The 55,745-nt window shown below is 71.5% G+C and carries 53 protein-coding genes and 1 pseudogene (1 of these 54 running past the window's edge); 26 read left to right on the forward strand and 28 right to left on the reverse strand.

The window, feature by feature from the left end; translation table 11 throughout:
- The first annotated feature begins 110 nt into the window (after positions 1-110).
- The 9 genes from ABH926_RS47980 to ABH926_RS48020 all read left to right on the forward strand — a co-directional run bounded on the left by ABH926_RS47980 (position 111) and on the right by ABH926_RS48020 (position 6,024).
- A complete protein-coding gene (locus ABH926_RS47980; protein ID WP_370374090.1) occupies positions 111-551 on the forward strand; it encodes a DUF6325 family protein in 441 nt (146 codons plus the stop codon).
- 13 nt (positions 552-564) lie between these two features.
- Positions 565-843: an SHOCT domain-containing protein gene (locus tag ABH926_RS47985; protein ID WP_370374091.1), complete on the forward strand. Its 279-nt coding sequence runs from the start codon at positions 565-567 to the stop codon at positions 841-843.
- A gap of 44 nt (positions 844-887) precedes the next feature.
- On the forward strand, positions 888-1,448 hold the full coding sequence (locus ABH926_RS47990; protein ID WP_370374092.1) for a hypothetical protein: 561 nt from the start codon (positions 888-890) through the stop codon (positions 1,446-1,448).
- Positions 1,445-1,957, forward strand: a complete 513-nt coding sequence (locus ABH926_RS47995) for an RDD family protein (RefSeq protein WP_370374093.1) — start codon at positions 1,445-1,447, stop codon at positions 1,955-1,957. Before ABH926_RS47990 ends, ABH926_RS47995 begins: the two co-directional genes overlap by 4 nt.
- A gap of 168 nt (positions 1,958-2,125) precedes the next feature.
- Complete coding sequence (locus tag ABH926_RS48000) at positions 2,126-2,452, forward strand: carboxymuconolactone decarboxylase (RefSeq protein WP_370374094.1); 327 nt, start codon at positions 2,126-2,128, stop codon at positions 2,450-2,452.
- Between the two features lie 44 nt (positions 2,453-2,496).
- The gene (locus ABH926_RS48005) at positions 2,497-3,456 is read left to right on the forward strand and encodes a hypothetical protein (protein ID WP_370374095.1); all 960 of its coding nucleotides are present in this window, start codon (positions 2,497-2,499) and stop codon (positions 3,454-3,456) included.
- A 143-nt stretch (positions 3,457-3,599) separates the two neighbouring features.
- Positions 3,600-4,013: a hypothetical protein gene (locus tag ABH926_RS48010; protein ID WP_370336251.1), complete on the forward strand. Its 414-nt coding sequence runs from the start codon at positions 3,600-3,602 to the stop codon at positions 4,011-4,013.
- Positions 4,014-4,024: 11 nt separating this feature from the next.
- Entirely contained in the window at positions 4,025-5,416 is a 1,392-nt protein-coding gene (locus ABH926_RS48015; RefSeq protein ID WP_370374096.1) for a diacylglycerol kinase family protein, read from the forward strand.
- On the forward strand, positions 5,413-6,024 hold the full coding sequence (locus ABH926_RS48020) for a phosphatase PAP2 family protein (RefSeq protein ID WP_370374097.1): 612 nt from the start codon (positions 5,413-5,415) through the stop codon (positions 6,022-6,024). Before ABH926_RS48015 ends, ABH926_RS48020 begins: the two co-directional genes overlap by 4 nt.
- Here ABH926_RS48020 and ABH926_RS48025 read toward each other — a convergent pair.
- A complete protein-coding gene (locus tag ABH926_RS48025) occupies positions 5,993-6,589 on the reverse strand; it encodes a hypothetical protein (protein WP_370374098.1) in 597 nt (198 codons plus the stop codon). The genes ABH926_RS48020 and ABH926_RS48025 overlap by 32 nt on opposite strands.
- A complete protein-coding gene (locus tag ABH926_RS48030) occupies positions 6,582-8,315 on the reverse strand; it encodes a SulP family inorganic anion transporter (protein ID WP_370374099.1) in 1,734 nt (577 codons plus the stop codon). The genes ABH926_RS48025 and ABH926_RS48030 overlap by 8 nt, the downstream gene beginning before the upstream one ends.
- Positions 8,316-8,547: 232 nt before the next feature.
- Here ABH926_RS48030 and ABH926_RS48035 point away from each other — a divergent pair, with 232 nt between their 5' ends.
- From ABH926_RS48035 to ABH926_RS48050, 4 genes are all read left to right on the forward strand, one after another.
- A complete protein-coding gene (locus tag ABH926_RS48035) occupies positions 8,548-9,183 on the forward strand; it encodes a GAP family protein (RefSeq protein ID WP_370374100.1) in 636 nt (211 codons plus the stop codon).
- A gap of 42 nt (positions 9,184-9,225) precedes the next feature.
- Positions 9,226-9,507, forward strand: a complete 282-nt coding sequence (locus ABH926_RS48040) for a hypothetical protein (RefSeq protein WP_370374101.1) — start codon at positions 9,226-9,228, stop codon at positions 9,505-9,507.
- 153 nt (positions 9,508-9,660) lie between these two features.
- Positions 9,661-10,071 carry a hypothetical protein gene (locus ABH926_RS48045; protein ID WP_370374102.1) on the forward strand — a complete coding sequence of 137 codons (411 nt, stop codon included), beginning with the start codon at positions 9,661-9,663 and terminating at the stop codon, positions 10,069-10,071.
- 180 nt (positions 10,072-10,251) lie between these two features.
- Complete coding sequence (locus tag ABH926_RS48050) at positions 10,252-11,055, forward strand: YhjD/YihY/BrkB family envelope integrity protein (protein ID WP_370374103.1); 804 nt, start codon at positions 10,252-10,254, stop codon at positions 11,053-11,055.
- Here ABH926_RS48050 and ABH926_RS48055 read toward each other — a convergent pair whose 3' ends face one another.
- The 4 genes from ABH926_RS48055 to ABH926_RS48070 form a co-directional block, all read right to left on the reverse strand.
- The gene (locus tag ABH926_RS48055) at positions 11,056-12,417 is read right to left on the reverse strand and encodes a hypothetical protein (RefSeq protein ID WP_370374104.1); all 1,362 of its coding nucleotides are present in this window, start codon (positions 12,415-12,417) and stop codon (positions 11,056-11,058) included.
- 141 nt (positions 12,418-12,558) lie between these two features.
- Positions 12,559-14,202, reverse strand: a complete 1,644-nt coding sequence (locus ABH926_RS48060) for an MFS transporter (RefSeq protein ID WP_370374105.1) — start codon at positions 14,200-14,202, stop codon at positions 12,559-12,561.
- Between the two features lie 9 nt (positions 14,203-14,211).
- The gene (locus tag ABH926_RS48065) at positions 14,212-15,621 is read right to left on the reverse strand and encodes a DUF2252 domain-containing protein (protein ID WP_370374106.1); all 1,410 of its coding nucleotides are present in this window, start codon (positions 15,619-15,621) and stop codon (positions 14,212-14,214) included.
- A 109-nt stretch (positions 15,622-15,730) separates the two neighbouring features.
- On the reverse strand, positions 15,731-16,732 hold the full coding sequence (locus ABH926_RS48070; RefSeq protein WP_370374107.1) for a helix-turn-helix transcriptional regulator: 1,002 nt from the start codon (positions 16,730-16,732) through the stop codon (positions 15,731-15,733).
- Positions 16,733-16,848: 116 nt separating this feature from the next.
- Here ABH926_RS48070 and ABH926_RS48075 point away from each other — a divergent pair, with 116 nt between their 5' ends.
- The gene (locus tag ABH926_RS48075) at positions 16,849-18,006 is read left to right on the forward strand and encodes an epoxide hydrolase family protein (protein WP_370374108.1); all 1,158 of its coding nucleotides are present in this window, start codon (positions 16,849-16,851) and stop codon (positions 18,004-18,006) included.
- A gap of 74 nt (positions 18,007-18,080) precedes the next feature.
- Positions 18,081-18,674 carry a TetR/AcrR family transcriptional regulator gene (locus ABH926_RS48080; RefSeq protein WP_370374109.1) on the forward strand — a complete coding sequence of 198 codons (594 nt, stop codon included), beginning with the start codon at positions 18,081-18,083 and terminating at the stop codon, positions 18,672-18,674.
- Between the two features lie 19 nt (positions 18,675-18,693).
- On the opposite strand, the gene ABH926_RS48085 is transcribed toward ABH926_RS48080, so the two are convergent.
- From ABH926_RS48085 to ABH926_RS48100, 4 genes are all read right to left on the reverse strand, one after another.
- A complete protein-coding gene (locus tag ABH926_RS48085; RefSeq protein WP_370374110.1) occupies positions 18,694-19,563 on the reverse strand; it encodes a hypothetical protein in 870 nt (289 codons plus the stop codon).
- On the reverse strand, positions 19,556-20,089 hold the full coding sequence (locus ABH926_RS48090; protein WP_370374111.1) for a SigE family RNA polymerase sigma factor: 534 nt from the start codon (positions 20,087-20,089) through the stop codon (positions 19,556-19,558). Before ABH926_RS48090 ends, ABH926_RS48085 begins: the two co-directional genes overlap by 8 nt.
- 78 nt (positions 20,090-20,167) lie before the next feature.
- Positions 20,168-22,024, reverse strand: a complete 1,857-nt coding sequence (locus ABH926_RS48095; protein WP_370374112.1) for a hypothetical protein — start codon at positions 22,022-22,024, stop codon at positions 20,168-20,170.
- Positions 22,025-22,076: 52 nt separating this feature from the next.
- Positions 22,077-23,324 (reverse strand): MFS transporter, encoded by a 1,248-nt coding sequence (locus ABH926_RS48100; protein WP_370374113.1) that lies wholly within the window; start codon positions 23,322-23,324, stop codon positions 22,077-22,079.
- 90 nt (positions 23,325-23,414) lie between these two features.
- On the opposite strand from ABH926_RS48100, the gene ABH926_RS48105 reads away from it, so the two are divergent.
- A complete protein-coding gene (locus ABH926_RS48105; RefSeq protein ID WP_370374114.1) occupies positions 23,415-24,176 on the forward strand; it encodes a DeoR/GlpR family DNA-binding transcription regulator in 762 nt (253 codons plus the stop codon).
- Positions 24,177-24,194: 18 nt separating this feature from the next.
- Here the strand turns inward: ABH926_RS48105 and ABH926_RS48110 are convergent, their stop codons facing one another.
- Positions 24,195-26,153: a hypothetical protein gene (locus ABH926_RS48110; RefSeq protein ID WP_370374115.1), complete on the reverse strand. Its 1,959-nt coding sequence runs from the start codon at positions 26,151-26,153 to the stop codon at positions 24,195-24,197.
- A 113-nt stretch (positions 26,154-26,266) separates the two neighbouring features.
- On the opposite strand from ABH926_RS48110, the gene argG reads away from it, so the two are divergent.
- Positions 26,267-27,733: an argininosuccinate synthase gene (gene argG / locus ABH926_RS48115; RefSeq protein WP_370374116.1), complete on the forward strand. Its 1,467-nt coding sequence runs from the start codon at positions 26,267-26,269 to the stop codon at positions 27,731-27,733.
- A gap of 63 nt (positions 27,734-27,796) precedes the next feature.
- Here the strand turns inward: argG and ABH926_RS48120 are convergent, their stop codons facing one another.
- The 5 genes and pseudogenes from ABH926_RS48120 to ABH926_RS48140 all read right to left on the reverse strand — a co-directional run.
- On the reverse strand, positions 27,797-28,636 hold the full coding sequence (locus tag ABH926_RS48120; RefSeq protein ID WP_370374117.1) for an oxidoreductase: 840 nt from the start codon (positions 28,634-28,636) through the stop codon (positions 27,797-27,799).
- A gap of 105 nt (positions 28,637-28,741) precedes the next feature.
- Complete coding sequence (locus tag ABH926_RS48125) at positions 28,742-29,149, reverse strand: DUF302 domain-containing protein (protein ID WP_370374118.1); 408 nt, start codon at positions 29,147-29,149, stop codon at positions 28,742-28,744.
- 9 nt (positions 29,150-29,158) lie between these two features.
- Positions 29,159-30,991 carry an ATP-binding cassette domain-containing protein gene (locus ABH926_RS48130; protein WP_370374185.1) on the reverse strand — a complete coding sequence of 611 codons (1,833 nt, stop codon included), beginning with the start codon at positions 30,989-30,991 and terminating at the stop codon, positions 29,159-29,161.
- A 52-nt stretch (positions 30,992-31,043) separates the two neighbouring features.
- A complete protein-coding gene (locus tag ABH926_RS48135; RefSeq protein WP_370374119.1) occupies positions 31,044-31,955 on the reverse strand; it encodes a substrate-binding domain-containing protein in 912 nt (303 codons plus the stop codon).
- 104 nt (positions 31,956-32,059) lie between these two features.
- Positions 32,060-32,461 (reverse strand): annotated as a pseudogene (locus ABH926_RS48140) (molybdopterin-binding protein); the annotation flags it as partial.
- Between the two features lie 194 nt (positions 32,462-32,655).
- Between ABH926_RS48140 and ABH926_RS48145 the strand changes: the two are divergent.
- The gene (locus ABH926_RS48145; protein ID WP_370374120.1) at positions 32,656-33,129 is read left to right on the forward strand and encodes a hypothetical protein; all 474 of its coding nucleotides are present in this window, start codon (positions 32,656-32,658) and stop codon (positions 33,127-33,129) included.
- Between the two features lie 63 nt (positions 33,130-33,192).
- On the opposite strand, the gene ABH926_RS48150 is transcribed toward ABH926_RS48145, so the two are convergent.
- Positions 33,193-34,239: an ankyrin repeat domain-containing protein gene (locus ABH926_RS48150; protein WP_370374121.1), complete on the reverse strand. Its 1,047-nt coding sequence runs from the start codon at positions 34,237-34,239 to the stop codon at positions 33,193-33,195.
- Between the two features lie 27 nt (positions 34,240-34,266).
- Positions 34,267-34,743, reverse strand: a complete 477-nt coding sequence (locus ABH926_RS48155) for a SitI3 family protein (protein WP_370374122.1) — start codon at positions 34,741-34,743, stop codon at positions 34,267-34,269.
- Positions 34,744-34,796: 53 nt separating this feature from the next.
- Between ABH926_RS48155 and ABH926_RS48160 the strand changes: the two genes are divergently transcribed.
- Positions 34,797-35,285 (forward strand): hypothetical protein, encoded by a 489-nt coding sequence (locus tag ABH926_RS48160; protein WP_370374123.1) that lies wholly within the window; start codon positions 34,797-34,799, stop codon positions 35,283-35,285.
- Here the strand turns inward: ABH926_RS48160 and ABH926_RS48165 are convergent.
- Positions 35,282-36,859, reverse strand: a complete 1,578-nt coding sequence (locus ABH926_RS48165; protein ID WP_370374186.1) for a TROVE domain-containing protein — start codon at positions 36,857-36,859, stop codon at positions 35,282-35,284. The two genes, ABH926_RS48160 and ABH926_RS48165, sit on opposite strands and share 4 nt — an antisense overlap.
- A 381-nt stretch (positions 36,860-37,240) precedes the next feature.
- On the opposite strand from ABH926_RS48165, the gene ABH926_RS48170 reads away from it, so the two are divergent.
- A complete protein-coding gene (locus ABH926_RS48170) occupies positions 37,241-38,044 on the forward strand; it encodes an alpha/beta fold hydrolase (protein WP_370374124.1) in 804 nt (267 codons plus the stop codon).
- Positions 38,045-38,201: 157 nt separating this feature from the next.
- Here ABH926_RS48170 and ABH926_RS48175 read toward each other — a convergent pair whose 3' ends face one another.
- The 3 genes from ABH926_RS48175 to ABH926_RS48185 form a co-directional block, all read right to left on the reverse strand.
- Positions 38,202-39,593, reverse strand: a complete 1,392-nt coding sequence (locus tag ABH926_RS48175) for a glutamate decarboxylase (protein ID WP_370374125.1) — start codon at positions 39,591-39,593, stop codon at positions 38,202-38,204.
- A gap of 138 nt (positions 39,594-39,731) precedes the next feature.
- Positions 39,732-39,965, reverse strand: coding sequence for a chaplin (locus tag ABH926_RS48180; protein WP_370374126.1), 234 nt, complete (start codon positions 39,963-39,965; stop codon positions 39,732-39,734).
- A gap of 126 nt (positions 39,966-40,091) precedes the next feature.
- Entirely contained in the window at positions 40,092-40,481 is a 390-nt protein-coding gene (locus tag ABH926_RS48185; RefSeq protein WP_370374127.1) for a hypothetical protein, read from the reverse strand.
- A 448-nt stretch (positions 40,482-40,929) separates the two neighbouring features.
- Here ABH926_RS48185 and ABH926_RS48190 point away from each other — a divergent pair, with 448 nt between their 5' ends.
- Genes ABH926_RS48190 through ABH926_RS48205 form a run of 4 tightly spaced genes read left to right on the forward strand, consistent with a single transcriptional unit; the run spans position 40,930 to position 45,187 of the window.
- Entirely contained in the window at positions 40,930-41,301 is a 372-nt protein-coding gene (locus ABH926_RS48190; protein WP_370374128.1) for a YciI family protein, read from the forward strand.
- Positions 41,298-42,530: an RNA polymerase sigma factor gene (locus tag ABH926_RS48195; protein WP_370374129.1), complete on the forward strand. Its 1,233-nt coding sequence runs from the start codon at positions 41,298-41,300 to the stop codon at positions 42,528-42,530. The genes ABH926_RS48190 and ABH926_RS48195 overlap by 4 nt, the downstream gene beginning before the upstream one ends.
- Before the next feature lie 39 nt (positions 42,531-42,569).
- Positions 42,570-42,881 carry a hypothetical protein gene (locus ABH926_RS48200; protein ID WP_370374130.1) on the forward strand — a complete coding sequence of 104 codons (312 nt, stop codon included), beginning with the start codon at positions 42,570-42,572 and terminating at the stop codon, positions 42,879-42,881.
- A complete protein-coding gene (locus tag ABH926_RS48205) occupies positions 42,881-45,187 on the forward strand; it encodes a putative T7SS-secreted protein (protein WP_370374131.1) in 2,307 nt (768 codons plus the stop codon). The genes ABH926_RS48200 and ABH926_RS48205 overlap by 1 nt, the downstream gene beginning before the upstream one ends.
- 65 nt (positions 45,188-45,252) lie before the next feature.
- Here the strand turns inward: ABH926_RS48205 and ABH926_RS48210 are convergent, their stop codons facing one another.
- The 4 genes from ABH926_RS48210 to ABH926_RS48225 all read right to left on the reverse strand — a co-directional run bounded on the left by ABH926_RS48210 (position 45,253) and on the right by ABH926_RS48225 (position 51,834).
- Positions 45,253-46,722, reverse strand: coding sequence for a VWA-like domain-containing protein (locus tag ABH926_RS48210; protein ID WP_370374132.1), 1,470 nt, complete (start codon positions 46,720-46,722; stop codon positions 45,253-45,255).
- Positions 46,719-48,005, reverse strand: a complete 1,287-nt coding sequence (locus tag ABH926_RS48215; protein ID WP_370374133.1) for a sigma 54-interacting transcriptional regulator — start codon at positions 48,003-48,005, stop codon at positions 46,719-46,721. The genes ABH926_RS48210 and ABH926_RS48215 overlap by 4 nt, the downstream gene beginning before the upstream one ends.
- A gap of 2 nt (positions 48,006-48,007) precedes the next feature.
- Complete coding sequence (locus tag ABH926_RS48220; RefSeq protein ID WP_370374134.1) at positions 48,008-49,279, reverse strand: hypothetical protein; 1,272 nt, start codon at positions 49,277-49,279, stop codon at positions 48,008-48,010.
- A gap of 536 nt (positions 49,280-49,815) precedes the next feature.
- The gene (locus ABH926_RS48225) at positions 49,816-51,834 is read right to left on the reverse strand and encodes a protease pro-enzyme activation domain-containing protein (RefSeq protein ID WP_370374135.1); all 2,019 of its coding nucleotides are present in this window, start codon (positions 51,832-51,834) and stop codon (positions 49,816-49,818) included.
- 134 nt (positions 51,835-51,968) lie between these two features.
- On the opposite strand from ABH926_RS48225, the gene ABH926_RS48230 reads away from it, so the two are divergent.
- On the forward strand, positions 51,969-53,231 hold the full coding sequence (locus tag ABH926_RS48230; RefSeq protein ID WP_370374136.1) for an RNA ligase family protein: 1,263 nt from the start codon (positions 51,969-51,971) through the stop codon (positions 53,229-53,231).
- Positions 53,232-53,423: 192 nt separating this feature from the next.
- On the opposite strand, the gene ABH926_RS48235 is transcribed toward ABH926_RS48230, so the two are convergent.
- A complete protein-coding gene (locus ABH926_RS48235) occupies positions 53,424-54,359 on the reverse strand; it encodes an RNA polymerase sigma-70 factor (RefSeq protein ID WP_370374137.1) in 936 nt (311 codons plus the stop codon).
- A gap of 30 nt (positions 54,360-54,389) precedes the next feature.
- Positions 54,390-55,439, reverse strand: a complete 1,050-nt coding sequence (locus tag ABH926_RS48240; RefSeq protein ID WP_370374138.1) for an NAD(P)-dependent alcohol dehydrogenase — start codon at positions 55,437-55,439, stop codon at positions 54,390-54,392.
- A 67-nt stretch (positions 55,440-55,506) separates the two neighbouring features.
- Between ABH926_RS48240 and ABH926_RS48245 the strand changes: the two genes are divergently transcribed.
- A protein-coding gene (locus ABH926_RS48245; protein ID WP_370374139.1) for a helix-turn-helix domain-containing protein crosses the window boundary here: on the forward strand, positions 55,507-55,745 show its start. Its footprint extends 613 nt past the window's final position; 239 of the gene's 852 nt are visible here — the first part of the coding sequence; it begins with the start codon at positions 55,507-55,509; the stop codon falls past the right edge of the window.

The raw sequence follows: 55,745 nt of genomic DNA on the forward strand, positions 1-55,745 counted from the left end.
TCAACCGACCGCTACCGAAATCCGCGAGGTCCAGCACGCCTGGGCCCAAGCAGGACTGGACCTGGCGGCCTGACCCCCATCACATCTGCAGAAACAGCGAAAGCCGAGACATGAGTGACGAGCTCGAAATGGGGCCCATCGACTACCTCGTCGTCGAGTTTCCCCGCGAGGACATGCGCGGGGAGGGGCTGCCGCTGCTGGTCGACCTGGTCGAGCGGGGCATCATCCGGATCCTGGATCTCACCTTCGTGACCAAGGGCGAGGACGGGTCCGTGGCGGTGCTCGACCTCGCCGACGAGGATGCCGACGGGCGGCTGGAGTTGGCCGTGTTCCAAGGCGCGTCCTCGGGTTTGATCGGCGACGACGAGATCGCTGAAGCCGCCTCGGTGATGGCGCCGGGGACCTCCGCCGGGATCCTCGTGTACGAGAACACCTGGGCCGCGCCTTTCGTCGGCGCGCTGCGGCGGAACGGGGCTCAGGTCGTCGCCAGCGGCCGTATTCCGATCGCGGATCTGCTCGAAGCCCTCGAGTCCGCCGGTTCCAGCAGCTGAAAGGTGCCTCATCATGGGATTGCTCAGGGGAGTCGCGCGGACCGCGGTGGTGGCCGGGACGGCGACAGCGGTGTCCAACAGGGTCTCCCGGCGGCAGGCCGGGCGATGGGCTCAGCAGGAACAGCCCGTGCAGGCCGAGCAAGCGCCTCCGCCGGCTGCTCCCGCCGCTCCGGCTGGGTCCTCGATGGATGACAAGCTGGCGCAGCTGAAGGAACTCGGCGTCTTGAAGGACAACGGCGTTCTTTCCGAGGCTGAGTTCCAGGCGCAGAAGCAGAAGATCCTGGGGACCTGAGGACCGCGACCGCGTCACAGCCCGGTCCGAAGGGGCAGCTGCCCATGGAGAAGGAACACGATGACGAGCCGTCGCCGTCAGCGGTGGTGAAGCTGTTCGCGGCCGGGGTCGGGGCCGCGTTGCAGGCAGTGGAGGTGCTGACCGAGTTCGGTGCGGAGACCGCGCGGGTCGTCATCGACCGGGGCCAGGCCACGGCGAGTGAGGCGGATCGCCGGTATCACGCGGCTGCTCGGCGGGGCGACGCGCTGATCAGAGGCACCGCGGACAAGCTGGCCGGGCCGGGCGGCCGGGTGCTGGGTGCGGCTGCCGAGTGGACGGACCGGCACGTCGTCCGGCGGGTGGCGGAGTCGATGAAGCCGTATCTGATCGAGGAACTCGTGCCCGAAGTGATCGACGGCGTGCTGCCGAAGATCCGGGCGGACGTCGTCCCGGTGGTGATCGAGGACCTCACGAAGGACGAACGCGTCCTGGACCTGGTGGCCACCCAGAGCCGGGACATGCTCTCGCGCAGCGTCGCCGAGGCCCGCCGTGCCTCGGCCGACGCCGACGACCGGGTGGAGGCCCTGGTGCACAGGCTGTTCGGACGCCGGGGTCCAGAGGGATGACGGGCCGGAGGACGACCAGCGGGGAGGAGCCTTCCGCGGACGAGCGGAATGAGCTGAACAAGCTGAATGAGCAAGCTGACCGGCATGACCAGCACGAGCAGTACTCAGGCCTCGTCACCCGGCTGGCGGCGCTGAGCATCGACGCCGTCCTCCTCCTGATCGCCTCCGTGGCGGTCGGCTTCGGCGTGCCGGCCCTGTGGAGCTCCGTGGAAGGCTCGGTCCCCGGATGGCTGAAGGACGGCTCCGAAGTGGTCGCCGCCCTCCTGCCCCTTCTGTACTTCTGGCTCAGCTGGTGCGTCACCTGCCAGACGCTCGGCGGCATGCTCTTCGGCATCGCCGTCCTGCGGCCCGACGGCTCGCGGGTCGGCGTACCGCGCGCCGCCGCGCGGGCGTTCTTCGGCCTGCTGTTCGCGCCGATCTGGCTGGTCGGGATGGTCATCACGGTGCTGGATCCGCGGCGTCGAGCGGCCCACGACATCCTGATGGGCACGGTCGTCCGGCGGGTCTGACTCGAAGCGGATCCTGTATGTCCGGCAGATCCTGCACTTCAGCGGCGGTATGCCGCCGTAATGCGGGGCACCGGAATCGCTCTTACCATCGAACCGCTAGCCGCCGATGAGGGTTCGCCCATCCGCGCGGCCTTCTCCGGCGCGGCTTCTGAAGGAAGGCAGCCAATCATGGCCGTCACATCCGAGACTCCGGTACTGGACACGCTCGCCGCGATGACGATCGATTCGCTCGAGCGGTGCAGCATGGAGCCGAGCACCCTCGTGCTCACCCGCCTGGCCGCGCTGTGCGCGATGGACGCACCGCCGATCTCCTACCTCGCCCACGTCGGTCCGGCTCAGGAGGCCGAGGTGACCATGGACCAGGTCCAGGACCTCCTCGTCGCGATCGCGCCGGTCGTGGGCACCGCCCGCGTCATGTCGGCCGCCGGCCACATCGCCGAGGCCCTCGGCTACGCGATCGCCGTGGCCGAAGCGGAGGACAGCGGCAATATGTGACCTCAGCGGCCCCCGCGGCGGCCGCGCCCCACGAAGGAGGGCTCATGCCGGCTGCGGGCGCCGCATCGTCCGCGGGTGACCGGGAGACGCGCCGCACTCCGGAGCTGGCTCGCATGCTGCTCCGGATCGTGTTGCGCGATCCCGGTCGCCTGCCGGAGAACCTCGCGATCTTCTCGCTGACGATGCTGGGCCCCGGTGTTCCCGCCTACATCACCGCGCTGCGCCGCCAGAATCCCGATGCCGACGCCTCACAGCTGGAACGCCTGATCGCCCAGCAAGGCATCCGGGAGACGGCCCGCGAGGGCGGGTTCGTCGGCGGGCCCTTCATCGCCTTCGTGCCGGTGGCGTTCGTCGCCGCCTTGTTGGCCCAGATCAAGATGACGCTGCGCATGGCGGCCGCGTCCGGCCGCGACCCGCAGGATCCCGAGCGCGCCGCCGAGCTGTTGGTGATCATGGGTGTCCACGGCGATGTGACGCACGCGGCGGCGGCGTTGAAGGCGCTTCCGGCGGAGTCCGACACCGTGCGGAAGCACTCTGCCGTCTACTCCATGGTCGACGTGATCCGGCGCATGGCCAAGCTGCTCGGGCTGATCGCGCCGGCGGCGGTCACCCCGGTGAGCCGGCTGGTCCATCTCGGACGCTGGCTGGTGCTCGGTCTCGCGCTGATCGTGGGCATGGTGGTGCCGCTGATCTGGCTTCCCTACCTGTCGATGTCGTACTACCGCGGCACGGTCGAGCTGGCCGAGCGGGTCTCGGTGTTCTACTCGGGGCCGGAGAAGGCCATCCACCTGCCGCGCAAGGCTTCCGACGCCCCCGGGCTCGCGGCAGCCGCGCTGCGGGCCCTGGGCTCGCTCGCGCTGATCGTGGGCGGGTTCGCCGTGTTCCTCGCGCTCGACGTCACGATCGCCGGACATGAGTGGCCTGCGCTGCTGTCGCTGGCGGTCCTCATATCCTCCGTGACCGGTCTGGTGTGGTACCTGCGCCGGCTTCGACACCGGCGATGACGAGGCTTTCCCCGTTTTCACACGAACGGGCCCGTCCCTTCGCCCGGCCTCGGCGGCGAGCCGAGGATGAGATGTCGTACCCGAACAGTGCGGTACGGACCGGGAACGCGCACCCGGCGTGTGCGCGAGTGGAGATGACAGCCATGAGTCAGGCCACGGTTCCACGCGGCACAGCGTCCCGGACACCGCACCACGCGGTCTTCGCCGGCGTACTGCTGATGATCTCAGGCATCATGAACGTCTTCCAAGGGATCACCGCCATCGCCAACGACGACGTGTACCGGCAGATCGGCAACTACACGTTCAAGTTCTCCACCACCTCGTGGGGCTGGATCCACCTGGTCCTCGGCGTCCTGGTCGCGATCGTCGGCTGGGGTGCCTACACCGGCGCCACATGGGCCAAGGTCATCGGTGTCGCCATCGTCGGGATAGCGATGATCGTCAACTTCATGTGGCTGCCCTACCAGACCTGGTGGGCGCTGGCCCTCATCGCGATCGACGGCTTCGCCCTGTGGTCACTGATCGGCGGCAGCGACGAGCCGGTCGCCAGAACCTGAGAACGCCGCGAGTGCCATCCCCTCGGGCCGGCCGGGATCAAACGGGCCCGGCACGGCGAGCGCGGCGGGCACAGCAGGCGCGCCGAGCGCGCTGGCTGGCCCGCGCAGCGCTCGCCCTCGTCCTGGCCGCGGTCGGGCTCCTGATCGCGGCGACCGATCTGGGCGGCGCCATCGTGGCCGTCCTGATCGCGGTCGCCGCGCTGGCGCTGGCCGCGGTCGGGGGCTGGTGGGCCCTGACCCACCACGGCGCCGCCCGGACCGTGGGCGTCCTGGTGATGATCGGCGCTCTGGTCGGCAGTGTCCTGCTCTACGCGAGCTCGACCGTCCGCTGGCTCATCGCCCTCGGCGCCGCGGTGGCCTGGGCCGCCGCCCTGGCCTGCGGCCGCGCGGCGCTGCGCGCCGACCGGGCCGAACACGGCACGCCGGTGCTGCACACGCCCGCGCCGCGCCGGCCGGTGCTGATCATGAATCCGGCCTCCGGCGGCGGCAAGGTCGAGCGGTTCGACCTGGTCCGCAAGGCCGAGCGGCTCGGCTGCCGGGTCGTGCTGCTGGATCCCGCGCACCACCAGGACGTCGCCGCGCTCGCCCGGCAGGCGCTCGCCGACGGCGCGGACCTGCTCGGCGTGGCCGGCGGGGACGGCACGCAGGCCCTGGTCGCCGGGGTCGCCGCCGAGCACGGCGTGCCCTTCCTGGTGATCTCGGCCGGCACCCGCAACCACTTCGCCATGGACCTCGGCCTGGACCGCGACGACCCGAGCCGCTGCCTGCTGGCCCTCACCGACGGCGTCGAACTGCGCGTCGACCTCGGGGAGGTGGCGGGGCGCACGTTCGTGAACAACGCCTCCTTCGGCGTCTACGCCGAGATCGTGCAGCGGCCCGAATACCGGGACGCGAAGGCCGCCACCACGCTCGATGAGCTCCCTGACCTGCTGACCGGCTACGCCGGGGCCCGGCTGACGGCGGACGTCGACGGCACCGTGCTGGCCGGCCCGCAGGCGGTGCTGGTGAGCTGCGACCCGTACGAAACGGGCTGGTACGGGTCGGGCCGCCGGCCGCGCCTGGACACCGGGACGCTCGGCGTCATAAGCCTGACGGTGCGCGGCGCGGCGCAGGCGGCGGATCTGGCCCTGCGCGGCGAGCAGTCCGCCGCGCTCACCAAGATGACCGCCGACGAGGTCGTCATCACGGCCGACACGGACACCGTCCAGGCCGGGGTGGACGGGGAGGCGCTGACCCTGCCGGTCCCGGTCCGCTGCCGGATCCTCCCCGGAGCCCTGCGGGTCCGGGTCCCGCGTGAGCGTCCCGGGGTCCCGCCGCCCCGGCAGGGGATCGACTGGCGCCGGCTCGGCATGCTGGCTCTGGCCCTGCCCGGGAAGACGACCGAGACGACGGTGAAGCGATGACCATCCGCAGCATCCGCACCGCGGTCGACACCGCCCGAAGCGCAGCCGCCTCGGCGGACGCCGCCCTGTACACGGTCGTCGCGCGCAGCACCGGCAGCAGCGGGCTCGACGAAGGGCTCTCCCGGCTCTCGAACGCGGCGGACCACTCCAAGATCTCCCTGGCGATCGCCGCGCTTCTCGCGGCGCGTCCCGGGGCACCGCGCCGGGGCGCTCTCAGGGGCCTGGCGGCGATCGGCCTCACCTCGGCGAGCGCCAACCTGCTCGGCAAGCGGCTGTTCGGCCGGCGCCGGCCGGACTGGGACGCGATCGGGGTCCCGCTGCGGCGCAGGGTTCGGATGCCCTCCTCGACGGCCTTCCCGTCCGGACATTCCGCGTCGGCCGCGGCGTTCGCCGTGGCGGTGGCCTCCGAGGTTCCCGCGGCGGCCCTGCCGTTGGGGGCTCTGGCCGCCGTCGTCGGGTACTCGCGGGTGCACACCGGCGTGCACTATCCGGGCGACGTCGTCGCGGGCTTCGCACTCGGGGCGGCCTGCGCCGCGGCCGTGATCGTGCTCGACCGGCGCCGGAGGGAGCCCGCGGCTAGTGCAGGTGAAGCAGCACCAGGTTCTTGAGCATCACCATCACGACCCCGAGGCCCACGGCGGTCGCCGTCGCCCCGGCCAGGCGCCAGCCGGTCAGCCTCGCCGCGCGCGCCGCCGCCCAGCTGTGCAGTCCGAGCAGGAGCACGACGACCGCGAGCCCGATGTTCGCGGCGGTCAGGGTCGTGGCCCCGGCCAGGCGGGCGACGACCGCGGCCGCCAGCGGCAGGAACGACGCCGTGACCATGGGCCAGGTCTCGGCGAGCGCGTGCCCGATGCGGGCCGGGGACGGCAGGCGTCCGTCCTCGATCTGTTCGCCGAGCAGGACCGCGTACTCCTCGGCCAGCCAGTAGACCACCAGGGTGACGACGACCGCGACGACGAGCGCGGCCGTGGTCAGTCCGGTGGTCGCGGCGAAGATCGCCGCGGTGACGATGGCTCCGTAGATGCCGGCGGCCCGGCGGCGGCCGACGTCGTAGACCGGGCCGCCGGGTTCCTCGGTGGCACCGCTGTCGGCCGCGGCGGCCGCGGCGGCGCCGTCTGCGGCCGCGCTCCCGCCGTCGTCCGCCGCGGTCCCGCCGCGCTCCAGCTCAGTCATCGCCGTCTCCAGGGGTTCGGTGGTCCGGCGCGCCGGCACGGAAGGCGTCCTCGGCGGCGTGGACGCTCGGGAAGAAGTGGCTGTCCGGGAGCGCCTGGTCCTCGTACTGTTCGATCTTGCGCCGGACCGGCTCCTGCAGCTCGGCGAACATCAGGTCGATGCCCCGCGACCGGAGGTCCCGGTCGAGCTTCAGGAGTATGTCGCAGGCGGTGACGTCGACATCGGTCACCGACTCGGCGGCGACCAGGATCCACCGGGTCCCCGGGCTGCGCGACAGCCGCAGGACGCGGTTGCGGAACCTCTTGGCGTTGGCGAAGATCAGCGGCGCCGCGAAGCGGTAGATCACCAGGCCGGGGACACGCTGCGCGGTCGGGTGGGTGTCCAGGTCGTAGTAGCCGCGCAGCCCGCTGACCCGGCCGAGCTCGGCCTCATAGGGCTGCCACGCGTGCCGGAAGACGTTCAGGATCGACAGGAGCACCGCGATCCCGATGCCGGGCAGCACCCCGAGCAGCGCGACGCCGAGGAACGCCGCGGCCGAGAGCAGGAACTCGGTCCGCCGCTGGTGCCAGAGCCGGACCGTGCCCGGGATGTCGGCCAGCGACAGCGAGGCGCAGATGACCACGGCGGCCAGCGCCGGCTGCGGCAGGTTCCGCAGCAGGCCCGGGACCAGCACGATCATCAAGGTGATGAGCACGGCGCCGACCACCCCGGTCAGCTGGCTGCGCGCCCCGGACCGCTCGGCCACGGCCGTGCGGGACCCGCTGGTACTGACCGGGAAGCCCTGGAAGAACCCGGCAGCCAGGTTCGCCGCCCCGATGCCGACCATCTCCTTGCCGCCGTCGATCTCCTGCCCGGTGCGCTCGGCGAAGGCCGAGGCGGTGGAGATGGTGTCGGCCAGCGAGACCAGCGTGATGCCGCCGGCCGCGCCGACCAGCGGGCCGAGGTCCGACCAGCGCACGTCCGGCAGGGTCAGCGGCGGGAAGCCGCGCGGCAGTTCGCCGACCAGGCTCACCCCGTGCGCGGCGAGGTCGAAGACCGAGGTGGCGGCGATGGACATCAGGACCATGATCAGGACCGCCGGGACCTTCGGCAGCCAGTGCTGGAGCGCCAGGATGACGGCCACCCCGGCGATCCCGACGGCGGCGGCCGCGGCGAGCGCCTCGCCGCGCGCGAGCCCCCGCACGAAGCCGTGGATCTCGCGGATCAGGCCCTCGGCGCTCACCGAGAAGCCGAACAGCTTGGGCAGCTGTCCGACCAGGATGGTCAGCGCCAGGCCGTTCAGGTAGCCCATGATCGTGGGCTTGGACAGCAGGTCCGCGACGAAGCCCAGGCGGGCGAGCGCGCCGCCGATCAGCAGCACCGCGACCATGAGCGCCAGCATCGAGGCCAGGGCGACGGCGCGGGCGCTGTCCTGCCCGGCGGCGGCCAGCGGGAGGACGGCGGCGGCGATCAGCGGCCCGAGGGAGGAGTCGGGGCCCAGGACCAGGATCCGGCTCGGGCCGAACACCGCGTAGGCGAGCAGGCAGGTGATCGAGGTGTACAAGCCGGTGATGGGCGGCAGGCCGGCCAGTTCCGCGTACGCCATGCCCTGCGGCACGAGCAGGGTGCTCAGCACCACCCCGGCCACGACGTCCTTGGCCACCCAGCCCCGCTGGTAGGTCGCCGCCGCTTGCAGGCCGGGTACCGAGCGCCAGACGGACACGCGCCTCCAGCCTCCAGCCTCCATACCGCGAGCCGATGAGTCGATGAGCCGATGCACGTCAGTGCCCGTCAAGTCGACCACGGCCCTTGCGCGGTGTCAGCCGGAGACGGGCCGTTCGGCGCACGTCAGGACGTTCAGGCGTTCAGACGTTCAGGCGTCAGGGCGTTCAGACGTCCGGCGTCCGGGCGTCCCGGCAAGCTGTCGCCGGTTCCGCACCGCAGTGTCATGATCTTCTTGGCGAGTGGTGGAGGTGACCATGCCCTGGGATGCCGTGCCGCCGGCGCTTGCCGCCGCGTTCTCGCCGACGACGCTGCTGATCGTCGCCGGTCTGCTGTCCCGGGCACGGCCTCTGAAGCTCGCGTTCACCTTCCTCGCCACCGCCGGCACGGTCACCGTCGGGGTGGGCTTCGCGGTCGTCGGCGCCCTGGACGCCACCGGGTGGGACGACAAGCGGCTGCATCCGACCACGCCGCCGGCGCTGGATCTGGCGCTGGGCGGTGCGGCCCTGTTGTTCGCGGTCATGGTGGCGCGCCGGCCCCCGCACAAGGTGAAGGTCCGCCGCGGCGACACGCGTCTGACGACCGCGATGGTCCTCGGTCTGGCAATGGGCTCGCCGTCGCCGCTCTACCTGCTGTCGCTGCACACCGTGGCCCAGTCCGACATGGCCTCGGCGGCCAAGTACGTCGCCGTGATCCTGCTCGCGGCCATCGTCATGCTCATGGCCGAGATCCCGATCGTCACCTATATGGTCGCCCCGACCACGACCGCCGCCCGGCTCGCGGAGGCGAACGCCTGGCTGGGCCGCCACGGGCAGGCCATCCTGGTGATCGCCTCGACCGTGGTGGGCTGCTACTTCGTGGTCAAAGGGTTCGTCGGGCTGCTCCAGGCGTAGCGCGGACATGCCGGACCGGAGCCGCGGACGCACAGTGGAGTCATGATGAATTCCGAGACGACGGGGCCGACCTTCCAGACCGGCATGATCCGGACTGGAGCCGCGCTCATCGGCGGCGGCCTGATGCTCGCCGCCGCGGGGTCCGCGATGGCGGCGATCGCCGTGATGCGCGGCGTGGCGGCCTGGGCCCGGCAGCGGGAGGTCTCCCCCACCGCCCTGGCGGCCGGCCGGTTCGACCAGGTCCGGCACGCGACGGTCGCCGGCGCGCACGCGTGGCGCGAGCACGCCGCGTCGACGAATGGCAACCGTACGCCCGCCCGCTAAGCAGCCGTCCACGGCTGTCGGCCGACGGGTTCGCCCGCTCGGCCGGCCAGCCGTGTCCGGCTGCCCGGCGAGCACTCCGGCGAGTACTCCATTCGGGGAGCCCGGAGATTCCCAGAGAATGTGTTCGAATGCCCCCGGGTGGATCATGGTGTTATGGCCACGCACACGGCCGATCTGCGGGTTCAGCGCAGAAGGGTCGAGCACATCCGGCAGATGACGGCCCAGATAGCCGATCGCGAGCACATCATCGTGCAGCTGATGACCACGGTCATCCGGGCCGGCTACTACTTCCTCACACTCGCCTGTCTCACCGCGGGCCTGATCGGGCTCGTCCGGAACCGGCACGCCCTCGCCGTCACCTGGGGCGTCGCCGGCATCGCCCTGGTCCTGCTGTGGGTCCTGGTCAAGGTGTCCCAGAGGGTCATGAACCGGGTGGTCCGTGAACTCCGCAAGGAATTCGCGAAGAGCCGCCCCGGCAGGGCCGTCGTCCCCGGCACCGGCACCGGCCCCGGCACCGTCCCCACCATCGACCCCGCCATCGACCCCGGCAAGCCCCAGTCCTGATTCCCATCGGCACCCGCGACGCCCGAATGGCGGTCCGTCCACATGCCGCACAGGCGCGCCGGGCACGAGTCGGAGGTGACGGATCCGGGGTCCAGACCATCACCGCCCGGGCCATCACAGCCGCCCGGCGACGGTCGGCTCGGCCGGTTCCGCCTCTGGCTCACGCGCCGTGCGGAGCAGGTGCGGGCGATCCCGTTCGTGGGGCGGCTCGTCGTCCAGCTGGTCCACGTCAACGTCCTGGACACCGCGACCCGCCTGGCCGCGCAGACCTTCCTGACCGGCATCCCGGTGCTGTTCGTCCTGGCGGCCTTCGCGCCGGCCACGGTGCGCGACAACCTCGTGGACTCGCTGCGGTCCATCCTCGGTCTGGGTTCCAGGTCCCTCGCCGAGGTCACGGACACTCTTCACGGCGGGCACGAGCCCGACGGCGAGGCCATCGGCGGGATCGGCGTCGTCATCACCCTCCTGTCGGCGACCGCGTGCTCCCGGGTGCTGCAGCGGCTGTGCGAGCGGTCCTGGCACATGCCGCCGGCGGCGGCGCGGCTGGCCGCGTGGCGCTGGGTGGCCTGGCTGGTGGTGTGGCTGGCCGTGCTGGTGTTCCAGGGGAAAGTCCGCGCGGGCTTCGGCGTCGGGCAGGGCCTGGGACTGCCCATGGCGCTGGTGACCGCCTGCCTGATGTGGTGGTGGACGCAGTACCTGCTGCTGGCCGGCCGGCTGCCGTGGCGTCCGTTGCTGCCCGGCGCGGTCCTCACCGGGGCCGCGATGACCGCCTTGGCCGGCGCGGCGAAGATCTACGTGCCGAATTCACTGGACCGCAGCATCAGCCAGTTCGGCCCGCTGGGCCTGGTGTTCACCGTGTTCTCGTGGCTGATCGTGCTCTTCACGGCGGCCACGGTGTGCGTGGCCACCGGATTCGTGATCGCCCACGAGCCGACCATGGCCCGGCTGCTGAAGACCCCGCCGGCGCCGGACCAGACCGATTGATCACGCCGGCTTCGGACCGGCCGCGTCGACCGCGGTCTCGTCGCGGTGCACCAGCCCGGGGCCCGGGGCGAAGAACTCGCGGATGGCGAACGCGATGACGATGACGAAGGCGAACCAGAACACCACCAGCCCGGTCGGGTGGTCCCAGAGCACGAAGATCACCGAGGCGATCAGCAGAATCCCGATGCCGATCCAGCGCTTGTAGCGGGCCGTGAACCGGTCGACGGGCCCGGCGTGGAACCCGGCCGAGTCGGCGACCGCCCGCATCGCGCCGATCCCGCTGCTGCACGCCGCGCGGATCCACACCGCCAGCGAGGTCGGGCCGTTCAGGAACGCGCCGAGCGCGACCAGGACGGCCAAGGCTCCGACCATCCGGGTGGTGATCCGCAGGAATTTGATCAGGGCGTCGTAGACGGCCCCCGCGGCGCCGGCGTTGACGTCCGGCGGGAGCTGGTCGATGAAGAACGATCGGAAGACTGCCAGCGCGATGCCCAGAACCAGCATCGCGACCGCGAACCCGATCGCGGTGCCGATCAGGGCCCGGCGGCGGTTGTGGGCCAGGTAGATCCCGGCGGCCGCGATCAGGACGGTGATGACCGGCATCCAGTTGCCCACGATCTGCAGGAGCCGGAAGTAGTTCTTGAGCTTGTTCAGGCTCGACGACTTGTAGACCGTGAAGGTCGTGTTCACCGTCGGGATCTTGTCGGCCGCCGGGAAACCCTGGGCGACCAGCTGGCTCTTCACCATGGCCACAGCCGGCCCGATGTCGATCTGCACCTCGTCGTTGTTCAGTTTGACCGCCCCTCCGCCCTTGCCGGTCAGGGCTTTCACGAACGAGGCGTGGGCGGTGCGCAACGCGGTGGTCCAGATGTTGGCGAACTGGTCGCTGGCCACGACCTTGTCCACGACCGTGCCGACCACGCTCTTCAGACCGCTCTCGATCGGCCCGTTCAGCTTCGAGATCAAAGTGGCCGTCGCCGGCGGGAGGCTGCTGCTGCTGGCCGCCTGCTGGAGATCCTTGACCACCGCGTTGATGTCGACCTGGTCCAGGACGAGGTTGGTGATCCGGTTCGACACCGCGGCCTGGACCTCCGGGTTCTTCGCCAGCGGACTCAGGGTCGCGACGAACCGGTCGGTGTCGGTGATCGTGTCGGCCGCCCAGACCGACACGACCGACAGCAGGGCCAGGATGGAAGCCAGGATGATCAGCAGCGTCGCGAAGAAGGTGCGGACGCGGTGGTGCTCCTTCTGCCGCCCCCGGGCCGCGGCTTCAGCCTCCAACTGGGTGATGCGCCGACGGAGTTCGGCCACCTCCTCGTCGCCTGGCTGGGGCGCGGCCGGATCGGGACTCGTGGCGGACATACTGCGCTCCCATTCCTGGGCGGACACCTGCGATAGCCGAGGCCGCGGCGGCGCCGTGCCCTGACACCAGGGAAGACCCGCAGGTGAGGATCCCGCGAGCGGTACTACACCGGCGGGGTGACGCTGAGCGTGGCGCCCCGATCAGGCGTTCGACTCCCCGGCGCCGTCGCCGCCGGCCCCCTCCGGCTGCCGTTTCGGGATCCGTCCGGTGAAGCAGAACGCGACCAACGCGATGAGCGCCAGCAGTGCCAGCGCCGCCCGCACCGCGTCCAGACGTGCCGAGGAGTTGGCCTGCAAGGCGGCTTCGGCCTGCTGGGGAGGGACGTTCGCCTCGTTGAGCGCCGCGGAGAGCTGGGCGTCGGACAGGAAGGGCGCGCCGGCCGCCAGCTTCGTCGAGGCCTGGGCGCTCACGCTCGCCGGAACCGCGGGGTTCTTCTCGATGGTGGTCAGGAACGAGGTCGTCAGGGTGCCGATCAGGATGGATCCGGCCAGGGCGGTGCCGATGGAGGAGCCCAGGTTGGTGACCGTGTTCTGGATGCCGCCGACCTCGGCGCTGCGGCTGTCCGGGACCGCGGAGACAGTGACCGCGCCGAGTTGTGAGGCCAAGGCTCCCATGCCCAGCCCGATCAGCAGCAGCGGGATGGTCACGACGGCCGCGCTGGAGTCGGCGTCCAGCGCGGCGGTCAGGGACAGGGCGCCGGCGAACAGGCCCAGGACGCCCAAGCGCACGATGAGCCGGGGTGAGACGTGGGGGAACAGCCGCGGAATCAAGGCCGCGGCGGCCAGCAGGCTCAGGGACAGCGGAAGGATGTGCACACCGGTCCTGATCGCGGACAGGCCCAGGGCCACCGACAGGTAGAGCGGCACGACGAAGAACACGCCCATCTGGACCAGGAACTGCAGGAAGAACATGATCAGGCCGCCGGTCAGCTGCCGGTTGGCGAACAGGCTCAGATCGACCAGCGGGTCCCGGCCACCGCGCATCAGGCGGGTCTGCCACAGCAGGAACAGCCACACCACCAGGACACCGGCCACCATCAACCAGATCGACGCCGAAATCCCCAGCCACGACGGCGCCCCGGGCTTCGGCAGGAACCAGCCCCATTCGGAGGTGCGGAGCACACCGTAGACGAAGACTCCCAGGCCCGTCGCGGACAGGAACGCGCCGATCAGGTCGAACCGCGGCCGACTCTCGACCGGCCGGTCGACGACGCGCCGGGCCAGCCCCAGGATCGCGACCACCGCGGCGACCTCCCCGGCGAAGACCCAGCGCCAGGAGAAGTACGTCGTGGCGATCCCGCCGATCAGCGGGCCCAGGCCGATGGCGACGGCCGCGGAGGCCGCGATGAGCCCGTAGGCGGCGGGGCGGCGCTCGACCGGGAAGTTGAGCGCCACCAGGGCGACGATGGCCGGCAGGATCAGCGCCGCGCCCAGGCCCTCCAGCAGCGACCAGCCGAGCAGCAGGACCGTCAGGTTCGGGGCCAGCGCCGTGGTCAGCGAACCGCAGCCGTAGACCACGCAGCCGATCATGAAGGCCCGTTTGCGGCCGATCATCGCCCCGATCTTGCCGCCCGGGACCATGAACATGGCCATGACCAGCGTGTAGGCGGTGATCGCGCCCTGGATGCCGGTGACCGTGGTGCCGACGTCGGAGGCGACCGTCGCGATCGAGACGTTCATGACCGAGGAGTCCAGCGCCATCAGGAACTGGGCGGCCGCCAGGGTGGCCAGGACGGTCTTCCCGGCCGCGGCCCGGGCGGGTGAGGTGACTGCGTCAGCGCTCATAGGTACCCCTTACAACCCGGACTCGACGGGGATCCGGCCGGAGCGCCGGGCTTCCTGCAGGGCCGCGTGATCCCGCTCGTTCTGGTCGGCGTATCGGGCCGCGAAGTCGGCGACGGCTTCGGGGAACACCTCGTCCGCCCCGAGGTAGGCGGCGATGGCGATCCGGTCGCCGGTCCGGGCGTGCGCGCGGGCCAGGGTCCAGCCGCACAGCCGCCCGTACGCCGCCATCTCCGAGTCCGACAGGCCCTCGATCACGACCGAGCCTTTCCAGTCGGCGAGCTGGCGCACGTAGAAGTCGCGCCTGTGCCCGTCGATCCCTTTGGCGCTCTGCCAGCCCAGGAAGATGTCGCTGACCGTCTGCATGAGCCGCTGGCCGCGCACCACGCGCTCGCCTTCGCCGACCTGCTCGGCGGTGGGCCGGCCGCCGTACTGCGCGATGACCGAACGCTGCGCTTCCTTGATCTGGAGGAACAGCGGGTCGTCATCGTCCCGGCCGCGCATCAGGAGGATCCAGCACCGGGTCCCGACGCTGCCGACCCCGACGACCTTGCGCGCCATGTCCACGAAGTCGAATCCGTCCAGCAGGTACCGCCGATCGCTTTGCAGCGTACGGCCGTAGCCGACCAGCAACTCGCGGAACCATGCCTCGAACTCGGCGCGCTCCACGTCCGGCAGCAGATCGCGGACCGGCATGATCAGCGGCGGATCGGGCAGGATCCGGCGCTCGCCGTCGACCAGCCCGGTGAGCCTGCCGAACGCCCGCTTGCTGGTCCGCCTGCGGGCCTTGGCCAGGGCCTTGTCGAAGGTCTCACGCCTTTCCTTCGTCAGTCCCGCCTTCAGGGCGTCCCGCAACTCCTCGACGTCGGCCCGGGCGTACCAGACGTCCAGCGCCTTCATGTCCGCGAAGTCGCGCAGCGCCAGCTGGTACCCGCGCGAGGCGGCCAGGACGACCTTGCGCCGCTTCTTCGGGCTGAACCCGTTGTCCCGGCCGGCGATCTCCAGACTGGCGGCCAGCCGTTTGACGTCCCATTCCCAGGGCCCAGGGTGGGTCTCGTCGAAGTCGTTGACGTCGAAGACGAGCTTGCGCTCCGGCGAGCCGAACATGCCGAAGTTCGACAAGTGCGCGTCCCCGCACAACTGCACGGTCAGCCCGGAATCGGGCGTGTGCGCCAGGTCCGCGGCCATCACCGCGGCCGCGCCGCGGAAGAAGGTGAACGGCGAGACGAGCATGCGGCCGTAGCGGACCGGGACCAGCTCGGGCACCCGGGTCTTGCCCTGCTCCTGCAGGATCGCGACCGGGTCGGCGCGATCGGCGGCGGGCTGGAACTGCCCGTTCTGCTCCACGGGAGTGGCCTCGCGCGCCGCGTCACCCACCGCGGCGCGCTCTTCAGGAGTCCGGTGCTCCGCGAACCTCGCCATGGCACCCTCCAAGTTCATCGGCTGCCCGACGGGACAACCGGCCACACTCGCAAGGTAGGCATCCGGGCAGCCCGGGAACGGCGCCAATGACCCATCCGGGGGATGGGATTCAGCCTCCGCCCGCGCGGACCGGCCTGATCGGTGCGCTCGGCCCGGCCGACCCGATCGCCCGCTGATACCGCGCCACGATCCGCTCCACGGCCGCCACCAGCTCCGGCGCGTCCACGACCTCGAAGTCGGCGTCCAGCATGCCCAGATACAGCGCCAGCCGCTCCGGATCGTCGGATCCCGGCTCGATGGCGCACCGGCCGTCGGCCAGCTCTTCGACGGCGATCGGCGTCGGGATGCGGGCCCGGACATGCTCGGCAGGCGCGTCCACGACCACCCGCGCCGTATACCGCCACGTCCCGCGCGCCGCGCCGCTGTCGACCCGCGAGGCGATCTCGGCGTCCGGCGGCGTGGGCCGGGGCGCGAAGCGGGGTCCCGGCGGCCCGGGCGGACGGATCCGGTCGGCCCGGAACGTCCGCCAATCGCCGCGGTCCAGGTCCCACGCGAACAGGTACCAGCGCTGCCGACGGTGCACCAGGCGGTAGGGCTCGGTGGCGCGGCGGGACGGAGTACCCGAGTGGGCCTCGTAGTCGAACCGCAGGGCCAGGTGGTCACGGCAGGCCAGGGCCAGCGTGGTGAGGGTCTCCGGGTCCACGGCCGGTGCGTGCGCCGGGACGGGCAAGGCATGCGAGCCGAACGACTCGACGCGGTGCCGGAGCCGGGCGGGCAGGATGCGCTGCAGCTTCGCCAGGGCACTGAGCGAGGTCTCCTCGATGCCCGCGATCCCTCCGCCGGCCGCGACACGCAGGCCGAGTGCGACGGCCACCGCCTCGTCATCGTCCAACAGCAGCGGAGGCAACGCGGCCCCGGCACCGAGGCGATAGCCGCCGGCCACGCCGGGCCTGGCTTCGACCGGGTAGCCGAGTTCGCGCAGGCGCTCGACGTCATTGCGGACGGTGCGGGTGGTCACGCGCAAACGCTCAGCGAGCTCGCCGCCGGTCCAGTCGCGGCGGGCCTGGAAGAGGGACAGCAGGCGCAACAGCCGCGCCGAGGTCTCCAACATTCTTCAACCGTATCCGGGATAGCGGAACGAACCTTTCCGCATTGGTTCCTACGCTCGCTTCACCAAGACAGATCCACGACAGATCCACGACAGATCCACGACAGAGGGAGACCCCGATGAACACTGGCATCACCGAGACCACCGAGACCACTGACATCCAGCCCTTCCAGATCGCCGTCCCCCAGTCCGAACTCGACGACCTCCACGCACGGCTGGCGAACGCCCGCTGGGCCGCGTCCATACCGGGAGCCGGTTGGGAGCGCGGAGTCCCCGTGGACTATCTGAAGGAGCTCGCAGAGTACTGGCGGAGCGGCTTCGACTGGCGCGCGCAGGAGAAGGCGCTCAATGCCTTCCCGCAGTTCATCACCGAGATAGACGGCCAGCGGATCCACTTCCTGCACGTCCGGTCCTCGCGCCCCGACGCCAAGCCGCTGCTGCTCACGCATGGCTTCCCGAGCTCGGTCGCCGAGTTCGTGACCCTGATCGACCGGCTGACCGCCCCCGAAGACCCCGCCGAGCCGGCGTTCCACATCGTCGCGCCCTCACTCCCCGGCTACGGCTTCTCGACGCCCCTCTCCGCGCGGGGCTGGACCCTCAGCCGGACCGCCCGGGCCTGGATCGAGCTCATGCGCCGCCTGGGCCACGACCGCTACGGCGTGCACGGCGGCGACGTCGGCAGCGGCGTGTCGGGGATGGTCGGCGACTACGACGCCGAGCACGTCACCGGGATCCACGTGACCACCGACCCGCTGACGGCGGCGAACGTGGCCACCTTCCTGCCGGGCCTGGCCGACCGCCTGGACCCGTCCGACCCCGTCGACGCCCTGGCCCTGGAGCGGATGAACGCGTTCCGCAAGGAAGGATCGGGCTACCTCGCCATCCAGAACAGCCGCCCCCAGACCATCGGCTACGGCCTGGTCGACTCCCCGATCCTGCAGCTGGCCTGGATCGCGGAGAAGTTCGAGCAGTGGACCGACCTCCCGATCGACCGCGACCAGCTGCTGACCACCGTGAGCCTGTTCTGGTTCACCGGCGCCGGCGCCTCGGCGGCCCACACACTCTACGACCAGTTCCACTCCTCCGACTGGGGCGCCCCCTCCCCCGTCCCGCACGGCTACGCCGTATTCGGCGCCGATCCGACCGTCCGCAAGCTGGTCCCCGCCGAGCCGGACGCGCACTGGAGCGAGTTCGAGTGCGGAAGGCACTTCCCGGCGATGGAATGCCCTGCTCTGCTGGCGAGGGATCTGCGCGCGTTCTTCGGTCCTCTGGTCTGAACCGGAGCTCGATCCCACGATGATTACGATGCGGTAGGAATCCGCAATATAATCCTCCCCCAGGAGGATCAACTGTGGAAGCTCCCCCGCCCCGCCCCGCAGGCCGGCCGAGAAACCCCGAGCTGGACACGGCCATCCTGGCAGCCGCCGAGCAGCAGCTCCGCGAAGCCGGTTACGCCGGCATGTCCATGGAATCCGTCGCCACGGTCGCCGGGACGACCGTCCCCGCCGTGCGCCGGCGCTTCCGCAGCAAGGCCGGCTTGGCCGTCGCGGTGATCGACTCGCTGCGGGTCGAGGGCATGCCCGAGGCCTCGGGGCCGCCCCGGGTTCTGGCCCTCGCGATCCTGCGGAACTTCCACGCCAACCTCCTGCGCGAGAACTCCATGGCGGTCGTCGGCACGCTGCTGGCCGAGGAGCACCGCAATCCGGAGGTGCTCGCCGCCTTCCGCGCCCGGCTGGTGGAGCCGCGCCGAACCGCGCTTCGCGAGGCCTTGGCCGCGGGGGTCAGGTGCGGCGAGCTGCCGGGCTCGGCCGATCCCGAAGTGCTCGCCAGCATGCTGATCGGCGCGTTCTACGCGCGGTACGTCGCCACGTCCGACGTGCCCGACGACTGGGCGGAGCAGAGCCTGCGCCATGTATGGCCGGACGCCGACGGCGCCCAGCCATGACCTGTGCTCCGACCAGGTCTCACCCCTCCGGTGCGGCCAGCGCCTTCGCCGCCATGTCCGCGAACTGCGGGCTCATGACCAGGCTCTTGAAGTCGAAATCCGGCTGGCCCGTGGTGAACATGTAGAAGGTCTTGCCGTGGTTCAGGATGTAGATCTCGTAGCCGGGGCCACCCGCCGGGAGGTCGGTACCGAGAACCAGCCATGCTTCCAGACCGTTCGGCAGGGTGACGGCTTCGCCGGTACCCGGCTTGGTTTTGTCGTCACGCCCCAGCGCGTGGATGAGCACCGTGCTGGTGACGCCGTCTTTGCCGACGATGCGGTAGGCGGCCGTTCCCATGTGCGGCGTGTACCCGGCGGGGATGACGAACGAGGGGTCGTTGAATTTCTCCGGGCCGAGATAGTCCTTGACCGGAACCCCCTTGGGCAGGTCGATGCTCGCCACAGCCGGCGTGACGTCATAGCCCGGCAGCAACGCGGTCAGCGTCGCCATGTCACGGCGGCAGGCATCCCGCCACCGCTGTTGGAGGTCCGCGGGCTGCGCGCTCAGCTCCGAGTCCGGGCAGGACTTCCACTGCTCGAAGAGCGCCCCCATCGTGCCCTTCGCAGGAGCCTGCGACGTGCTGGACGCGGGACTCGCCGGACTCGCCGGACTCGTCAGACGCGCCACCGGCGCCCCGGAAGCCACCGAACCGGCGCCCCCGCCGAACGTGCCCGCGATCGCGACCACGCCGACCGCGACCGCCCCGACCGCGGCAGTGACGCCGGCGATCCCGGCATAGCGGGTGCGCCGCAGACCGGCGCTCTTGGCACGGGCCGCCGCACCGGTGCCGGCCAGATGGGTCCAGTCCTCGGTGCGGGTCGCGCCGGTGAAGATGTCGTCGTCATGCATGGGATTCCTCCGTCGCCAGAACATCCATGTGCCAGTCGGAGAGCAGGAGGGCGAGCGCCGCGCGACCGCGGGACAGCTGCGCTTTGACCGTGCCGGGCGCGACCCGCAGTTCGCGGGCCACGTCCTCGACCCGCATGTCGTTCAGGTGATGGAGCACCAGCACGGTGCGCTGCCCCTTGGGCAGCTTCGCCAGGGCGTCGCGCAGCGCGACGGCGTCCGGGGACGGCCCGGGGGCGTCAACCGGCGCCCCGTGCTTCCGCAATGCCTTGATCCCGGACTTCCAGTGCCGCCAATGCGAGACAGCCAGCCGGTAGGCCGTGGTCTTGACCCAGCCCACCGGGTCGCCGCGCCCGTCGGTCAGCGTGTCCCACCGCAGCCAGGCGCGGGCGAACGCCTCCTGGACGCAGTCCTGCGCCTCGGTGAGGTCGCCGATCACCAGATAGAGCTGGCCGACCAGGCGCGGTGCGGTCGCCGCGTATACGGCGTCGAAATCCGTGGCCGCGGACTCCGAGCGTCTCCCCGTCATGCCCTGTCCCCTCGCTCGCCGATGTGTCGAGCGCTGTACGCCTGGGCGCACGGGAAAGGTTGCGTCGCGGCCGGAATCTCAGGAGTCGAAGACCATCTCGGTGACGAAGCCGGGCAGCGCCGCGCGGACCGGGTACAGGACGGTGGCGTGTCCGTGGTGCAGGGTCTTGCCGGCCATGACCGTGAAGGACACGTCCTCCCCGTAGGCGCTGGTCGTCCGGGAGGTCACCTTCACCGTGCCCGCGTCGAGGGTTCCGTTGTAGGTGAACGCCTTGGCCAGCCCGGTCCAGTCCGACGGCGCCAGGTCCCCGGGGTAGATCACCACGGTGCCGTCCGCATCGCGGTGGTTCCAGCCGGGCTCGTCGGAGGCCAACGGCCGGAAGCGCATCGGGTGGCGCCAGTCGGCGTAGATGAGGAAAACGGAAGTCTTGCCCTGGAGCATGTTCTCGGCCTGGGTGAACTCCTCGGACAGGGTCTCCTCGGCAGACACCACGCGTGCCGGGACTGCCGCATGGGAGTTCCCGGCCAGTGCCGCCGCCGCGGCGGGCGCCGTGGGCACGGTGCCGACCATGGACGCCGAGCCGTGCGTCGCCGACCATCCGACGAGCACGGCCAGGCCCACGACGCTGAACGCGCCCAGCGCCGGGACCCGGCGCGGGCCGCGCTGCCACCAGGTGTCGACCGGCGGCAGCCGGTCCGAGCGGAGTGTCCCCTCGCCGACGACGCCGCCGCGCAGGGACGCCGGCGCCAGGTGGTGGAAGAGCGCTCCGACCGCCAGGCCCGCGACCGGGAACATGATCGCCTCGTAGCGCATGTGCGAGGGGTCGACGCCGGCGATCATGATCACGTACGTGCCGGCGATCGCCCCGAGCAGCAGCCCGGCGACGATGTCGGTGAAGCGGACCACGACGAACAGCAGGGCGCCGGCGAGCAGCACCGACAGCGCCTTGTCGCCCTGCAGCGTGCTGAGCACGTCGTAGCGGGTGATGGTCCAGGCCACCTGGAAGGGGTCCGAGGTCACCTGCGACACCTGCGAACCGGCGCCGCGCCCGGAGATCCTGGCCTCCAGCAGGTGGACGAGCACGGTCGTGCCCGCGACGATCATCGACGGCCACAGCCAGTCGTTGCGCCACCGCCGGGGCCGGCCGCGCCCGGGGAACGCCGTCGCCCACACCCACGCGAAGAAGGCCATGACGGCGGCGGTCGGCATCACCTGGCGGCTCAGTTCCAGCAGCACGGACAGCAGCGCCAGCGCGATCAGGTTGTGCGCGCGGGCCCGCCGGCCCAGCGGCAGGTTCAGCAGGATAAGCGCCAGCACCGCGATCGCCACCGAGTCGGTGACCGCCTCGGCGAGCGTCATCAGGAACCCGCACGCGCCGAGCACCCCGCCGGCGGCCAGCGCGGCGGTCGGGCCGTACAGCCGCTGCACCAGCCGGGTCACCGCCCACAGCATGACGGCGAACGCCACCATCGCGGCGATCGGCATCCCCTCGGCGACGCCGAAGACCGCGACGAACGGCGCGGCGAAGAACGGGTACAGCATGCGGGACTGGACCATCAGCCAGGCCGGGTCGCTGTGCGCGAAGTACCAGGGCTCTGCGACGGTCCCGGAGTTGGCGAACTGCTTGGCCAGCGCGTGGGCGTCGCTCCAGCCCAGATCGCGCAGGGCCATCACCACGTAGTAGCGGCTGTCCGGCGGGAAGGAGTACGCCGACCAGTGCAGGCGCGCGTAGAAGCCGAAGGCCAGAGGGGCCAGGACGAACAGCAGCACCGCGGCGTTGACGCCGAACACGTCACGCCGCACGAAGCGGTCCATCTGTGTGGAGAAGCGGTTGGCCGCGCGCGGCGGATCGAAGGCGGCCAGGTCCTCCCCGGCCGCGCCCTGATCCGGCAACGATGGTTCGGCCTCAGCGGCGAGCTCGATGTCCGACGTCATTCCCCGCCCCACCCTTTGACCTCTGTAGTGGCAGGACGGTACCACGCACCGCTCAGACCAGGTCGCTGGACAAGACCGGTACCGGAGCGGACTTCTCGGTGCGCAGGACGCCGGCGGTCGCCGCCGCGGTCACACACATCACCGTCAGCAGCAGGAACGCGTGGTTCAGGGCCACGGCATGGGTCATCCAGCCGATGACGGCGGGACCGGCGAGCATGCCGACATAACCGAGCCCTGCGACGCGGGAGACGTTGGTCCCCGCGGCGGCGGGATCGGCGTGGCCGGCCGCGCTGAAGAGCTGGGGCACGCAGCCGGACAGGCCCAGACCGAACAGCGCCCAGCCGGCGAACGCGGACCAGATCCACGGCGACAGCGCCGCGATCGTGATCCCGACCGCGGCGGTGGCCGCGCCGTAGCGGAGGATCGCCATGGCGCCGAAGCGCGCGGACACGCGGTCGGCGAGCAGGCGGCCGAGGGTCATCGCGGCGGCGAAGGTGCCGTAGGCGAAGGCGGCGGTGCCGGCCGGGGCGCCCAGGACGTCCTTCAGGTGCAGGGCGCTCCAGTCGTTGGCGGCGCCCTCGCACAGCATGATCATCAGGGCCAGGACGGCGAGGATCCAGATCTGCCGGCCGGCACGACGCGGGCCGGACGCTGATCCGTGCTCGGTCGGCGCGGTCAGCGCGGTCGGCGCGGTCGGCGCGGTCGGCGCGGTCGGCGCGGTCGGCGCGGTCGGCGCGGCAGGCACAGTCGGCAGCAGGAGGCGCGCCGTCGCCAGCGCGATCACGATGCCCACGGCTCCCATCACCGCGAGCGCCCCCGCCGGACTCATCCCGACCCCGGAGATGCCGGCCGCGAAGATCGCGGCGACAACGCCGCCGACGGAGAACGCGGCATGGAAGGCCGACATCACCGGGCGGTTGTAGGCCTTCTCCACATGGACGGCGTGGGCGTTCATGCTCACGTCCAGGCACCCGTTGCAGAACCCGAAGACCAGCAGCGCCGCCGCCAGCGTCCACGACTCCCGGGCCAGGCCCGGCAGCACCAGGGTCGCGCCGCACAGCACGCCGGCGGCAGGGACCACGACCCGCGCGCCGAGCCGGTCGGCGAGGCGCCCGGCCACCTGCATACCGGCGAAGGCGCCGAGCCCCAGCAGCACCAGCAGGCCGCCGAGCGTGGCGTGGCTGATGCCCACCTGGTGCTCGATGGCCGGGATGTGCACCACCCAGGTGCCCATCAGCGTCCCGCAGAGGATGAAGTACGTGAAGGTCGCTATTCGGGCGGACCGGAGTGATCGTTCCATGCCGGCCACCATAACGAACAGAATCGATGTTTGGAAAGCCTATCTATGAACAGTTTGCATGTTCGTTGTGCGTGGTGTTCAATCACAGGCATGAGCACCGCAGACCGGCACCGGCAGATCGCCCGGGCCGTGAAGGAGTCGGGCAGCGCCACGGTCCCGGAACTCGCCGAGCTCACCGGCGCCTCGGAGATGACCATCCGGCGCGATCTGGACGTGCTGGCTGCGCAGGGCGTGCTCGAACGCGTCCGCGGCGGGGCGCGCACCCTGCTGCTGCGCGGCGAGGAGCCGCCCTTCGCGCTGCGGGCCCACGAGGCCGTCGAGGCCAAGCGCCGGATCGCCGCCGAGGTCTGCTCGCTCATCGCCGACGGCGAGACCGTCGTGCTGGACAGCGGCACCACGTGCCTGGAGGTCGCCCGCCTCCTGCACCGGCGGCCGGTCACCGTGATGCCGGTGTCGCTGCAGGCGATCCGCGTGCTCAGCGAGACCCCGGGACAGGCCGCGCTGCTGGTGCCCGGCGGACGGCCCCGCACCTCCGAGGGAGCGCTGACCGGCCCGCTCACCCTGGCCTCGCTGGCGGCGCTGCGCTTCGACACCGCCGTCATCGGCTGCTGCGGACTCAGCGCCGCCGAGGGCCTGACCGCCTACGACCTCGACGACGCGGCGGTGAAGAAGGCGAGCATCACCTCCGCGCGCCGCACCATCCTGGCCACCGACGGGAGCAAGCTCGGCCGCACGGCGCACGCGTTCGTCGGCCCGTCCTCGCTCCTGCACACGCTGGTCACGGACTCGGCGGCGCCGAGCGGGGAACTGGCCGCGCTCGAAGCCGCGGGCACCATAGTGAAATCCGTCTGACCGATGAGATCCGTCTGATCACGGCCGCCGAGGCGCCCCGAGCAACGGCGTCCGCACCGGCGCCGCGAGCCCGATGAACACGACCATCTCGTGTCCGCCCGGATTCGTCTGCACGGCCGCGGTCAGCCAGTTGTTCGCCAACCACACGTTGCCCGACGGATCGATCTGCACGCCGGTGTTCCGGGTCAGGCTGTCGCTGGTGTAGCCGGTGGCGGCCGGCGAGATCGGCTGTCCGGCGCGGTATCCGGGAGGACAGGCCGAAACCCGCGCCCCGCACAGATGGACCAGGCGCCCGCCGGCGAAGTTGGCCACCCAGACGGTGTCGTCGCCGTCGACGGCCACGCCCCAGGGCAGGACGATCCCGCCGTTCGTGAAGGGCTGCGCGGGTGTCGAACCGTCCGGCCTGATCATCGTGACCGAGGCACCGGCGCCGCCGGGCGGCAGGTTCCGCACCGCATCCGCGAAATCGGTCGCGCTATCGCCGCCGCACGGCACCGGGAGGATGCCGGGGTTGGCGACCCAGACGTCGCCCAGGGTGTCCGAGGCGATGCCCAGGGGCCGCCGGATGCCGCCGGTCGTGATGGAGCGCTGCGGGGTGCCGTCGGACGACATCATCAGGACGCTGTTTGCACCGTTGTCGGTGACCCACTTGCGGCCCGCCGGGTCAACGGCGATGTCGAAGGGCTTCACCAGGGGCAGGGACGCCGGGGGCGTGATGGTGCGAGCCAGCTCCGGGCGGCCGCGCGGGTACTCGACGACGTTGGAACCGCCACAGTTCGCGATCCAGATGTCGCCCTGCCGGTCCGACACCGTCCCCTGTGGCTGGACGATGCCGCCGAAGCGCCAGCCGTAGGGCGGGGACAGCGCCGCACCGTGCGGGCCGAACTCGGAGAGGCTGCGGTAGAACAGGCTCGGGTTCACAGGGCACTGCGAACCCTGGAACCCGAAGTTCGCGACCCAGACATGCCCCTTCGGGTCGAGCGTGATCCCGAAGCCGGCGCCGTACAGGCCGCCTCCGTAATACGGAGCACCGGGAGCGTCCTGGCCGGTCGGCGTGAGCTTGACGACCTTCGTGTCCCCGCACACCGAATCCAGCGGGTTCGGGCTGTACTGGTAGTTGTTCGTCACCCAGGCATCGCCGTCGGCGTCGAAGGCGAGGTTGCCGGGGCCGTCGAGCTCGTGGCCGTTGCCGGTGTAGCGGATGGCCAGGGTCCAGGCGTCCGGCGCGGCGGTCAGCACCGGCGTGTACGGCTGCTTCACGCCGGCCAGCGCGAACAGGGCGGCCACGTTGTTGCCCGGCGTCCGGGCGATGTCGGCGACGGCCTGCAGGGTGTCCGCGGGCCGCGCCTTGCCCGGCGGCTGCGCGAGGGCGAACAGCGACTGGCAGGTCTGCCTGGCGACACAGCCGGCGACGAGGTCGGCCAGGGTGTTGAAGGCCGGCAGCGTGGAGGTGAGCGCACCGTTCGGCGGACTCGCGAGCAGCGGCGCGATCCCGCCGGTGGCGACGTCGGCGAGGTTGTGTGAGATGGCCGCCGCGTTCTGCAGGCCCGGATAGGTTCCGGAGACACCACGGCCCTCGACGAACTGGGCCAGGGCATAGCCGACGGCGACGGTGGTCCGCTCGTTGACCACGACCGGCGAAGCCGGCCGGCCCGACGAAGCCGGCGAGCCGAGCGCGGCGGCGAGCCGGACCACACCTTCATCAGCGGTGAGATACAGCACGGCCGCGGGATCGGCGGGGCGCCGGTAGGTGACCCCGAATTCCCCGTGGCGGCCAGTGCGCGCGTGGGCCAATACCCGCGGCGCCTCCCCGGCACGACCGGCCTGGAACAGGGTGACCTCGGCGCCGGCGATGGGGGAATCGCCGGTGCGGACCACGCCGCACTGCATGGTCGGGGCATGCGAAGTCGTCGCATACGAGGTACCCGCGGACAGGCAGGCCAGGGCGGCCACCGCCGGCATGAGGATTCGTCGCACGCGCGAAAGATATCCGAGACTTTCACCACAAAAGGGACGACTCTCCGATACGACGTGCCCGCGATGTGGACACGGTGGCATGATTATTCAGAGAGTCGTATATAGTTGCACTCGTGTCCAAGGTACTCACCTCCCTGCCAGCAGGTCAGCGCGTCGGCATCGCCTTCTCCGGCGGGCTCGACACCTCGGTCGCGGTCGCGTGGATGCGCGAGAAGGGCGCCGTGCCCTGCGCCTACACCGCTGACCTCGGCCAGTACGACGAACCCAACCTCCCCGGCGTGCCGGGGCGCGCCGAGGCCTACGGCGCCGAGCTCGCGCGCCTGGTCGACTGCCGGGCCGCCCTGGTCGAGGAGGGCCTCGCGGCCCTGGCCTGCGGCGCCTTCCACATCCGTTCCGGCGGCCGCTCCTACTTCAACACCACGCCCCTGGGCCGCGCGGTGGCCGGCACGCTGCTGGTGCGCGCGATGCTCGAGGACGACGTCCAGATCTGGGGCGACGGCTCGACCTTCAAGGGCAACGACATCGAGCGGTTCTACCGCTACGGGCTCCTGGCGAACCCGGCGCTGCGCATCTACAAGCCGTGGCTGGACGCCGACTTCGTCAGCGAGCTCGGCGGCCGCTCCGAGATGTCGCAGTGGCTGACCGAGCGCGACCTGCCCTACCGGGCCAGCGCGGAGAAGGCGTACTCCACCGACGCGAACATCTGGGGCGCCACCCACGAGGCGAAGTCGCTGGAGCACCTGGACACCGGCCTGGAGATCGTCGAGCCGATCATGGGTGTCCGGTTCTGGGACCCGGCGGTCGAGATCGCCCCCGAGGACGTCACCATCGGCTTCGAGCAGGGCCGGCCGGTCAGCATCAACGGCAAGGCCTTCGCCTCGGCCGTGGACCTGGTCCTGGAGGCCAACGCCGTCGGCGGCCGCCACGGCCTGGGCATGTCGGACCAGATCGAGAACCGGGTGATCGAGGCCAAGAGCCGCGGCATCTACGAGGCCCCCGGCATGGCCCTGCTGTTCATCGCCTACGAGCGCCTGGTCAACGCCATCCACAACGAGGACACCGTCGCGGCCTACCACAACCAGGGCCGCCACCTGGGCCGGCTGCTGTACGAAGGCCGCTGGCTGGACCCCCAGGCCCTGATGGTCCGCGAGTCGCTCCAGCGCTGGGTGGGCCGCGCGATCACCGGCGAGGTGACCCTGCGGCTGCGCCGGGGCGAGGACTACTCGATCCTCGACACCACCGGCCCGGCCCTGAGCTACCACCCGGAGAAGCTGTCGATGGAGCGCACCGAGGGCGCGGCCTTCGGCCCGGTCGACCGCATCGGCCAGCTGACGATGCGCAACCTCGACATCGCCGACTCCCGGACCAAGCTGGAGCAGTACGCCCACCTGGGCATGGTCGGCTCCGGAACGGGACCGGCGGCGGCGGAACTGGCCGCCGGCGGCCACCCCTTCTCCAGCGAGCTGATCGGCGCGATGACCGACGGCGGCGCGCAGACCATCGCCGCCCGGCCGGCCGCCGAGGCCGAGGGTGACGAGGAACTGCTCGACCGCGCCGCGATCGAGGCGGGGAACGACTGAGGCAGGACCGACAGAAACAGAACCGCCTGCCGTGCTGTCACGGCAGGCGGTTCTGTGTGTCGTCTACTCTGCCGCCGGGAAATCGGCGGAAGCACTGGCCTCGGCCCACTTCCGCGTCTCCTCCGCACGCACCTCACCCGCGGCCAAAGCCATATCCACAGCCTGTGCACCCAGCAGCAGCCGACGCGGCGGGTCATCACTGCCGACCACATCGAGGATCACCCGGGCCCCACGGGCCGGATCCCCAGGCTGCACACCGTCGTTCTCAGCGCGATACCGGTTCATCGCACCGACCGTCTCGTCATAGTCGGCACCGACCTGATGCAGCTCCATCGACGAGCCCTGCCAATCAGTCCGGAACGCACCCGGCTCCACGATGATCACCTTCACCCCGAAGGGCGCCACCTCAGCAGCCAACACCTCCGAGAACCCCTCCACCGCGAACTTCGCAGCCTGATACGCACCCATCCCCGGGGTCCCACCCACACGGCCACCCACCGAGGAGAACTGAACAAACACCCCCGAACGCTGCTCCCGCAGCACCGGCAACGCCGCCCGGGTCACATTCACCAACCCGAAGAAGTTCGCCTCGAACTGGCCCCGGAAATCCTCCTCCGCCATCTCCTCAATCGGGCCGCTGTTGGCGTAGCCGGCGTTGTTCACCACCACATCCAGCCGCCCGAACGCCTCAACCGCGGCAGCCACCGCATCGCGCGCTGCCTGCACATCCGTCACATCCAGCGCAGCCGTCCGCACCCGACCCCCGAACCGCGACACCAGATCCGCCAACTGCTCCGGCCGCCGCGCCGTCGCCACCACCTGATCCCCGGACTCCAACACCGCCTCGGCCAAAGCCCGACCGAACCCCCGCGACGCACCGGTGATCAACCATGTCCGAACCATCTCGCATCTCCTTCACCACTAGTGCGCCACTTGACTACCTTTTCTGCCCCATCAATGTAGCACTTAAAAGGCAAGGGTGCGCGCCGGCATGGCAAACAGGAAAACTCAGCCCTCTGGGTCGGCGGCCGGCGTGCCGGCGGCGAGGGCGTCGGAGATGACGTGGATGGCGTTGAGCTTCTCGAGCAGCTCGGGCTCGACCCCGTACCGCTCACCGAGCGCGGCCGGGTCCAGGTAGCTCACGCGCGTGGTCCCGTTGTCGTCCCACAGCAGGATGCGCAACGGCAGATCGAGCGCGGCCAACGGATGAGCGCCCATCACCGGGGTCCCGGCGGCCGGGTTGCCGAACAGCACCAGGATCGTGTCCCGCAGGTCCTGCCCCACGGAGCGCGCGGCCTCGGCCTGGTCGATCACGGCGAAGACGGTCGCGCCCGCGTGCTCCAGCACTTCGAGCAGCCGGCGGGCGGTCATGGAGACCGAGGTGGTGGCCGTCTTGGTGACGATGGAGGCGTTCACAGTCACATCCTAGGGCGCGGGCCACACGATGACTGCCTGAGCAGGAACATCCACCTGGCACCGGTCGCCGATCCCCGGTTCCCGGCCGGCCGGGACCGTGACCGTCAGCTCGTCGCCGCCGTCCTCCAGCCGCAGGAGCAGCTCGGCGATCGGCCCGAGGTGCGCGACGTCGTCCACGACGGCGGCGACCCCGCCGGCCGCGACCAGCCGCACATCGTGGGGCTGGACGCACCAGGCGACGTCGGCGGGGGGTGTACCAGCGCCCTGCCATGCGGGAGTCGCCAGAGCTGAAGCGGGAAGGGAAATACGGAGCGGCCCGCTTTCCAAGACCCCGTCGGCGTCCACATGTCCCCGCGCGATGTTGCGGACACCGAGCAGCCGCGCCGCCGCGGGACCTGCCGGATGAGTCAGAACCGCCCGCGTGGGGCCGTCCTGCAAAACGGCCCCGTCCGCGAACAACAGCGTGTCCTGCGACAGCAGCGCCGCGTCGTCGGGATCGTGCGTCACCAGCACCGAGGTCAGCGCCGTCTCCCGCAGGACCGTCCGCAACAGCCGGCGCAGCTCGTCGCGGACCGGCGCGTCCAGGCCCGCGAACGGCTCGTCGAGCAGGAGCAGCCGGGGCTCCCGGGCCAGCGCCCGCGCCAGGCCGACCCGGCGGGCCTGCCCGCCGGAGAGCTGGTCGGGGTAGCGGTCGGCGAGCTCGGTGAGCTTGAGCCGGTCGAGCCAGAACGCCGCCAGCGCCGGATCGGCGCCGACCCCGAAGGTGACCTGTTCCCAGACCCGCAGGTGCGGCAGCAGCGTCGGATGCTGCGGAAGGTAGCCGATGCCGCGGCGTTCGGCGGGCAGCGCGGCCAGGTCCCGGCCGCCGAGCCGGATGTGCGCGTCGTGCGCCGGCAGCACCCCGGCGAGCAGGCGCAGGGTCGCGGATTTGCCGGAGCCGGAAGCGCCGAGGACGGCCAGGTTCCGGCCCGCGCCGCGATGCGCCACCGCCAGCCGGAAGCCGCCGAGGCGGGCCGTCATGTCGAAGTCCAGGACAGGGCCCTGCGACAGCGCCGGCGGCCGGGGCTCGGGGAGCCGGACCGGGCGGCGGCGGTGCGCCCGCCGGGCCGGGCCGCGGTCGGCGATAAGCAGGACGGCCAGGGCCGCGCCGAGGGTCACCAGGACGGGGATCGTCGTCGCGGCCAGCCCGGTGCTGCTGAACTGCACGTAGGTGAACACCGGCAGGGTGTACGGGTGGTAGGCCAGCACGATGGTCGCGCCGAACTCCCCGAAGGCCCGGAGCCACGCCAGCAGCATCCCCGCCCGGATGCCGCGGGCCGCGATCGGCAGCGCGACCCGCAGGGTCTGCGACAGCGTGCCGTGGCCCAGCGTCGCCGCGACGTCGAGCTGGGCCGGGTCCACCGCGGCGAACGCGGAGCGCGCCGAGACCACCAGGAACGGTGCCGCGACGAAGCACTGCGCCAGCACCACCCCGGTGGCGCTGTCGGTGAGCCCGCCGTTGAAGAACTGGCCGATGGTCGTGTACGGCCCCACCAGGTAGATCAGCAGGATGCCGCTCATCAGCGGCGGGAGCGCGAGCGGCAGCTGGACCGCGACGCCGAGCACGCCGGCGGTCCGGCTCGTCGAGCGGGCCAGCAGGTAGCCGAGCGGGACGCCGAGGACGGTGACGATGGCGGTGCTGACGGAAGCGGTGATCAGCGAGGTCCGCAGCGCGTCCCCGACGCCCGGGGCCGCGGTGGCCGCGCCGCCCTGCCCCGGGACCCGGATCAGGAAGGCGATCAGCGGGACGAGCAGATAGGCGACGAGCAGCGCGGCCAGCCACGGCAGCGGGGTGCGCAGCATCCGCACCGCTGAGTTCCCCGTGGTCGGCCGCACTGTTCGTCGCTGGTCGGCGTCAGCCGGCGTTGAGCAGCGTCTTCAGCTGCGCCGGCACGGACCCGGCGTCGCCGGTGACCTTCACCGGCTGCAACTGCAGGCCGTGCTTGGTCATCAGGGCCTTGCCCGCGTCGCTGAGCAGGTACTGCACGAAGGCGATGCCGGAGTCGGCGTCCGGGGCCTTGTTCAGGACGCTGACGGTGTAGGTCGCCTGCAGGTGGACGTCGCCGAGCTCGACGGTCGGGATGTTCAGCTCCGCGGCCTCGCTGGAGTAGAAGAATCCGGCGTCCAGCTGCCCGGACTGGAGCCGGCCGACCAGCTGCTCCTCGGGGAACACCTGCACCGCCGAGGCGGGGATGTCGTCCTTGGTCAGCGCCTGGGCGGCGAGCTTGCCCTTGGGGTCCAGCTTCGGGTCGGTCGAGCCCATCTTGAACCCGGCCTCGGTGATCACCTGGTTCCAGGGCTTGGACTTGATGTCGGCGGCGAACTTGCTGTTCGGGTTGTAGGCGATGACCAGCGGGGCGGTGCCGAAGGTGGCGTACCAGGACTCCCAGCCTCCGTTGGCGTCGCCGGTCAGGCCGGTGTTGGCGTCGGTGGAGGCGCTGATGAAGACGTCGGCCTGCTTGACCTTGCCCTTGATCTCGCTGACCAGCTGGGTGGAGCCGGCCGCGTCGCCCTGGAAGTCCCCGCCGGTGGCCTTGTCGTAGGCGGGGCCCAGGTCGTGCTCCATCAGGTTCGCCAGCGAGGCCGCGTAGGCGACCTTGACCGGGCCCGAGGCGGTGATCGCCGACGTCGCCGACCCGGAGGCCGCCCCCGAGGTCGAAGCCGCCGGCGACGTCGTCCCGGAGCCGGCCTTCGGCGAGCTCTTCGAGCTGCTGCACCCGGCCAGCAGAAGGCCGGTGGCGACGACCACGGCCGCTGTCTTCTTCACGAACGCCCCCTCGAGATCTGCACGGTCACGTGCTCTGGTTCCACAACGGCCGCGGTTCCGGCGCGGTCGGCGCCCTCGGCACCGCCCGCGGCCTCGTCGGTCTTCGGCCGGCCCGGGTGCGGAGCCCGGGCGGCGGCCCGTTCCACGACCACCGTCGTGGACTTGATCACCGCGACCGCCGTGGCGCCGACCCGCAGGTCCAGCTCGTCCACGGCCTCCCGGCTCATCAGCGACACCACCCGGAACGGCCCGGCCTGGATATCCACCTGCGCCATCACCGCGTCCTTGGTCACCGCGGTGATGATGCCGCGCAGGCGGTTGCGGGCCGAGGACACCTCCGAGCGCTCGTCGGCCGCGGCCGCCAGCGACGAGGCGAAGGCGGCGAGCTCGGGTCCCGGGATCACCCGGTGCCCGTTCTCGTCCCGCTGCGCGCTCAGCCGGCCGGCGTCGGCCCAGCGGCGCACGGTGTCGGCGCTGACCCCGAGCAGTTCGGCAGCCTCACCCATCCGGTACACGTCCACGCGGTGAGCTTACAGCGCAGAAGCCAGGGCAACAGAGCCGAAGACCTTGCATATCCATAACGGATGGCGCACATCGTCTGGCAGGTGCCTTGACACCCCTTGCTTCCGCGCGCACCCGCCCTAGGGTGGATCGTGGGCTGCGCCCGGCGACCGGACGCGCCCCCGCGAGGGAGAATCCCATGCTCGGTGAGCAGGCCGGCGCCGTCCGGCCGGTGCAAGGCGGGCTCGTCCGCCTCGGCGGCGAAGTGCGCTCGCCGCGGGTCCTAAGCGTCTCGGACCTGTGGTCGCTCCAGCGCCACGAGTGCGAAGTGGAGTTCAGCTGCCGCAAGAGCGGGCCGCGCCGGCACCGCTTCGCCGGGCCGCTGCTGCTGGACGTCGCGCGTCTGGCCGAGCCGGTGTTCGCCCTCGGGGAGCGCAAGGACCGCTTGCGGTTCCTGATCTCGATCCGCGCCCGCGACGGGCACCGGGTCGTGTTGTCGTGGGCTGAGATCGATCCGGAGTTCGCGAACATCCCCGTGCTGCTCGGGCTCACGCGCGACGGGAACGCCCTGGACGCGGAGGGTCCGCAGCTGGTCGTGCCGGGCGACGTGTGCGGGGCGCGGCACATCAGCGGGGTCGCGGACGTCCGGATCCGCAGCGATTCGGGGGATTGAGAGGCCTAAGACTGAGAGGCCTGATACTCAGCGGCCTGATACTCAGCGACCCCGTAGCGGCCCTCAGCGGAGGTAGGCGGGCTCCGGCGCGGGAAGCGGGTCGGGGTTGGCCATCACCCACGTCACGGCCAGCTCGCTGAGCCGCTGGATGTGCTCCTCGGGACTGTTGCGGCGGTAGCCCGCGGCGAGCGTCCTCGCCTCGGCGAGCTGTGCTTCGGGAAGCGGGATGCCGGAGGCGAGCAGGACGGGGAGGGCACGGACCATCGCGCGGAAGTCCTGGTCCCAGTTGATGCCGCCGTTGCCGAGGACCTCGTGGGCCACGCGGCCGGTGATGCGGATGGCCTCGCCCTGGGCCGTGGCGGCCGGGCCCTTGCCGGGGACCAGGAAGTCCCAGAGCTCCTGGTGCCGGTCGTCCCACGCGGTGGCGGTCACGGTGATCGGCGAGCTGCCGTCGTGGGTGCGGTGCCGCTCGACCGGGGCGACGCCGAACAGCTCGTACAGGCGGTTCAGGCCGGCCTCGGTCGCGGCGAGGTAGTCCGGGTTGAAGCCCGCGCGGTGGAACTCGAACTTCTTGCCGATCGCCTCGACCCGCTCGCTCATCTGGTCGGTGACCGGTATGCCGGCGTCGAGCAGCGCCTCGGCGACGTCCGCCATTTCCGGCAGCCGGACGTTGGTGCAGCGCGCGAGGCCGGCCGCCAGCGCGTTCCGCCGGCCGGCGACGGCCAGCGGATCCGCGCCGCGCGCGAGCAGGAGGCGCACGGTGGATGACTTGATGCCTTCGGCGGCCGCGTGCAGGGCGGGCTGGTCCGGCGACTGGATGTCGGCGCCGGCGTCCAGCAGGGCCGTGACGACCTCGTCGTGGCCGACGTTCGCGTGCTGCCACAGCGGGGTCCGGCGGTAGGTGTCGGCGGCCTCGATGTCGGCCCCCTCGGCGACCAGCCACGCCACCAGTTCCGGCGGGACGCCGTACATCCCGAGAGCGGTCGGGCCGGAGGCGCCATGGCGGGCGTCGAGTTCGGTGGTCTCGAAGACCGCCTTCATCGCGTCCAGATCACCGGAGCGGAGCGTGATGTCGAAGTCCTTCGGCAGCCGCCTCTTCTTCCTCGCCATGCCGGCAAGCATAGGGACGCGGTCGGCTCAGGCGTCGAGATCGATGAAGGCCCGCTGGTAGGGATGTGTCACCCAGGCCAACCGCTCCGGGGTCCACCTGTCCGCGAGGTCGGTCAGCGTCAGCACGCCGGCCTTGCGGACGAACCAGGCGGTCTCATACTCCCGATGCAGCACCATGTCACCGGGGACGTGGTCCAGCAGACCGAGCGAGAGCCGGATCAGGTCGTCCTGCTGGGCAGTGAGGTCCTGCCACTTGTCCAGACGGAAGTACAGGCTCACGTCCGATGTGAAGCCGAGCGCGGCGGGGACGGTCTGCCACGGCTGGGGATGGTCGTCGCGGACCCGCAGCCAGGTGCCGTTCGCGAGGTCGAGGCCGTCGAGCAGCTGCGCCGGATCGGCATCGGGACCGAGCAACGCCAGATCGCGGGCGACGGCCGCGACCGACTCCACGAGGGCGGAGGCGGGTCTGCCCGCTGTGATCTGCACGGTGAACTCGATCGCCACGGTCGCCGATTCTAGGGAAAAACTGTCCTGACCGGCAGCTACGCTCTCCGACCATGGGTGTGTTACACGACTACTTCCGAGCGCCCGACGCGACCACGGCCATCGCCTGGGCCGTGACCTCCGACACCGGGCTCGACGATCACGGCGCCGACTGGTTCGACGCCAAGGGGCTCGACGTGCACGTCGTGGTCGGGCAGTTGGTGGCGTTCGCCGAGGGGGTGCCGTTCCACGTCGAGCGGGACACGGGGCCGCGGCTGGTGTGGCCGGATCAGGAGGCGTGGCCCTACGGGGAGGTGCGGCCCGGCGAGGAGTCGCCGTGGGACGGCGGGCTGCTGCTGGAGATGATGCCGGAGGCGTGGGTGGCGACGCTGGCCTCGGTGAGCGACGATCACGTGCCGATGCTCGCCGCGCAGTGGATGGAGATCCCCGAGGTCACGTTCGACGACTTCGCCGATGCCAAGGGTGCCGTCGAGCAGTTCCGGGCGCTGGCCCGGCGGACTCGCGGGCACGGGCACGGCGTGTTCGTCCGGACCATCATCTAGCCGGTCGGCATCGGGCCGAGGGCGTCCGGGCTCCACGGCCACTGCCCGTCCCCGCCCGCCTCGATGAACGGGATCAGCCGGAACGCGGCGTCGCTGAGGCCGCCGAAGGTGTAGCGCCGCGGGCCGGGTGCGGCGTGCCCGAACGCGTAGCCGACGAGGTTCCAGGTGTAGACCGGGACGTCGGCCGGGACCGGGGCCAGGATGTCGCGCCCCGACGGGTACGCCTGCTCGTCGGTGATGATGACGACGCGGTCGTGCCCCGCATAGTGCGCCTCGACCGCTGCCGCCGTGTTGGTGCCGCCGCATTCGGTGAAGCGGCCGACGGTCTCCAGGACCGAGTCCCGCGGACCCGCCTTGATCCGCTTGCTGCCGGTACCGAACTCCACGAGGTCCGCGGCCTCCGACCGCAGGGCTAGCGCGGTGCCGAAGACGGCGGCGGCGTCGGCCCGGGTCAGCTCGGTCGGCCCCTCGGTGGTGAAGAACATCGAACCGGAGCGGTCCACCAGGACCAGGGTGCGGCCGGGCAGCGAGGGCACGTTGCCCAGCGAGTGCCCCAGCGCGGTCTCCAGAGCACGGCTCCAGCGGGCGCCGTCGGCGTGCCGGTACGCGGCCAGGAAACGGAACGGGAACTGCCGCGACCGGACGACCTCGTCACGGTCGCAGAGCCGCCGCACCACCTCGGCCGTCGCCGCCTCGCCGATCCCGGCCTCGTCGAAGTTCCGCAGGTTGCGGACCAGCGCCATCGCCCCCATCGACGGGATGACGGCCTCCCACGCCCCGGCGTCGAGCGGTCCTTGCAGCCACCCGGCCAGGGACTCCCATGTCATCCCGGCCGCGGCCAGCACCGCGGCGGCGTCGGGGGCGTCCACCACCGCGCGCCGCTCGGCCGTGGGCACCGCCATCAGCGCGTGGTGCGCGACGAAGAGCTCGGAGTCCGCGGGCGGCGTCGCCCGCTTCGGGTGGTGCCGCCGGGCCAGCGCATAGCGGAAGACGTCGGCCTGCCAGGGGCGCTCCGGGTCCGGCGTGGGATGCGTCAGCTCCAGGACGTCGCCGAACCGGAAGGAAGCCGAAGCGGTGTCGTACTTCAGCAGCGCGCGCCCCGTGTACAGCCGGCGGACCGCGTCGGCGACGCCACGCTTCACGGGCATCGGCAGCCGCCGCCCGTAGTGGGTGGTCCAGTACTCCAGGAACTCCCCCGGCTCATCCGCACGCTGAAGCACGGCCGAGACGGCCTGCCGGGAGTGGCCGTGCTGCCCCGCCTGTTGCCGGGCGTGCACGAATTCCGCAGCGCCGATAAGGGAAGTCGTTCGCATGGTGCCCACGCCGCGCAGCCAGCGCAGCAGGCCGACGGTCCACTCCGGATCCGTCAGCGCCTGTTCCCGGATCAGCCGCTGGAAGCGCCGTTCGCGGGTGTCGGCCCCCTCGTAGTACGTCGGCCGGCCGGCCATGTTCGCGGCGGCGAGCAGGAAGAGCTCTGCCTTGGGGTCCCGCAAGTACACCGCCCCGCCCGAGTGGGGCCGCATGCACCGGAGTTCCTGTCGGATCTTCTCGGCGTCCCAGGTGGGGCGCACCATCTCGGCGCCGCGGGCCTGTTGCCAGGGTGCCAGCCGGCGCACCACGAGTTCGGCGGCGTCGTCCTTGATCTCGTCGCGGGTGGCGGTCTTCATCTGCTGGCGGTTGAACCGGGGCATCAGGGGTCTCCTGGGCGACGGAGTCGGACGGCCGGAAGAGACGGCACCTCCCGAGATCCAAATGGGGCACCGGCGAGGGTTTCTGTCAGAAGTAGCCGGGGCGCGCCGCGCAGCGGGAGGTGCGGCAGCAGACGCTACTCGGCCGGGCCCGACAGGCATCTGAATTAATCGCGACCGCCCTCGAGCTCTTATGTAGTGCCCACTACAGAACATGGTACGGTTTCTTCTGTAGCGAGCACTACAAATACTTGTGAGGGGACTTCCATGTCTGCCATCAGCACGCTCCACGCCCCCGAGCCCGTCCTGGCCCGCACCGTCGGCGGCACCGGTCCCGGCCTGCTGCTGGCGCACGGCGCCGGCGGCAGCGTCGCGCTGAACTACGGCCCGATCCTGGAGGGCCTGGGCGCCGGGCACACCGTGGTCGGGATCGACTACCCGGGGACCGGCCGCTCGCCGCGCGCCGACGGTCCGCTGAGCGTCGACTTCCTGGCCGACCAGCTGATCGCCGCCGCCGACGCCGAAGGGCTGGAGCGCTTCGCGCTGGCCGGGTTCTCCCTCGGCGGGCCGGTCGCGATCCGGACGGCGGCCAAGCATCCGGACCGCGTCAGCGCCCTGATCCTCACCGCGACGTTCGCGCACCGGGACGCGCGCCTGGACCTGGCCGCGAAGCTGTGGGGCGAGTTGTACGAGGCCGGCGACGCCGTCCGGCTGGCGGAGTTCCTGACGCTGGCCGCGTTCAGCGCCGAGACGCTGGGGGCCATGCCGGAGCCGCGGCTGCGGGCCGCGATCGAGGGGCTGGCCCAGCTCATCCCGGCCGGCACGCCGGAGCACGTGGACCTGGTCCGGCGCGCCGACGTGCGCGGGGACCTGGCCTGGGTCACCGCGCCGACGCTGGTCGTCTCGACCACCGCCGACCCGCTGGTGTCCCCGAGCCTGCACGAGGAGCTGGCGGTGAAGATCGCCGGGGCCCGCCTGGCCCGCATCGCCACCGGCCATCTGCCGTTCGCCGAGCGGCCCGCGGAGTGGCTGGGGCTGATCACCGGGTTCCTGGCCGAGCACTCGGTCTGAGAGGCACTCGGTCTGAGGGGCGCTCGGCCTGAGGGGCGCTCGGCCTGAGGGGCGCTCGGCCTGAGGGGCGCTCGGCCGGGCTGTCCACGAAGGCTGAGCCAGCGGGGCTGAGCCGCGGGGGTGCTCAGCCGCGCTCAGCCCTTCCGGCGCCCGCGCCTCAGTGGTGGAACGCCGTGTGCTCCGCGTCCGGAAGAGGCTCGGTCAGCTTCTCCAGGTAGGCGACCGCGTCCTCGATGTCCCGCAGGAGGTTGGCGGCCAGGTCCATGCTCATCCCGTTGCGGATCACGACGCGCTGCACGACGGTCTCGGACAGGTTGTCGGGCAGCGGATAGGCCGGGACCAGCCAGCCCTTCATCCGCAGCCGGTCGGAGACGTCGTACAGCGTCCAGTTCGCGGTGTGGCCGGGCTTCTGGCGCCAGGCGAAGACGGGGATGTCGGAGGCGTCGTTCATCAGCTCGAAGGCCGGCATCGCGCCGATGCGGTCGGCGAGGTAGCGCGCGACCTCCTGCGACGCCTTCTGGACCTCGCGGTACCCCATGCGTCCCAGGCGCAGGAACTGGAAGTACTGGACCAGCACCTGCGCGGCCGGGCGCGAGAAGTTCAGGGCGAACGTCGGCATGTCGCCGCCGAGGTAGCTCACCTTGAAGATCAGGCTCTCCGGCAGCAGGTCCAGGTCCCGCCACAGGATCCAGCCGAGGCCCGGGTTGACGAGTCCGTACTTGTGGCCGGAGGTGTTGATGGAGGCCACGCGCGGGACCCGGAAGTCCCATTCCAGGCTCGGCTGCAGGAACGGCGCGACCATCGCGCCGGAGGCGCCGTCGACGTGGATCGGGATGTCCAGGCCGGTCTCGCGCTGGATCTCGTCCAGGGCCCGGCTGACCTTCAGCACCGGCTCGTACACCCCGGTGTAGGTGACGCCGAGGATGCTGACCACGCCGATGGTGTTCTCGTCGACGTAGGACCTCAGGTCCGTGCCGTCGAGCGTCATGTGCTCCTCGGTGATCGGCACGTAGCGCGGCTCGACGTCCCAGTAGTTGCAGAACTTCTCCCACACGACCTGCACCGCCGAGCTCATCACCAGATTCGGCCGGTCTGTCGGCTTGCCGGCCGCCCGCCGCGCCTCCTGCCAGCGCCGCTTGAGGGCCAGGCCGCCGAGCATGCAGGCCTCGGAGGAGCCGATGGTCGAGCAGCCGACGGCCCGCGTGGGGTCCGGCGCGTGCCACAGATCGGCCAGGATCCGCCAGCACCGCTCCTCGATGGCCGCGGTGCTCGGGTACTCGTCCTTGTCGATCATGTTCTTGTCGAAGGCTTCGAGGTACAGCCGGCGGGCCTGGTCGTCCAGCCAGGTGCCGACGAAGGTCGCCAGGTTCAGCCGCGCGTTGCCGTCGAGCATGGCCTCGTCGTGCACCACCTGGTAGGCGGTCTCCGGCAGCATCGGCATGTCGGCCAGCCGGGTCCGGGGCCGGCTGCGCAGCTCGCCGGGCCGGGCGAACAGCGGGTTGACGTCCACGTCGCCGCTCAGATCACGTTCGCTGCGGTGGTGCGGCATGTGTGCCCCTCCTTGAGAACCGGCTCCCGAACAACGCTCTCCCGCACTGCCGGACCCGGCAAACCCTACGGCGCGAGCGCGGACAAGGCAGGACCCCGGGCCGTGGTACGGCCCGGGGTCCTGGGGAGCGTCAGCGCGTCAGCGGTTGACGCAGACGGTGTCGGAAGTGCTGAGCAGCGCCGAAAGGAACCCGACGTTGTCGCCACAGTGGTTGATCGGGACGTTGATCGGGATCTGAATGTTGTTGCCGGACAGCATTCCGGGCGAGTCGATGGCCCCGCCGACGGCACCCGCGCCCGAGGCGGAGGCCGTGCCCGCCGCGCCCAGGATGGAGAACGCGGCGACCGCCACGGCGACGAGAGTCTTGCGCATGATTGAAGCTCCCTGACGTTTGAAAGTACTAACCACGCAAGCTCTACCCTTTCCGACTATCCCTCGTAAACCGGACTACATCTTCCGAGCGATGGGCCCCTGAAAAGTCACCCATACGGACGGATCTCAATGGGACGCCGCCAACTCCGGGGCGGCCGTCCCGGCCGGTTCCACCAGCGGCTCCCCCGCCGGCTTCATCACCAGCACCAGCACCGCCAGCCCGGCGAAGACGACGGCGGAGATGACACCGTTGACGTGCAGGCCGGCGGTGAACGCCGCACGCGCCGTGTGCAACGTCGCAGACGCCTGCTCCGGGCTTTGACGGCTGCCCGCGGCCAGCGCGCCGGCCAGGGAATCGGAGGTGCCGTGGGCGCGCGCCCGGTAGACGACGGCAGCCGCGGCGCCCAGCAGTCCCAGCCCGAGGGATACGCCCAAGTAGTTGCCGGTCTCGGACATGGAGGCGGCGCTTCCGGCCCGCTCGGGCGGGACGCTGCCGACCACCAGGCCGGTCCGCATTGATACAGCGTCGCGAAGCGACTCCTTAACGGGCGGTGGTGGGAGGCGGGCGGGGAAACAGCGGGCCGGTGCCGAAAGCCAGGACCGCAATGCCGGCTATCAGCAGCAGCAGCGTGCCCGGGCCGTCCACGGCGGTCAGGAGCAGTCCGCCGACCGCCGACACCGCCAGGCCGCCGGCGATCGCGGTCGGCTGCTTCAGACGGCGGGTCAGCGCCGGTCACGTCCATCGCGACCAGCAGCGTGGGCAGCATGAGCAGGACCAGCCCCAACCAGGCCCGGTTGACTCGCATCTGAGATCACTCCTCGTCTCGACGCTTTCACCGGGGAGTCGGAGCGGCCCGCGGATTCTCGACGCCTTTCCGGCGCAGGATGTCAAGAACGCCCCGGCGGCTCCGACACCTGGATGAGAGGGCCCCCGCCGGGCGCCCCCGACACGAGGAGTGACGAGATGAAGTTCCTGATCAGCATGCACATCAACCCCGCCGTGCTGGACGCGCTGACCGAGGAGGAGATGGCCGGGATCGGCGAGGGACACGGCCGGTTCATCCAGACCCTGAAGGACTCCGGGGAGCTGATCGTGACCCAGGCCCTGGTCGACCCGTCGCAGGCGGCCGTGGTGCGGGTCCGCAACGGCCAGCCGGTCGTGACCGACGGCCCGTTCCTGGAGGCCAAGGAGTACCTCGGCGGCTTCTACCTGGTCGACGTCGAGGACAAGGCCCGGGCAATCGAGCTGGCCGCGCAGATCCCGGACACCGCGATCGAGGGTCTGGGCGTGGAGGTCCGGCAGGTCATGTTCTCCGATGGACAATTGGAGGCATGACGGCACCGGCGATCGAGGACCTGCTCCGCGACCTGACCCCGCAGGTCCTCGGCGCCCTGGTACGCCGGTACGGCCGGTTCGAGGGATGCGAGGACGCCGTGCAGGAGGCCGTCCTCGCCGCCACCGTCCAGTGGCCGGCCGAGGGCGTGCCGGACAACCCGCGGGGCTGGCTGACCACAGTCGCCGCGCGGCGGCTCATCGACCAGATGCGCAGCGACTCCGCGCGGCGCGAGCGGGAGGAGCAGGTCTGGGCGTCGGAGGTGGCACCGGAGGAGGTCCCGGACACCGACGACACCCTGCTCCTGCTCTTCCTGTGCTGCCATCCGACGCTCACCGCGGCCTCGCAGACCGCGCTGACCCTGCGCGCCGTCGGCGGCCTGACCACCGCCGAGATCGCCCGCGCCTTCCTGGTCCCGGAAGCGACGCTGGCGGCCCGGATCAGCCGCGCCAAGCAGCGGATCAAGAACGCCGGGAGCACCTTCGAGCTGCCGAGCGGCGCCGAGCACGAGGAACGCCTGCAGGTCGTGCTGCACGTGCTCTACCTGATCTTCAACGAGGGCTACACGGCCTCCTCCGGCGCCGAGCTGGACCGCGTGGACCTCGCGACCGAGGCGATCCGGCTGACCAGGATGGTGCACGCGCAGCTGCCCGACGACGGCGAGGTCGCCGGGCTGCTGGCCCTGATGCTGCTCACGCACTCCCGGCGCGAGGCCCGCACGACCGCGGACGGCGACCTGGTCCCGCTGGACGAGCAGGACCGCACGAAGTGGGACGCCGAGCTGATCGCCGAAGGCCTGGAGCTGACCAAGGCCGCACTGGGCGGCACCGACCTGGGCCCCTACCAGCTCCAGGCCGCCATAGCCGCCACGCACGCCGTCGCCACCGACGCCGCGGACACCGACTGGCGGCAGATCCACGCGCTGTACCTGGTCCTGGAACGCATCGCGCCGAACCCGATGGTCACGCTGAACCGCGCGGTCGCGCTCGCCGAGATCGAGGGCCCGCAAGCCGGGCTCGCGGTGCTGGCGGCGCTGGACACGGATGAGCGGACGGCCAAGCACCACCGGCTGCTGTCCGTGCGGGCGCACCTGCTCGAGACCGCCGGGGACACCGAGCGCGCGTACGAGAACTACCGACTCGCCGCCAAGGCGACGGCAAGTATCGCCGAGCAGCGCTACCTGGAATCCAGGGCGCGGCGACTCCGGGGCCCCCTCCCCACGGGCTCTTGATACAAACGGCTCCATCAGCTGCACAGAAGGGGGTTCCGCATGTCCGATGACACCTTGAAGATGGATGCCGACGCGCTCGACGGGTTCACCACTCAGCTCACCAATCTGATGCGGTACGAGTCGGCGACCATGTTCCCGGCCTCCTTCGCCGGGCAGATGGGCGACTCCGGCGTCGAGAACGCCATCTCCGACATGGCGAACACCGACCTGTCCGTCGGACAGCGCCTCAACAACTACCTCTCCGCGCTGGCCGGGCTCACCGGCGCCAGCGCGAAGGCCACGCGGGCCATGGACCAGCAGCTGGCCCAGGCCGCGGGCAACCCGCCGCACGGGAAGCTGGCGCAGCTCTGATGGGCGGCCCGCGGAACAGCAACGACTGGAACGTGTTCGGGCTCTCCGGCGACCCGGTGCCCGGCGACCCCGCGTCCGTCCAGAACGTGGCGCAGATGCTCACCGCTCGCGAGACCGCCGCGTACGAGGTCAGCGTCGGGGTCAACGGCCTGGCCACCGACCCGGAGGTGAACGCCTGGCTCGGCTCCAGCGGCGACGCCTTCCGCAAGACCCTGGAACCGGTGCCCGGCCTGCTGCGGCAGATGGTCGACGCCTACAACGAGGCGGCGGCCGCGGTGAGCAAGTACGCCTCGGACCTGGCCACGGCGCAGCACTTCGCCGACTCGGCCTACCAGCGGCGGGTGGCCACCATCGCCGACTGGAAGAGCAAGAACCCGGGCAAGAACCCGCCGGCCGACGGCTCCACGCCGCTGGACGGCACGACCGATCCGGCGCCGTGGAACGCCGAGATGGCGGGCATCACCGAGGGCGCCGTCCCGGCCCGCGACCAGGCGGCCGGCACCTGCGCGAAGGCGTTGCAGGACGGCGAGACCAAGCTGCGGCGGGTGCAGTCGGCGCTGGGCGACCCCAAGTTCGCGGACTTCAACAGCACCTATGTGAAGAACGGCGGAGACCTGTCGGAGTTCACCCGGTCCTACGCACCGGTCCAGGTGTTCGGCGACGTCCTGGAGAAGGCCGAAGTCACCGACCTGAACAACATCCTCAACGGCGGCAAGACCGACGCCAGCCCGGACGTGGTGCGCGCGGAGCTAAGCGATCTGACCTCCGAGTACCAGAGCGACGGGGCGTTCTGGCACCAGTTCGGGCCCTCGCTGGGCAACGTCGTGGACTGGATCCACGCGAACAAGGGCCCCGAGAGCAACGACACCTCCGACCAGATCCTCATCAACACCCTGGGCCGGCGGACCGCCGCCGCTGCCTCGAACGGGTCGCTCCGCTCGCTGGACGTCGCCGGTCTGAGCACCGCGGGCATGATCGGGCTGGCCAAGCTCCTGGGCACGACCAAGGGCTCGGACTACCAGAACCAGAGCGGTCAGGACTTCCTGGCGTTCACGACCCAGGCGTATATCGACGGCGAGTCGAACGTCGACGCGTGGGACAAGCAGAACTACGACGGCGCCATGAACACGATGATCGGCGTGACCGGGCAGAACGACGGCGCGGCGCGGACGCTGTTCGCCGGCAGTGACGGCCAGCACCTGGTGACCGAGCTGCTCACCGGCGAGGCGCAGGTGACGCGGGAGGACTCCAGCGGCCGGGGGTCGGTCGGCACCATCACCAGCAGCGGTTACGAAGGCGTCGACCCGAACAACATCGCCAAGCTGCTGGGCGCGGCCCGGGCCCCGGTCGACGGCAGCGGCGTCCGCGGCGACGACCAGGCGAACATGGACCGCATCAGCGCGGCGAACAACATCATCCAGGCCGCCGCGGCGTTCGACCACTACTCGCCGGCGAGCGGCGAGTTCTCGCAGGTGAAGGGCTGGAGCCTACCGCCGGCGATGACCAACTCCCTGGAGGGCTACGCGAAGGCGTACTCCTTCGACCTCGGGATGTCGACCACCGACCAGAACAACGGCGCCGGCGTCACCACCGTCGACGGCCAGCCCAACGGGCAGCCGATGTTCCTGGTCACCGCGCAGCAGGCGCACGACTTCCTCGACCTGTCGTTGAAGGACCCGCACGCCGCCGGGGACTACCTGGGCTTCGCCAAGGCGCAGTTCCAGAACTCGGTGAAGCTGGACATGCTGAGCAACGGCACCATCGACCACACCTCCGGCTACGCGAACCTGGTCGCCACCTCGCAGCAGATCATCGACGAGCAGCACATGTCGGCGGCCCAGGCCCAGGACGCGGCGGCGGCGCAGCGCGCGGCGATCGTCAACGCGCTGCTCGGGGCGGCGGGCAACGCGCCCGGCGAAGGCGCCGTGATCGGCGTCGGCCAGACCCTCGACGGCCTGGTGACGCCGTACGTCGACCAACTGCCCGGGCTGCAGACCAACCACGCCGCCGACATGCAGGCCGCCAACCACCAGGCGGACCTGCTGATCGGCGGGCAGGCCGACATCTCGGTGGTGCAGGCCGCGGTCGACAGCGGCAAGCTGACGATCGGGACCGGGCCGGACCAGATCCCGCCGGGCATCGTCGACGGCAGCGGCCACGTCCAGGACGACTCCCAGTTCCGGGCCTGGTTCAACTCCTCCGGCGAGAACCTGATCGTGGCGCCGACCAACGATCCGCACCGCCAGAGCCTGAGCCTGGAGGCTTATGTCAACCGGATGAAGGGTGCGATGGCCGGGCACTCGTGAGCCGCGGCTCGCTCCAGAGCCGGCGGCTCACCGCAGAGCCGCCGGCTCACCGCAGAGCCGCCGGCTCACTCCAGATGGACTGTCTCGATCCATTGCGGCGGACGGCAGTCGACGAAGTTGTTCTCGCTGTCGAAGTAGGTCAGCGAGCGGCGTGAAGCGAACAGGCCCGCGATGACCCGGCATCCGGGCTCTGCCTTGGGCCACGGCGTACCGCCGTCCGTGAGGACGACGGTCACGTCGGGGCGGGGCGTCCGGGCCATCGCCGCCCGGATGCCCCTGCGCAGATCGGTGCCGCCTCCGCCGATCAGCGTGAGGTCCTCGGCCCGGCAGACATGCTGCGCGGTCGCCACGGCCGCGTCGCAGGTGTAGACGGCGACGTTGCGGCCGGTGACGCCGACGGCCCTGGTGATCGCGGCGACCTCGGACAGGGCCGTGCCGAGGTCCACGTCGGACACCGAGCCGGAGGTGTCGATGACCACGGCCACCTGCGGCAGCGGCCGGCGCAGGCTCGGCAGCACCAGCCGGCCGCCCAGGCTCGCGGTGCGGCGCCCGGGGCGGCGGTAGGTGTAATCGCCGGCGCCGGCCGCCGCGCCGAGCGAGGCGCGGAAGGCGGCGCCCAACAGGGTGCGCCAGTCCTGCGGGGCCTTGCCGTGGCGCTCGGCCCAGCGCTGCCAGCCGGCCGGGGCGGTGCCGCGGCCGGCGGCGATGGCGTCACGGACGCTGATGCGGATGGCGGCGGCCTCGTAGTCGCCGAGGGGGTGGGCGCCGTCGGCGTCGTCCTCCCAGAACGCCGGTCCGTCGTGGGCGCCGGAGCCGCAGTCGGTCCAGTGGTCGGCGACCATCGAGGGGGTGACGTCGTGCACGTACTCCTCGAAGAGATCGCGCTCCGGGACGCGGAGCCTTTCGGGGGTCAGGGCGCCCTCGGGCAGGCGCGGGCCGGTGTCCTCGGCGCCCGGCGGACCGGTCAGGCTCTTGAGGAGGTCGTCGTTGATCTCCAGGTCCATCGCGATGTTCAGCCGGACCTGTTCCCGGCGGGGGTTGGCGGGGTCGAGCGGGGCGGAGCCGGGACGGCCGGCCGCCTCGTGCCGGGCGCTGGCCTCGGTGAGGCGGCGGGCCCGGGTGTGGTGGTCGCGGACCAGGTGGGAGACCTCGTGGAGCCAGACCCCGGCAAGGTCGCGGACGCTGTGGGCCAGGACGAAGGCCGGGTTGACGTAGCAGCGCCAGTGGCGGTCGACGCCCATGGTCGGGACGGCGTAGGTGGGCACGATGGCGATCGCGTGCAGGGCGACGGCGAGGTAGGGGCAGGTGGCGACGGCCAGCTGGCGGGCGGCGAGGAGCTTGGGGGCGTCGAGGGCGGCGGCGGCTTGGACGCGGTCTCGGTGGTCGGCTTCGGGTTGTGGTGCCCGCGATGAATTCGTCGGCTGCGATGGCTTTATCGGCTGCGATGGCTTCATCGGCTTCGTGGCAGCCACCGGGCGGGCGGTGAGGCGGCTTGGACCGGCCATGACCGCCGGCGTCGGGATGGACGTGGTCATTCAGCCCACCTCAGGAGCGCATCGAGCGCGCCGAGTCCGTCCAGCTGCGCGGGCAGCTCCCACGCCGGATCGCGCAACGCCGCGAGCTGCATCGCCGGCGCGGCCAGGAGATCGACGGGGACGGTCGCGCACAGGCGCGCGACGAGGGTCCAGCCGGCTTCCCAGCGTGCCCGGGTGGCGTCGCGCCCGATGGCGTCGACGACGGCGGCGAGGGTGGCGTGCACCAGGTCGCCGCGTTCGGGGAGCTCGGCACCGGCCGGATCGGCGAGCACGGCCTCGGGATCGGGCAGGTCCTGACGCTCCAGGAAGGCGAGGAACTCCAAGCCCGCGCCGTCACCGACGGCCCCGCGGACGGCGAGGACCACGGCCCCGGGCTCGGCGTCGGCCGCATACCCGAACGCCAGCAGGCGCATGGCCATCTCCCAGGTCCGCGGCGACGGCCACGCCCCGGCACGGGCCGCGGCGGTGGCGGGCATGCGGTGGGTGTAGTCGGGGCGCACGGTGAGGAACGCGCAGACGGCACTACGGGCCCGAGCCACGGATCGCTCCAACTTGGCCGGATCGAGCTGCGGCAACGGCACCTCCGGCCACACCCCGCCGAGGCCGCGCACGACCACGTCGGGATCATGCAGCCACGCCAGATGCACAAAGCGGTTGGCCAGCGGCGGCGCCAGCTGCCATCCATCGGCAGCACTCCCCGCGGGATTCGCAGCGGCGACGATGCGCACCGCGCCGGGCAGCTCAAGGCTCCCGACATGCCGCTCCAGCACGACGCGCAACAACGCGGCCTGCACCGCGGGCGGCGCGGAAGAGATCTCATCGAGGAAGAGCAGCCCGCTCCCGGCACGATGCAGCCGCACAGCCCAGTCCGGCGGCGCCATCGCAACCCCCTGCGAAGCCGGATCGTCGCCGATGATCGGCAGGCCCGCGAAGTCGGAGGGATCGTGCACGCTCGCGATGACGGTCTCCAACGGCAACCCGAGCCCCCGCCCGAGCTGCACGAGCGTCGACGACTTGCCGATCCCCGGCTGCCCCCAGAGCAGGACCGGCAGGTTCGCGGCGACCGCGAGGGCGAGAGCCTGGACGGCCGGGTCCGGGCGCGACTCGGTGGCGGTGGCGCGGGTGAGGGCGATGAGGTGGTCGGCGGCTTGGAGTTGGGTGAGAGTGGGGGCTGCGGCGGCCGGGTCGGGCGCGGCGGCGGAATCGGTGGCTGCGGCGAGGCTCGCGGCGGCGAACCTGGTCGGCAGCGCGGCGGCGGGCTCTATCTCAGTCGTCAGTGTCATGGTCACCTGTGTGTTCGGGCCGCGACCCCCTTCCGGGCGGGCCGGCGGTCGGGGTCGGAGCGGCGGATGCGCGTGGCGTCGGCGAGGATCATGCGGTGGCGGAGCGTGTGGTCGGTGAGGGTCTTCAGGGCTTCGGCGACCGTGCCGCCGGCCGGCAGCCTGACGCGGCTCAGGGCCGCGCGCTTGCCGGCGTGGGTTTGCAGGAGTCGGCGCACGTCGGCGGCGCGGCCGTGGGCGAGCAGGGCTTCGGCGAGGTCGATGACGTGGCGGCCCGAGACCAGGTGGTCCAGCGCCTGCTGGCAGGGGTTCGTCGGGCCGCCGAGGCGGGACAGGAGGGCTTCGCGGGCCGTGTCGGCCGTGTGGTCGAGGATGTGCCAGGCGTTGTCGCGGAAGGCGATGCGGTGGCGGTTCGTGCCGCAGGCGATCCACAGGCCCGGGCCGCCGTCCGCGTGCCAGGGTCCTGCGATGAAGGGGACCTCGCGGTAGAGCCACTCGTCGGCGTCGGGTGCGGCCGGCTGCCGATCGGCGAGCAGCGCCGGGGCGACCAGCGGGTGCAGTTCGTGCTCGCCGAGGTACCCGAAGCGGAGCAGGTCGGCGTCCAGAACCCTTGCCCACACCGCGTTGGGGACGATCGGCAGCCCGAGCGACTCCCGATCCCCCGCCACCCGCACGGTGGCCGCGCCGGAGTTCAACCCGCCGAGCACCAGCGCCCCGACGCCCGATCGCACCACGGCCTGGTCCACGCCGGGCAGCGCCTGGCGCACGCGATCGGCCAGACCCGGCATCCGGATCGGGAGTGCGGCAAGCCAGCGGGCGCGGCGAGGCGACTCGGGAAGCCGCACCTCGAAGCCCGCTGCGTGCCAGGCCTCTGCGAAGCGTCCGGCATCCTGCAACGAGGCGATCTCCCGCTCGCCCGGCGTGGCGTCGCACAGTCCGGCCAAGTCCGGCGCGGCATCAGCGCTCCAGAACATGGGATGCCGCACCAAGCCGAACCGCTCCGGATACTTCAGCCGCACAGCCTCCAGCACCGAACGCGTCGCCCCGTCATCACGCCCGCCGAGCAGCACCAGCACGACGCGCTGACCGGCATCCAACGCGAACCGCGGCGTCGCAGCCGCCAGCGTCAGACTCCGATCCCCGTCGCCGACCTCCGCCAACGGCACCAACAGTCCCGCGAGCAGATCGCCCGCGCCGTGCCCGCGCCGCGGCAGGTGCCATCGCAACAGATCCGGCGAGAGCTCCCGCAAGACACCCGGCAACTGATCGGCGATCACGGAACCGTGGTACCGCCGCACCGAATCAGTCCTCAGACACACGTCGACATCGGCGGCAGCACACGCGCCCCGCCAATCGCCGGCCGCACGCCGCTGCGCGACGGCCGCGATCATCGTCGGCGGGATCCCGTAACGACGCGCCGCCACAGCAGCCCGTGCACGGGTATCAGACAGAATCGCCGACAAACCCGGTGCGTCATCGGCACCGGAACCAAAAGGGCTCCCCGACGCTCCATCAGAGCGCGAGCCCCCGCAATCAGCCGTCCGCACCGGCTTCGTTCCCGTCATCGGGCAACGAGGGTGTCGGCGGCCTCCAATCTCTGCATCAGCATTCTTGGTTGGTGGTCATCGGGGACGATGGACAACCGGCATCATGCACCGCGCCCCCGCGACTGTGCAACCTCAAACAAGCGCGCGAACGAGCTTGAACGAAACCGGTGAACGAAACCGGCCGCCCCGCCCAGAAGGGCGAGACGGCCGGTCCGTTCACTGCCGCGCCGACTCCGTCACCAGGTCGAGCGCGCTACTTCGGATCCTCAGTGGCCGAAGCCGAACGACTGCAGGAACAGGGCGTTCGGCGAACCGACGCCGGTGGCCTCGTCGTAGCCGCGGGCGGCCGGCAGGCCCTCGTCCAGGCCGTACTGGATCAGCCGGTACTGGCCGGCGGCGGCGCTGCTGGCCGGGTACTGGAACACCACCGAGTGGATCGGCGAACCCGCGATCTGCTTCGGGTTCTGGACCACGTCGCTGGTCAGGAACGAGCGGGCGTAGATCGCCGGGTTGGCGAAGCCGACCGGGATGCCCCACTGAGCCTGCTGCGCGTCGGCCAGGATGCCGGCCCACGAGGGCGCGGACACCGAGGTGCCGCCGTAGCCGGACTCGCCGTAGACACCGTTGGTCGTCATGCCGACCAGGGTGCTGCTGAAGTACAGGTCGCCGTTCAGCGCGATGTCCGGGGTGGTGCGCATCGGCCGGGAGGCCTTGGCGCCGCTCATCAGCGTGGTGGACAGCTTGTTCGGGACCGTCCAGCTCTGGTACCAGGGCTGCGCCTCGGTCTCGCTGACGCCGCCGCCGCCGCCGAAGGTCTCACCGGCCGGGGTCCACGCGGTGGAGCCCGGGGCGGTGCGCCCGCTGCGGGTGTCGCCCATCGGGGTCTGGAAGGCGATGCCGCCCTTCTTGTTCAGCGCCAGGGCGGTGCCGCCGACCGAGGTCACCCACGGGGAGGACGTCGGCCACTCGACCTGCGCCCGCGCCGAGGTCGGGTCGCAGTTCAGGCCCTTGGAGATGGAGTAGGCGTCGTCGTTCATGCAGTCGCCGGAGGAGAAGTCGAAGGCGATGCCCTCGGCCGCGCCCTCCATGAAGATCTGGTTGTACGAGGCCTCCAGCGCCGGGTCGAGGTCGCCGCCGGTGGAGTACTGGATCTCGCCCCAGCTGTTCGACACGATGTCGGCCAGGTGCTTGTCGACGATGTTCGCCTCGGCGGCCAGCAGGTCGCTGTCCAGGCAGGAGTTCGCCGCGACCGTGATGACCTTGGCGTCCGGCGCCAGGCCGTGCGCCATGTCGACGTCCAGCGACTCCTCGCCGAAGTCGCCGTAGCCGCACAGCTGCTGGTTCGTGTACTGCGACGGGTCGTTCACCTCGGAGTACTGCCCCGGCGCGAACGGCTTGTCGCCGTGGTTGATCGAGTACTGGTTGGCGTCGGCCTCCATGGTCGGCGAGCCGTACCAGTTCACGATCGCGATCGTGGCGCCCTTGCCGGTCAGGCCGGTGCTGCTGACGCCGTAGGCCTGGCGGAGCTCGGACGGGACCACCGAGCACTGCGCCAGCGTGGCGGGCGTGGTGTAGCCGGCCGGGACGGCCGGAGCCGAGGACGGCGCAGCCTTCTGCCCGTAGTAGTCCGAGCAGGACGGGTCGTTGTTGGCGACCGGGCCCTTCTTCTTGTTCTGCGGGTCGGTGGTGTGGTTGGTGACCGCGTGCACCGTGTCCTGCGACATACCGGTGACGCCCGAGATCACCCCGGCCAGCGCCTCCGGGACCTTCAGGTCGCTCTTCGGCGCGCGCAGCGTGCCCTGAGCGGTCTTGAAGTTGTCCAGCTGCGTGCCGAACGCCTTCTGCGCGTCGGCCACCGAGCCGGTGACGTCGATCCAGTGGGTGTTCGTGCCGGTGACCTTGAGGCCCGACGTCTTCAGCCACGCGGTGACCGCGTCGATCTGCTTCTGCGAGGCACCGAACTGGCTCTGCACCTGGGCGGCGCTCAGGTAGTGGTGGTAGTTCGCGCTGGACGGGTCGCTCACCGAGCGGGCGAAGGCCGCCAGCCCGGCCGAGTCCTGGCCCGAGAGGTACACCCGCACGCTCAACTGCGCGGCGGTGCCGGTCTGGCCGAGGTCGGCCGAAGCGGTCGCGTAGGCCGGGGTGCTGCCTGCGAGCGTCGCCGAGCCGGAGTCGGCGTTCGACGGCGCGGCCATCGCCACGCCGGCGGTCACGAACGCCGCGACGGCCGTCATGGTCGTGGCCGTGGCTATTCGTCGGCGGTGCCGTGGTACGGCATTGGTCATGGTGCTTGTTCCCTTCCCAAAAAGAGGGACGAATGTTCCCAATGCCCGATTGACGCTTTGTGGGCAGTGGGATTTAAGCCCGCGTCGCTCATTTCTATAGATGGCCGCCGGAGAAACACAAGGGTAAGAAGCACATGAGTTTGATCGGCCGCCGCCGGGTTGATCAGAATTTTACGAAGCCATCACGGTCCGTCGTCGCGCACGCACCCCGGGACCTCGGCGAAACACCAAGAAACGGCGACAATCCCTTGCAGGGGGCGGGAAAACCCTACGCCGGACGCGGCGCCGGCGACCAGCTCGGCACCCCGGCGCACCGGGCACGTCGGCCGGACCGCCGTGACGGTATTTTTACGGTTGTCCGGCAGCCGCCGATGAGCAAGGATCCGCGAATGCTGCGGCCTTATCCGAAGATGGCGTCGAAGGGGAAAGGCGACACGCCCGCCGCCCGCGAGTGGGTCGCGACCGAGAAGGTGCACGGGGCGCACTTCGCGCTCGTCTGCGACCGGACCGGGGTCCGGCCTGCGAAGCGGCGCGAGGTGCTGGCCGAGGACGACCTCGACGGGTTCTTCGGCGTGAGCCGGATCTGGCCGACGTTGTCGGTGGCCGCGGCGCGGTGCGCGAAGCCGCTGCGCGATGCGGCGGCGGACGGCACGGGCCGCGAGGACGCTGTGGTGACCTTGTACGGGGAGCTCGCAGGAGGGCGTTATCCGCATCCTGATGTCCCCGTGGCCGAGGGCACACAGCCGGTGCAGACCGGGGTCTGGTACGCGCCGGGCTTGTTCTGGCTCTTGTTCGACGCGCAGGTGACGCTTGGCGAACGGCGGTGGTGGGTCGCGGAGCGGGATGTGCGCGCGGCGGCTGTGGAGGCGGGGCTGTTGAGTGTGCCGGTGCTGGCCCGCGGGGCGCTGAAGCAGCTGCAGGATCTGCCGGCGGCGTTCGCGAGCCGGGTGCCGGCCCTGTTCGGGTTGCCGGAGCTGGAGGACAACCTGGCCGAGGGATATGTGCTGAAGCCGGCGGTCGCGTGGGAGGAAGGCGAGGCGCGGCCGTTGCTGAAGGTGAAGCAGAAGGCTTTCGCCGAGGACGAGCGGTTCGCCGGTGCACGGCCCTACATCGCGCCGCCGGAGGGTGCGGCGGGGGTGCCGGCATGGCTGGTGGTGCAGGCGGCGGCGTTGCTGACACCGACGCGCGCCGCGGCGGCGGTGAGCAAGCTGGGGCCGGGTACCACGGCGGAGGTGGTGGTCGGGGAGATCGCGAAGGACGCCGCGGAGGAGATCTCGGAGGAACTCGGCGGGCTGGATCCGGCGCAGATGGACGGGCTCGCCGAGGCGCTGATGGCGGGGGCGCGGACGTTGGCGGACTTCGACGCGGCGGATCGGGCGCGGGCCGCGAGACGGTGACGCGGCAGCCGCTGTCGGTGCTGTCGGGCGCGGCTGGTTGAGCGCGCGCCCCACGCGGCGACGGCTGGCAGCGACTCGCGGCCGCGGGCTCCCGGCGCCTGGCAGCTGGCAGCTGGCAGCTGGCAGCTGGCAGCTGGCAGCAACTCGCGGCGGCTGGCTGCCAGCGCCTGCCTGCTAACTGCCGGCGCCTACCTACTCCCCCGCCGCCTCCGCAGCCTCCGCCGCCTCTGTAGCCGCCCGGCTCACCGCCCAAATATCCGCGACCGGCCCCAGGTGCGCGAGCTTGTCCGGGTTCACCACCGCCTGGATGGCCTGGATCCGCCCCTCCGCCACGTCGAGCGTCAGCACACTGAGGACCTTGCGGTCCGGCGCCCGGAAGATGGCGCCGGGCTGCCCGTTGAGCACGTGCGGCTCCAGCCGGACCCCGATCCGGTCGAACCGCGCCGCCACCAGCGTGACCATGGCCACCACCGCCTCCGTGCCGTACGCCTCCTGCGCGACCAGCGGGGCCTTGCCGCCGCTGTCGCCGACCAGGCTCACGTCGGCGGCCAGCAGTTCGCGCAGCCCGGCGACGTCGCCCTCGCGGAAGGCGTCGAAGAAGCGCTCGGCGAGCTCGTCGCGTTCGCGGCGGTCGGCTTCGAAGCGGGGGCGGCCGTCGTGCATGTGCCGGCGGGCCCGGACCGCGAGCTGGCGGCACGCCGCCTCCGAGCGTCCGACCGCCGAGGCCACCTCGGGGAAGCCGAAGCCGAAGACCTCGCGCAGGACGAACACCGCGCGCTCCAGCGGGGACAGCCGCTCCAGCAGGAGCAGCGCGGCCATCGACACCGAGTCCGCCAGTTCGGCCGCGCGCTCGGGGTCCTCGTACGGATCGGACAGCAGCGGCTCGGGCATCCACGGTCCGACGTACTCCTCGCGTCGGACCCGGGCCGAACGCAGCACGTCGATCGAGATCCGGGTGACCACCGCCGACAGGAACGCCTTCGCCGAAGCCGGCTGCGTCGCCGTGCCCTGCCAGCGCAGCCACGTGTCCTGCACCGCGTCCTCGGCCTCGGCCACGCTGCCCAGGATCCGGTAAGCGATCGAGAACAGCAGCGGTCGCAGGTCCTCGAACTCCTCGTCGCGTGTCACAGCCGCCCCATCCCCATCGCGATCGTCCTGTCAGCACTCGAGACGAGCGGGGCTCCGCAGTTGTGACATCGACTCGATGACGACCTTTCCGAAGCTCTCCTCATCGCGGTAGGAGCGATACGCCGCGACCGCGTCGTCGAGCCCGAAAACCCGGTCCACCACCGGCCGGATCCGGTGCGCCGCGACCGCGCGGCACAGCGCTTCCAGTTCCACACGGTTGCCGACGAACTCGCGGCGGACGGTGGCCAGGGAGCCGCTGAGGTCGTCCTCGGTGACGGTCAGGACCTCCGGCTGCGGGGACACCACCCACAGCAGGCAGACCTGCGCGTAGGTCGCCCCGGCCCGCAGCGACTGGCCGAAGGTGGTCGGGCCCTGCGTCTCGACGACCAGGTCCGCACCCGCGCCGCCGGTCAGGGCGCGCACCTCCTTGGACCACTCCGGCGTCGCGGCGTAGTCCACCACCTCGTCGACACCGAGCTCGCGCAGCCGCTCGGCCTTCGCCGCGCTGGACGTGGTGGCGATGACCCGGCAGCCCATCGCCTTGGCGAGCTGGGCCGCGAACAGGGAGACGTCGCCGGTTCCCAGGACGAGCACCGTCTGGCCGGCGGTCAGCGTCCCCGGCCGGGTGAGCGCGTTCCACGCCGAGACCCCGGCGCAGGGCAGCGCCGCGGCTTCGGCCCAGCTCAGGTGCTCGGGGACGGCCACGGCCGCGGCCTCGTCGATGAGCGTGTACTCGGACAGCCAGCCGTCGACGGTACAGCCGAGCTGGTCGACGACCTCGGGGCGGAGCGGGCCGCTGATCCAGCGCGGCCAGTACGAGGCGGTGATCCGGTCGCCCACCGCGAACCGGCTCACGGCCTCCCCGACCGCGACGACCTCGCCGGCACCGTCGCTGAGCGGCACGATGCCCGGTCGGGCCGGGAGCGGGTACCGGCCGGTCGTGATGAGCAGGTCGCGGCGGTTGATCGACGCCGCGCGGGTTTCGACCAGGAGCTGATGGGGGCCGGGGGTCGGCACGTCCTCGGTGCCGAGCGTGATGTCGTCCAGAGAGCCGGGTCCCGGCAGGCGGTAGGTACGCATGGATTCAGCGTGCGACGGTCCGTGCGGTGATCCAATTCCCTGGAGGGAATGGACCGGCGGCCCCGCGATGACGAAGACTTCCCCCGTGAGCACCGCGACCACCAAAGCCCCGCCCGCGTTCGGCGCCGAGCTGCGGCGCTGGCGCACGCTGCGCCGCGTGAGCCAGCTGGAGCTGGCCAACCGCGCCGGCACCACGCAGCGCCACCTGAGCTTCATGGAGCAGGGGCGCTCGCATCCGGGACGGGCGATAGTGCTGCGGCTGGCCGAGTCCCTGCGGCTCACGCTGCGGGAACGCAACGCCCTGCT

Origin of the sequence: Catenulispora sp. GP43 (assembly GCF_041260665.1) — a bacterium.
In the GTDB taxonomy this organism is placed as follows: Bacteria; Actinomycetota; Actinomycetes; order Streptomycetales; family Catenulisporaceae; genus Catenulispora.

What these genes read in the sequence shown, in the direction of transcription:
- ABH926_RS47980 (WP_370374090.1), top strand. Translation starts at nt 111, where the DNA reads ATGAGTGACGAGCTCGAAATGGGGCCCATCGACTACCTCGTCGTCGAG.
- ABH926_RS47985 (WP_370374091.1), top strand. Translation starts at nt 565, where the DNA reads ATGGGATTGCTCAGGGGAGTCGCGCGGACCGCGGTGGTGGCCGGGACG.
- ABH926_RS47990 (WP_370374092.1), top strand. Translation starts at nt 888, where the DNA reads ATGGAGAAGGAACACGATGACGAGCCGTCGCCGTCAGCGGTGGTGAAG.
- ABH926_RS47995 (WP_370374093.1), top strand. Translation starts at nt 1,445, where the DNA reads ATGACGGGCCGGAGGACGACCAGCGGGGAGGAGCCTTCCGCGGACGAG.
- ABH926_RS48000 (WP_370374094.1), top strand. Translation starts at nt 2,126, where the DNA reads ATGGCCGTCACATCCGAGACTCCGGTACTGGACACGCTCGCCGCGATG.
- ABH926_RS48005 (WP_370374095.1), top strand. Translation starts at nt 2,497, where the DNA reads ATGCCGGCTGCGGGCGCCGCATCGTCCGCGGGTGACCGGGAGACGCGC.
- ABH926_RS48010 (WP_370336251.1), top strand. Translation starts at nt 3,600, where the DNA reads ATGAGTCAGGCCACGGTTCCACGCGGCACAGCGTCCCGGACACCGCAC.
- ABH926_RS48020 (WP_370374097.1), top strand. Translation starts at nt 5,413, where the DNA reads ATGACCATCCGCAGCATCCGCACCGCGGTCGACACCGCCCGAAGCGCA.
- ABH926_RS48025 (WP_370374098.1), bottom strand. Translation starts at nt 6,589, where the DNA reads ATGACTGAGCTGGAGCGCGGCGGGACCGCGGCGGACGACGGCGGGAGC.
- ABH926_RS48030 (WP_370374099.1), bottom strand. Translation starts at nt 8,315, where the DNA reads ATGGAGGCTGGAGGCTGGAGGCGCGTGTCCGTCTGGCGCTCGGTACCC.
- ABH926_RS48035 (WP_370374100.1), top strand. Translation starts at nt 8,548, where the DNA reads ATGCCCTGGGATGCCGTGCCGCCGGCGCTTGCCGCCGCGTTCTCGCCG.
- ABH926_RS48040 (WP_370374101.1), top strand. Translation starts at nt 9,226, where the DNA reads ATGATGAATTCCGAGACGACGGGGCCGACCTTCCAGACCGGCATGATC.
- ABH926_RS48045 (WP_370374102.1), top strand. Translation starts at nt 9,661, where the DNA reads ATGGCCACGCACACGGCCGATCTGCGGGTTCAGCGCAGAAGGGTCGAG.
- ABH926_RS48055 (WP_370374104.1), bottom strand. Translation starts at nt 12,417, where the DNA reads ATGTCCGCCACGAGTCCCGATCCGGCCGCGCCCCAGCCAGGCGACGAG.
- ABH926_RS48060 (WP_370374105.1), bottom strand. Translation starts at nt 14,202, where the DNA reads ATGAGCGCTGACGCAGTCACCTCACCCGCCCGGGCCGCGGCCGGGAAG.
- ABH926_RS48065 (WP_370374106.1), bottom strand. Translation starts at nt 15,621, where the DNA reads ATGGCGAGGTTCGCGGAGCACCGGACTCCTGAAGAGCGCGCCGCGGTG.
- ABH926_RS48070 (WP_370374107.1), bottom strand. Translation starts at nt 16,732, where the DNA reads ATGTTGGAGACCTCGGCGCGGCTGTTGCGCCTGCTGTCCCTCTTCCAG.
- ABH926_RS48075 (WP_370374108.1), top strand. Translation starts at nt 16,849, where the DNA reads ATGAACACTGGCATCACCGAGACCACCGAGACCACTGACATCCAGCCC.
- ABH926_RS48085 (WP_370374110.1), bottom strand. Translation starts at nt 19,563, where the DNA reads ATGCATGACGACGACATCTTCACCGGCGCGACCCGCACCGAGGACTGG.
- ABH926_RS48090 (WP_370374111.1), bottom strand. Translation starts at nt 20,089, where the DNA reads ATGACGGGGAGACGCTCGGAGTCCGCGGCCACGGATTTCGACGCCGTA.
- ABH926_RS48095 (WP_370374112.1), bottom strand. Translation starts at nt 22,024, where the DNA reads ATGACGTCGGACATCGAGCTCGCCGCTGAGGCCGAACCATCGTTGCCG.
- ABH926_RS48100 (WP_370374113.1), bottom strand. Translation starts at nt 23,324, where the DNA reads ATGGAACGATCACTCCGGTCCGCCCGAATAGCGACCTTCACGTACTTC.
- ABH926_RS48105 (WP_370374114.1), top strand. Translation starts at nt 23,415, where the DNA reads ATGAGCACCGCAGACCGGCACCGGCAGATCGCCCGGGCCGTGAAGGAG.
- ABH926_RS48120 (WP_370374117.1), bottom strand. Translation starts at nt 28,636, where the DNA reads ATGGTTCGGACATGGTTGATCACCGGTGCGTCGCGGGGGTTCGGTCGG.
- ABH926_RS48130 (WP_370374185.1), bottom strand. Translation starts at nt 30,991, where the DNA reads ATGCTGCGCACCCCGCTGCCGTGGCTGGCCGCGCTGCTCGTCGCCTAT.
- ABH926_RS48145 (WP_370374120.1), top strand. Translation starts at nt 32,656, where the DNA reads ATGCTCGGTGAGCAGGCCGGCGCCGTCCGGCCGGTGCAAGGCGGGCTC.
- ABH926_RS48150 (WP_370374121.1), bottom strand. Translation starts at nt 34,239, where the DNA reads ATGGCGAGGAAGAAGAGGCGGCTGCCGAAGGACTTCGACATCACGCTC.
- ABH926_RS48160 (WP_370374123.1), top strand. Translation starts at nt 34,797, where the DNA reads ATGGGTGTGTTACACGACTACTTCCGAGCGCCCGACGCGACCACGGCC.
- ABH926_RS48165 (WP_370374186.1), bottom strand. Translation starts at nt 36,859, where the DNA reads ATGGTGCGCCCCACCTGGGACGCCGAGAAGATCCGACAGGAACTCCGG.
- ABH926_RS48170 (WP_370374124.1), top strand. Translation starts at nt 37,241, where the DNA reads ATGTCTGCCATCAGCACGCTCCACGCCCCCGAGCCCGTCCTGGCCCGC.
- ABH926_RS48175 (WP_370374125.1), bottom strand. Translation starts at nt 39,593, where the DNA reads ATGCCGCACCACCGCAGCGAACGTGATCTGAGCGGCGACGTGGACGTC.
- ABH926_RS48180 (WP_370374126.1), bottom strand. Translation starts at nt 39,965, where the DNA reads ATGCGCAAGACTCTCGTCGCCGTGGCGGTCGCCGCGTTCTCCATCCTG.
- ABH926_RS48185 (WP_370374127.1), bottom strand. Translation starts at nt 40,481, where the DNA reads ATGCGGACCGGCCTGGTGGTCGGCAGCGTCCCGCCCGAGCGGGCCGGA.
- ABH926_RS48190 (WP_370374128.1), top strand. Translation starts at nt 40,930, where the DNA reads ATGAAGTTCCTGATCAGCATGCACATCAACCCCGCCGTGCTGGACGCG.
- ABH926_RS48195 (WP_370374129.1), top strand. Translation starts at nt 41,298, where the DNA reads ATGACGGCACCGGCGATCGAGGACCTGCTCCGCGACCTGACCCCGCAG.
- ABH926_RS48200 (WP_370374130.1), top strand. Translation starts at nt 42,570, where the DNA reads ATGTCCGATGACACCTTGAAGATGGATGCCGACGCGCTCGACGGGTTC.
- ABH926_RS48205 (WP_370374131.1), top strand. Translation starts at nt 42,881, where the DNA reads ATGGGCGGCCCGCGGAACAGCAACGACTGGAACGTGTTCGGGCTCTCC.
- ABH926_RS48210 (WP_370374132.1), bottom strand. Translation starts at nt 46,722, where the DNA reads ATGACCACGTCCATCCCGACGCCGGCGGTCATGGCCGGTCCAAGCCGC.
- ABH926_RS48215 (WP_370374133.1), bottom strand. Translation starts at nt 48,005, where the DNA reads ATGACACTGACGACTGAGATAGAGCCCGCCGCCGCGCTGCCGACCAGG.
- ABH926_RS48225 (WP_370374135.1), bottom strand. Translation starts at nt 51,834, where the DNA reads ATGACCAATGCCGTACCACGGCACCGCCGACGAATAGCCACGGCCACG.
- ABH926_RS48230 (WP_370374136.1), top strand. Translation starts at nt 51,969, where the DNA reads ATGAGTTTGATCGGCCGCCGCCGGGTTGATCAGAATTTTACGAAGCCA.
- ABH926_RS48240 (WP_370374138.1), bottom strand. Translation starts at nt 55,439, where the DNA reads ATGCGTACCTACCGCCTGCCGGGACCCGGCTCTCTGGACGACATCACG.